Below are 44,940 nucleotides of genomic sequence, written 5' to 3'. Positions count from 1 at the left end.
TCTTGCGCTTCTTGTTCTGGTACTCGGCTTCGGAGAAGGTCATCTGATCCATGGTGGCAACGAATCCTACGCGGTTGACGATGGCCGTATTATCGCCGATTTCGGGGACTTATTCAGAGTCTCCCTAAGGTTCTGCTTACGCCAGACCTTCTATCTGTTTATCCAAGAAAGGATTTGAATTGTATCGGTCACCTAATCCCGGACGACGAATTTAGTACTTTGTGTGGTCGTCCTTCGGCTACATCAAAACAGCGCTTCGAGGTCACCCCGAGATTGATTGGAAGCGAATGGACACCCTTGCCGAAGGAGGGACAGGAACGTCCCGGTTGTATTAGCCGGCCAGGGACGGCCGTCCAATGCAACGAAGGCAAGGGTGTCCATTCGCTTCCCGGCACGAGCTCTATAGCCAACAACAGAAGCCAAACTCCGTTGATGCGGCTCCCATTGTTCACCAGCACTCCGTACGCGGATTCATCTTTCCGTAGCCCACAAAAAAAAGCCGCCGGATGAACCACCCGGCGGCTTTCCCGTTCAAGTTGGAAATCAGCTCTTCTCAGCTTCTTCCCAGCTCTTCAGAAGTTCCTGGTAGGGAACGGTTTCGCCCTTCGGCTTCTCGTTCTCCAGCTTGGGCTTGGGAGCACCCGGCTGGTTCAGCCAGTAGCTGGCGTCACGCGGCTCGTTCAGCTTCGGCCCGCAGGTTTCCATCACGTTGGCGCGTTCCAGGCGCATCATGATGTTGTCCTGGGCTTCCGCCAGACCGTCCAGCGCCTGCTGCGGGGTCTTCTCGCCACTGGTGACCTGGGAGATATACTGCCACCACAGCTGCGCCAGCTTCGGATAGTCCGGTACGTTGGTACCGGTCGGGCTCCACTGGACGCGGGCCGGGCTGCGGTAGAACTCGACCAGGCCACCCAGCTTCGGCGCCGCTTCGGTCATGGCTTCGGAGTTGATGTCCGACTCGCGAATCGGCGTCAGGCCGACCAGGGTCTTCTTCAGGGAGACCGTCTTGGACGTGGTGAACTGCGCGTACAGCCACGCGGCCAGACGACGTTTCTCAGGTGTGGACTTCATGAAGGTCCAGGAACCCACGTCCTGATACCCCAACTTCATGCCTTTTTCCCAGTACGGGCCATGGGGGGACGGCGCCATCCGCCACTTGGGCGTACCGTCCTCGTTGACCACGGGCAGGCCGTCCTTGGTCATGCTGGAGGTAAAGGCGGTGTACCAAAAGATCTGCTGGGCCACATTACCCTGCGCCGGTACCGGACCGGCCTCGGAGAACGTCATGCCCTGGGCTTCCGGCGGCGCGTACTTCTCCAGCCACTCCTTGTACTTGCGGGTAGCGTAGACCGCTGCCGGGCCGTTCACCGCCCCGCCCCGGGTCACGCTGGAACCGACCGGATGGCAATCCTCGACGCGAATGCCCCACTCGTCCACCGGAAGCCCGTTGGGCAGGCCCTTGTCGCCCTCACCCGCCATGGAGAACCACGCGTCGGTGAAGCGCCAGCCCAGGGACGGGTCTTTCTTGCCGTAGTCCATGTGGCCATAGACGCGCTTGCCGTCGATGGTCTTGACCTTGTCGGAGAAGAACTCGGCGATGTCCTCATAAGCCGACCAGTTCACCGGCACACCCAGCTCATAGCCGTAAATGTCCTTGAACTTCTTCTTCAGATCGTCACGCTCGAACCAGTCCGCCCGGAACCAGTACAGGTTGGCGAACTGCTGATCCGGCAACTGGTAGACCTTGCCGTCTGGCGCCGTGGTGAACTCCAGGCCAATGAAGTCGTCCAGATCCAGCGTCGGTGAGGTAACGTCCTTGGCATCGCCCTTGATCATGTCGGAAATCGGGACCACCTTGCCGTAGCGGAAGTGGGTCCCGATCAGGTCCGAGTCGTTGACGTAGGCATCGTAGATGTTGCGGCCCGACTGCATCTGGGTCTGCAGCTTCTCGATGACGTCCCCTTCCTGGATCAGGTTATGGGTCACCTTGATCCCGGTGATTTCGGTGAACGCCTTTGCCAACGTGTTGGACTCGTACTCATGGGTAGCGAGGGTTTCCGAAACAACGTTGATTTCCATCCCGCGGAAGGGCTTGGCCGCTTCGGTGTACCAGGCCATTTCCTTGAGCTGCTGTTCCTTGGTCAGGGTCGACGGCTGGAACTCGTTATCCACCCATTTCTTGGCTGCGTCGGAATACTGGTCGGCGCTGGCCTGAAGGCTCAAACCCAGGCTGAGCAGGCCGACCGCGGCGCTCAGCATGAGGGTTTGTGGAGTGTTCTTGTTCTTCAACATAGCCAAACCTCGTCTGTTGTTAGTGTTATCGACTACAGGTCACAGGATGCCCCACTGCCTTCCGGAGCGCTTTCCCGCACCCTTCTTTCCGTCCATAAAGCCCGCCGGACTTCCTCCCGGGGCTATAGATCGAAAATCCTTAACGATCGTTTGCGATCATTTTTTATACATTAGTTCGTATTCGAACCCCTAACAATGTTGTAAGCCGAACACGCTACCGATGTCTGTCCATCACCCCCAACGCAACAGGACCCCGAGCCAGACCACCGAAATCGCCAGGGCAATCCATAGGCTGGCTTCGGTCAGACCGAGGAACAGGAGATGAATGTAGGCGCTGCTGAGCAGGCCAATGAACAGCCGGTCGCCCCGTGTGGTGGCGATCGGCAGGAAGCCCTTGCGCTCCACGCAGGGCTTGGCCACTTCGAACACCGTCATCACCAGCAGGATGGCGGCGATGGTGGCAAAGAAAATCGCGGTGGGAAGAGTCCACTGCATCCAGGCAATCATGCTCAACCTCCTCAGACCCGGCCCAGGGCAAAGCCCGTGGCCACGTGGTTGCGAACGAACCAGACCACCAACAGGCCCGGAATGATGGTGAGCACACCGGCCGCCGCCAGCACGCCCCAGTCGATCCCGCTGGCTCCGACCGTTCGGGTCATGATGGCGCCAATAGGTTGGGCATCGACCGACGTCAGGGTCCGCGCCAGCAGCAGCTCTACCCAGGAGAACATGAATGCAAAGAACGCGGACACGCCGATCCCCGAGCGGATCATCGGTATGAAGATCTTGATGAAGAAGCGCGGGAAGCTGTAACCGTCGATATAGGCCATCTCATCGTATTCCCGCGGCACCCCGGAGATGAACCCTTCCAGGATCCACACCGCCAGCGGCACATTGAACAGGCAGTGCGCCAGCGCCACCGCGATGTGGGTGTCGAACAGGCCGATGGAGGAATACAGCTGGAAGAAAGGCAAAAGGAACACCGCCGGCGGCGCCATCCGGTTACTGAGCAGCCAGAAGAACAGGTGCTTGTCCCCGACGAACTTGTAGCGACTGAAGGCGTAGGCGGCCGGCAGCGACACCAGCAGCGTGATCACCACGTTGATGGACACGTAGATCATCGAGTTGATGTAGCCGTCGTACCAGCTCGGGTCCGTGAAGATCACCGCGTAGTTGTGGAAGGTGAAGTTCTGCGGCCAGAGCGTCAGCGAACTGAGGATCTCCTGGTTGGTCTTGAACGACATGTTCAGCAACCAGTAGATCGGCAGCAGCAACAACAGGATGTAGAAGGTGATGCCGAATCCACGGCGTTTGCTATGAGTCATGACGGCCTCCTACTTGTCCCGGTCCGGATAGGTGATGGCTGTGAAGAACAGCCAGGACACCAGCAGCACGATCAGGAAATAGACCAGCGAGAACGCCGCGGCCCGCCCGATATCGAACTGCCCCACCGCCATGGTGGTGAGCGTCTGACTGAGGAAGGTGGTGGAACTGCCCGGTCCACCGCCGGTGAGTACGAACGGCTCGGTGTAAATCATGAAGCTGTCCATAAAGCGCAGCAGCACCGCGATGACCAGCACGCTTTTCAGACGGGGCAACTGGATGTAGCGGAAGACGGCCCAACGAGAGGCGCGGTCGATTTCCGCAGCCTGGTAGAACGCCTGGGGAATTGCGCGCAACCCGGAATAGCACAGCAGGGCCACCAGTGGCGTCCAGTGCCAGACGTCCATCAGCAACACCGTGAACCAGGCGTCCACCGGGTCCGCCGTGTAGTTGTAGTTGATACCGATCTCATTCAGGAATCGCCCGAACAGGCCGATGTCACCCCGGCCGAAGATCTGCCAGATGGTGCCCACCACATTCCAGGGAATCAGCAGCGGAATCGCCAGCAGGATCAGGCACAGGGACGCCCGTTTGCCGCCCGTGGGCATCAGCAACGCGATCCCGATGCCCAGCGGGATTTCGATCAGCAACACCGCCGTCGAGAACACCACCTGACGGCCGAGAGACGCCTGCAGGCTTTCGTTACGCAGCACCTCGCGGAACCAGTCGGTGCCGACAAAGTAGGCCGCATTGGGCCCGAAAATGTCCTGAACGGAGTAGTTCACGACCGTCATCAGCGGGATGAGGGCGGAGAAAGCCACCAGGATGAAAACCGGCAGCACCAGCCACCAGGCGCGGTTATTGGGGACCTTTCTCATGACTGCGCCTCCTCGGTCTGCTCGTCCACCAGGAATTCATCGACGTACACCTTCAGCCATTGGCGCGGGAAGCCCACGTGGATGGTGTCGCCGGAGATCGCCTGGTCCTCATCGATCCGGGCCTTCAGCCGTTGCTCACCCAGTTGCAGGGTGACGATCTTGTAGGTGCCCAGGTCCTCGACATCGAGGATGCTGCAGGGCCAGGTGTCATCGGCGGGCGCGGCAGTGAGCTGCACAAACTCCGGACGAATGCCCAGCTTGATGTTGCTCGAACCGGTCGCCGCGATGCGTTGTTTGTGCCCGTCGTCGAGCGGGACGTCGATGTCGTCGAAACGAACGCCCTGCTCCGTCACCGACACATCGATCAGGTTCATCCCGGGACTGCCGATGAAGAAGCCCACAAAGGTGTGGTTGGGCCGCTCGAACAGCTCACGGGGCGTGCCGAACTGCACGATCTGGCCGTCGTACATCACCGCGATCTTGTCCGCGAAGGTGGACGCCTCCAACTGATCGTGGGTCACATAGACCATGGTGATGTTGAACTGCTCGTGGATCTGCTTGAGCTTGCGCCTCAGCTTCCACTTGAGTTGCGGATCGATGACGGTCAGCGGCTCGTCGAACAGGATGGCGGAGACGTCGTCCCGCACCAGGCCCCGCCCCATGGAGACTTTCTGTTTCTCGTCTGCCGTCAGACCCTTCGCTTTCTTGCGCAGCACCGGCTCGAGCTCCAGGATGGCGGCGATCTCTTCCACCTTGGCCTGGATCTTGGCTTTGGGAAAGCCGGCGTTCTTCAGCGGAAACGCCAGGTTGTCGAATACCGTCATGGAGTCGTAGACCACCGGGAACTGGAACACCTGGGCGATGTTGCGATCCTTGGGCGAGAGTTCGTTGACCCGCACGTTGTCGAACATCACATCCCCTTCCGACGGCGCCAGCAGGCCCGAGATGATGTTGAGCATGGTGGTCTTGCCGCAGCCGGACGGGCCCAGCAAGGCGTAGGCCCCGCCCTTGTGCCAGGTGTGGCTCATCTGGCGGATGGCGTAATCGCCGGGGCCTTCGGGATGGCGGCTGTAGCTGTGGGCAAGCGAATTCAACTGGATTTCGGCCATGGTCGCTTACTCCGTATCCGCTGGGTTGTCGTTCACCGAAGCCGGCGCGTGCACCAGATCCCCGGCCTCGTCGAACACGAATAGCTTGCTGATGGGCAGGTAGATCCGGATGGCGGTCTCGGTGTGGTATTCGTGAACGCCCATCAGCTGCAGCACCAGTTCGAAATGTTCGTTCTTCACGTGCATGAAGGTTTCCGAACCACTGATCTCCGCCAGCTCCACCGTCATTGCCAGCTCCAGGTCGTCCTCGTTCTGCGGAACCAGACTGATATGACTGGGCCGGATGCCGAACTGGTAATGGCCCGGCGACAGGGAAGACAGCTCCCGGGTGAGCGGATGGTGGGCGTATTCGTCGAAGGTCACGTCGTTCTCGGTGACCCGACCCGGCATGAAGTTGATCGGCGGCTCGCTGAACAGCTCCGCCGCCGTGGTGTTCACGGGTCGACGATAAACGTCCATCACCGGGCCACTCTGGATAATCCGGCCCTCGTGGAGCAGTGTTGTGACGCCACCCAGGGCCAGGGCCTCGTTGGGCTCAGTGGTGGCGTAAACCGCCACGCAATTGCGGGCGCGGAACAGTTCCCGCAGCTCGGCGCGCAATTCCTCGCGCAGCTTGTAGTCCAGGTTGACCAAGGGCTCGTCGAACAGGATCAGGGTGGCATCCTTGACCAGGGCCCGGGCCATCGCCGTGCGCTGCTGCTGGCCTCCGGACAGCTCCAGCGGGTAGCGTTTGAGCAGGTTCTCGATGCGCAGCATTTCGGCGGTTTCGCGCACCCGGCGCTCGATCTCCGAGGGCGCCATCCTGGCCAGTTTCAGGGGCGAGGCGATGTTGTCCCACACCGTCAGGTTCGGGTAGTTGATGAACTGCTGGTAGATCATCGAGATGTTGCGTTTCTGCACGCTCTGGCCGGTCACATCCACGCCATCGACCAGCACGCGCCCTTCATCAGGACGATCCAGCCCGGCCATCAGGCGCATCAGGGATGTCTTGCCCGCCAGGGTTCGCCCCAGCAGCACGTTAAAGGATCCGGCTTCGAAGGTGAGATCGGCATCCGCCACATGGGGCACGCCGTCCACCACGCGGGACACATTCTCAAGAGTCAGCGACATGCGTTCGTGTCCTTGTTTTTGTTCTGACTGCGCGAACACCGCACCGGCGGTGATACGTTCGCTTTCGAAGATAGCAAGGCAACGAACATACCAATGATCCTTTTCGTTTCTCCCGATTTATTTATGCATCTGTTTTTAGGCGATTTATTCAATACTCGCGCACTTTCCCTCGCGCAAACGAATGTTCGTTTTCGAATGAAACTGTTCACACTGAACATTGACAAGCGAACACTGTGAACACAATATTGAACAATCTTTGCGGTTCCCGAACGCGGATAAAGACAACAACGAAACAGGGAAACCACCGTGACCAGGATAACCACAACCGACGATTTCGGTGAGCTGATCGCGGCCTCATGGGCGCGCTGTCACGAATTCGGACTCACCCACGATGCCCCGCCAACGGCCCGGGAACTGGATCGGCCGGCCTGCCGCCAGCTGCATGAAGCAAACGGCATCCTGCTGGATACCACTGAATGCGAAGTGTTGCCCTACTACGACAACATCCTGGCCAACAGCCGCTCCCTGATCATGCTGTCCGACAGTCAGGGACGCTTGCTGCGCCACTGGGGTGACCGACGCTTTACCGAGACCGGCCGTCCGGACCTGTTCCGGGAAGGCTGCAGCTGGCAGGAGCGCCATAACGGCACCAACGCCATTGGAACGGCGATCGCCTGCGGCCAGGCCATCCAGGTCCAACGCAACGAACATTTCCTCACCGCAAATCGATTCATGGTGGGATGCGCCGCCCCGATCCGGGACGTCAATCGCAATCTCATCGGGGTGCTGAACGTCTCCAGTGATGCCTATCTGCCCCAGGCCCACACCCTGGGCATGGTGAAGCTGATGGCGATCTCGGTGGAAAACCGTCTGATGGCGAGAACCTATAGCCGGGACTGCTACCTGCTGACTCTCAACACCAACCCCGACAACCTGGACAGCCAGTGGTCAGGCCTGCTCGCGTTCGACGAAGGCGGCGCTATCGTCGCCGTCAACCAGCGGGCCGGCCAGCTCCTGGCGACCGAGCAGCTCCACCAGCCGATCAGCGAACTGCTGAACCTCGGTCTGGATGAGCTACTTGGGCACGGTGACCAGGGGCCATTCCAGCTCCGCACCCGCAACCACCGCCGGCTGTTCGGCCTGTTGCGGGCGCCTTCGGCAGCCTCCAACGGGCAGAGTCCGACCCGCCCGACCGCTTCCCCAATCGCACCTGCAAACGGCACACTCACGTTTGCGGACATCGAGTTCGGTGACGAACAGGTGCGCCGCTGCATCCGTCAGGCCACCCGGGTTGCCGATCGCGACATCCCGATCCTGATTCATGGTGAAACCGGTGTGGGTAAAGAAGTGTTCGTGAAGGCGCTGCATCAGACCAGTGACCGCCGCGATCAGCCGCTGGTGGCCGTCAACTGCGCCGCAATCCCATCAGAGCTGGTGGAGTCCGAGTTGTTCGGTTACGAACGGGGGGCGTTCACCGGCGCCAGCACGGAAGGTGCTACCGGTTTAATCCGCAAGGCTCATGGGGGCATCCTGTTTCTGGACGAAATTGGAGAGATGCCAGCCCGGGCCCAGGCCCGCTTACTGCGGGTACTGCAGGAAAGAGAGGTTACGCCGGTCGGATCCACCGAGGCCTATGCGGTGGATATACGCCTGGTCTCGGCGACCAACCAGACACTGCGTGAACAGGTGGGTGCGGGGACGTTCCGGCCGGACCTGTATTACCGGATCAATGGCCTGGCCATCGAACTGCCGCGCCTACGCGACCGCAGTGACAAGCGAGCCCTGTTTCGCCAGGTTCATGCCTATTACCGGGACCCGGACCAACCGCCCGAACTGCCCGACGCCCTGCTGGATATCCTGGAGCGGCACCCCTGGCCCGGCAACATCCGTCAACTGATCAATGTCATGCAGGTGGCCCTGGCCATGGCCGACCGGGAAATGATTGAAACCTGGCACTTGCCCGACGACTTTATCCGGGATCTGAACGCCGCTACGGCCCATCCCGTAGCGCCGGCCGCCGAGATAAAGACGACGCCGCCCGAGCAACGGATGCGCTCGACGCTGGACTCGCTGCTGGAGGTTTACAACCAGCATCAGGGTAATATTTCGCGCACGGCGCGGCATTTCGGCTTCAGCCGGAATACCGTGTATAAGCGCCTGCGGGAACTGGGGGTCCGGTAACGCGCGAAGCGGATCAATCCTGCAACCGGTTGACCGCCTCTACCCAGCCCTCGTAGAGGCGGTCCCGGGTTTCCTTGGTCATTTCCGGCGTGAAGCTGCGGTCGCACTGCCACAGACCTTCCAGGGTTTCGAGGGAATCGAAGACGCCCGCCTTGAGGCCCGCCAGGTAAGCCGCGCCCAGCGCGGTGGTTTCGATCAGTTTGGGGCGATCGACCGTCGCTCCCAGCACATCAGCGAGGAACTGCAGCACCCAGTTGTTTTCCACCATGCCACCGTCCACCCGCAGGGCAACCGGTCGGACACCATCCTTTTCCATGGCCTTCTGCAGATCCTTGGTCTGGTAACAGACGGACTGCAGCCCGGCGGTGACGATTTCCTTGATGCCGGTATCCCGTGTCAGTCCGAAGATCGCCCCGCGCGCCTTGGGATCCCAGTATGGCGCGCCCAGGCCGGTAAAGGCCGGCACGAGATAGACCCCGTGGTTGGCCGGCGTCTGCTCCGCCAGCGACTCGGTCTCCCGGGCCATGCGGATCAGCTTGACGCCATCCCGCAGCCACTGGATCGCCGCACCGGCAATAAAGATGCTGCCTTCAAGCGCATAGGTAACCTTGCCGTTCAGGCGATAGCCGACCGTGGTCAGCAAGCGCGAGGAGGAATGCAAAGGCTTGTCGCCCGTGTTCAACATCAGGAAACAGCCGGTACCGTACGTGCTTTTGGCCATGCCTTCCCGAAAGCAGGTCTGTCCGAACAACGCGGCCTGCTGATCACCGGCCATGCCATAAACCGGCACCGGGGCGCCCAGCAGTTCGGGCTCGAGGGAGCCGAACTCATCGGCAGAATCGAGCACCTCGGGCAACAGGACTTCGGGAATATTGAACAGCTTCAGCAGGTCCACATCCCATTGCTGCTCGTGAATATTGAACAGCAGCGTACGCGAGGCGTTGGTGGCATCGGTGAAGTGGGATCGCCCGCCGGTCAGACGCCACAGCAGGAAGGTATCGATGGTGCCGAACGCTAGCTTGCCCTGCTCGGCTTTTTCCTGGGCACCATCGACGTTGTCGAGTATCCAGCGCAGCTTGGTGGCGGAGAAATAAGGGTCCGCCAGCAGCCCGGTTTTCTCATGGATCATCGCCTCGCTGCCGTCGTCCTTGAGCTGCCGACACAAGGTGGCCGCGCGCCGGTCCTGCCAGACAATGGCGTTATAGATGGGCTTGCCCGTTTCCCGGTCCCAGACGACCGTGGTCTCACGCTGATTGGTGATACCGATGCCGGCGAGGTCTTCCGCCTTCAGGTCGGCCTTTTCCAGGACCGCCCGACAGGTTTCGATGACCGTGCGCCAGATATCCTCCGGATCGTGCTCGACCCAACCGCTCTCCGGGAAGTGTTGTGGGAACTCCTGCTGGCTCACCTCGACGAACTCACCCCGATCGTCGAAAATCATGGCTCGTGAGCTGGTCGTGCCCTGGTCAATTGCCATGAGATAACGCGTCATGATTGCACCCTTTACCGTTTATTCGCTTCTTGTTCGGCTTTGCCCCTGAACATTCACCGGTCAATCCGGCGGTTCTTCGATCAGGGCCTTTGCGGCATTCTTACCCTTTTCGAAAACGAATCCAAATATTTTTTCGTTTTCAGTGATTCAGCCGAGCGATGATGCACCTTATCATGAGAACGGCAAGCGCCGCGGCCCGGTCCATCCCGGATAACGTGTTATATTGATTTAATAAATCGTCGAACGACGTGCACTGGGTCGCAGACATCCGGATTTTCGCAATGCGACCGGACGTCCTACAAACAACAAGAGTGCGGGTATCGAGCATGGCACAGAAACACCGGCAAGATCTGATCATGGAGCTGATTCACCAGAACGGCTTCGTGACGACCGAGCAACTTGTGGACCATTTCCAGGTGACACCGCAAACCATCCGCCGGGACCTCAACCAGCTGGCTCGCCAGAGCCGGGTGCGACGACATCATGGCGGCGCGGGTATTGATTCCAGCACCGTCAACACCGCCTACCAGACCCGCAAGATCATGGATCTGGAGGCCAAGGAGCGCATCGCCCACAGCCTGGTCAGCATGATTCCCGATGGCTCTTCCCTGTTCATCAATATCGGGACCACCACCGAAACCATTGCCCGGGCCCTGCTCAACCACAATAACCTGCGCATCGTGACCAACAATCTGCACGTGGCCTCTATCCTGGCGAGCCGCGAAGATTTCCACATCATCATCGCCGGCGGTGAAGTGCGTAACCGGGACGGCGGTATCGTTGGCGAGGCGACTCGCGATTTCATCAATCAGTTCAAGATGGATTTCGGCGTGATCGGCATCAGCGGCATCCACATGGACGGCTCCCTGCTGGACTTCGATTACCGGGAAGTACGCGTGGCGCAGACGATCATCACCAACTCTCAACAGGTCCTGCTGGCCGCCGACCACACCAAGTTCGGGCGCAACGCCATGGTCCGCCTCGGCAGCATCACACAGGCCGATCATTTCTTTACCGACCAGAAACCACCGCACGATATCCAGCAACTGCTGACCGATAACGACGTCAAATTACACGTGGTCTGACGCCTCCTTCCTGCTGTTTCAGCCGGTAATCCGGCGCTCGTTCGATACGCGTCACAGTGTTCGTTTTTATTCTTTATTTTCCTTTACGAATACCGGATGTTTTCGCATAATGATTGCGTTGGCCATAAAATCGCCAAAACGAACAGGCTGGAGACGGAATAGTATGAGCGCGGCAGAAACAGACTACGACCTGGTCGTCGTCGGCGGAGGTGTCAATGGAACCGGCATCGCCATGGATGCCGCCGGGCGGGGATTGAAAACCCTGCTGTGTGAGATGAACGATCTGGCCTCGGCCACATCGTCCAGCAGCAGCAAGCTGATCCACGGCGGCCTGCGCTACCTGGAGCACTACGAGTTCAAACTGGTTCGCCAGGCCCTGGCTGAGCGGGAATCGCTTCTGCGCAATGCACCCCACATCATGTGGCCAATGCGCTTTCGACTGCCCTACCAATCGCATCTGCGTCCGGCTTGGATGATCCGTACCGGCCTGTTCCTGTACGACCACCTGGCCAAGCGCGAATTGCTCAAAGGCTCCAACAGCATCCGTTTCAACGGCAACAGCCCCCTGGTGCCCGAGATTACCCGCGGGTTTGAGTATTCCGACGGCTGGGTGGACGACGCCCGCCTGGTGGTACTGACCGCCAAGGCCGCCGAGGAAAAAGGCGCCCGCGTGATGACCCGAACCCGCTGCGAACGGGCGGAGCGTTCAGGAGATCACTGGAGCGTGACTCTGAACGACCGACTGACCGGGAAAAGTGAGACCATCACCTGCAAGGCCATGGTCAACGCCACCGGCCCGTGGGTCAGCGCCCTGTTCCGGGAAAGCCTGAACATTCCAGCGCCCAAGCAGATCCGCATGGTCAAAGGCAGTCACATTGTGGTGCCCAAGATCCACGACGAACCGGAAGCCTATATCCTGCAGAACGCGGATGAGCGCATCATTTTCGTCATCCCCTACGAAGACGATTTCTCTCTGGTGGGGACAACCGACGTGGATTACGAAGGCGATCCCAAGAAAGCGGTCATTTCCGATGAGGAAGTCGACTACCTGATCGGTATCGTCAACGATTATTTCCGCAACAAACTGACACCGGACGACGTCGTCTGGTCCTACTCCGGCGTGCGTCCGTTGATGGACGATGAAGGCGGCGACGCTCAGAAGGCCTCACGGGACTACACGTTCGAAGTGGACGGCGGCGATGACAAAGCCCCGCTGATTTCCATTTTTGGCGGCAAGATCACGACTTATCGCAAGCTGGCCGAAGCCGCAACGGATCGCATCTGCGAATTCTTCCCGAATGCCGGCCCCAACTGGACCCGCAGCGCGCCCCTGCCAGGCGGCGACTTTACCAGTCAGGACGATCTGCTCAACGAATTCAAGATTTCCTACCCCTGGCTGCCCACGGGCCTTGCCCAGCGTTACGTACGCACCTACGGTACGCGAACCCGGACATTGCTGGACGGCTGTGAATCCATGGAAGACATGGGACATCACTTCGGCGCCAACCTGTACGCCCGCGAGATCGATTACCTGACCGGGCACGAGTGGGCGGTGGACGCGGAGGATATCGTCTGGCGTCGCACCAAGCTCGGCTTGCGTCTGACAGCGGCGGAACTCAGCAGCATCCGCGACCACCTGGCCAACCAACCGGCCAGGCCGTCTGCCGTATCAACCGCCTGACTCGAGGGTCCAGCGGTTTCGTGTCAACGGAACCGCGCCCTGGGGCCCCACCCGAACCGTCTCACTGAAGCCCATGCCCCATAGCCCGGGAATCCGGAAGCAAAGGGGCAGGTGGAACACCATATTCTCCTCGAATTCAGCCGGCTGCCCGCGAGCAATAAAACCCGAGCCTTCCACCCAGGACGGCGGAAACTGGCCACCAACCGTGTAACCGTACACCCCGGAAAAGAACGCCTCCTGCGCTTCTTTCCGCCAGGCGTCCTCCGCGGCGAGTGCCGCGCTGTCAAACGTCGCGCCCGGTTTCATTGCGGTGACCAGGGCCTCGTAGACCCGTCGACACATCCCGGCCATCGCCTGCATGTGGGAATCGGGCGACTCTGCCCCGGCGACGATGGTATGCATCATCGGTGAGGTATAGCGCTGATAGGCGGCGCCCAGCTCGATAAAGACCGGCTCACCCGCCTGGATGGGAAAGCGCCGATGATTGGTATGGATCACGCTACTGCGTCGACCGGCGACGACAATCGGCTGCATGCTCATGAATTCACTGCCATGGCGATGCATGGCTTCAGCGGCGGCGGCCACCACTTCGCTGTCTGTGCGGCCTGCCGAAACGGTTTGCCGCGCGACCTCGATGCCAGCTTCGGTCAAGCGTGCCGCCTGCTCCAGACAAACCAGCTCCTCACTGGATTTGATCCTGCGGATGGGGTTGAGCAGACCGGACGCATCCACCCACGCATGATCCGGCAATCGCTTTTCCAGTCCCGCCAGCAACCCGCTCCGCAAACCACCACCCCAACAATCGATACCGATGCGTTTACCCTGCCCCGCAAGGCAGTCCGCCAGCGGCTCGATGACCTCCTGCGGATCTTCCCAGCGATAGCCGAGAATCCGGTCCACCCGGGCGCAGGCCACCGCCGGACCGGTCTCGATCGACGGCACCTGAAGCACGGACTGCGACGGACAGTAGGCCAGCGCGGTATGCACCGACACTTCAAAAGTGTTGTACCCGGTCAGGTAATAGATTTCAGCCGGATTTGTGACCAGCAGAGCGTCGAGCCCTTCCGCCTCAAGACGCCGATCGAGCGCCTGACAGCGCCGCTGGTATTCTGCATCCGAAAACGCCGACTCCCGGCCGCCCAGGACGTCCCGTAACCGTGCTTCGTAGGCCCTGAAATCCATCCGTCACCTCCGGTTCCGGGATCGCACCCCGGCTCGCTGCATGGTTGCTCCGCCCATCTTTACATCGGGTTACCCCAAGACACAATTCTTCTCTGAATGTCGTACGTTGGTCCCATTGATGCCACAACCAACCCTGTTCACACTCAAGAAGCGTTCAAAAAACACCCAATTTAAAAACAACAAGGGGCTCGCGACGCCACCAACCGGACGGGCCCGGGAGACAACGGATCATGTCAATCACGCGACTGCTGTGCGCCGGTATCGTCCTGGCGTTTGCGGCCACCACCCTGTCCGCCGAAACGCTCAAGATCGGCTTCAACTACCCGCAAAATGGCCGTTACAAAGACCAGGGACTGCAGGAACGCCTGGGCGCTTTCATGGCCGTCGAAGAAATCAACCAGAATGGCGGCATTCTCGGTCAGCCGATTGAACTGGTCATCCGCAATAACAGCAGTGATCCCAAGCAGGGGGCAGCCAATACCGCGGAGCTGATCGACCGGGAGAACGCCCGCATGGTGTTTGGCGGTGTCTCGAGTGCCGTGGCGATTGCCTCCGGCGAGGAAGCGCGGAAACGTGACCGCCTCTACTTCGGCACCCTGACTTATTCCAACGCCACCACCGGCAGCGCCGGCCACAGCCACATGTTCCGCGAGCCTTTCAACGCCTGGATGGCCGCCAAGGCGATCAGCCATCATCTGCAGTCGCGCTATGCGGGACAGAAATTTTTCTACATCACCGCCGACTACACCTGGGGCTGGTCGACCGAAAGCTCCATGCGCCGCTTCACCGATACCACGGATACCGAGGCGCACCCCGGTGTCAAAACCCCCTTCCCCCGGGCCTATATCCGGGATTTCAAGGCTGCGCTAGAACAGGCCCAGGCCAGCGGTGCCGATGTGCTGGTGATGGTGCTGTTCGGCGACGACATGGTGCGGGCGCTCAATATTGCCTACGAGATGGGCATCAAGGATCAGATGCAGGTGGTGGTGCCAAACATCACCCTGGGCATGGCGCTGGACGTTGGCCCTACGATCATGGAAGGCGTCATCGGCTCAGCGCCCTGGGTCTGGGAAGTGCCCTACAAGTACGACTACCCGCGAGGCAAGCAGTTCGTGGAAGACTTTGTCGAACGCTACAACATGCGCCCCTCTTCAGCCGCCGCGTCCGCCTACAGCATTCTCTATCAATATCGGGATGCGGTAGAGCGGGCCGGCACGCTCAATACGGCTGCTGTTATCCGGGCCCTGGAGGACTATCGCTACAGCCTCCTGAAAGACGAGCAACAATGGCGCGCGTTCGATCATCAGAATGTGCAGACCGTCTACGTGGTCAAGAGCAAGGCGCGGGATAAGATCCTGTCGGATCCGCTGGGATCGGACTTCTTCGAAATCGTCGACAGCCTCGATGGCAACACCGCTGCCAAGACGCTGGAAGAGTGGCAGGAGGAGCGGCGCGCGGCGGATAAACCGTTGACGCTCTGATCCGGAAGTCGTTGCCTCAGCGCCACTTGGCCTGGGGCGACGAGTAGGTTTCGAAGCGGGAAAGAATCGTCGAGGGGTCATCGCTCACGATCAGCATGTCCCGGTAATGCGGCTTGAGGAATTCCCGATCCCGCATGGTGTCCATGAACGCCAGCAGCGGATCGTAGTAACCGGCCACGTTGTAGAACGCGCACGGCTTTTCGTGGTACCCAAGCTGGGCCCAGGTCCAGGCCTCGAAGATTTCTTCCAGCGTGCCGGGCCCGCCGGGCATGGCAATAAACGCCTTCGCCAGTGAGTTCATGCGCCCCTTGCGCTCGTGCATGTCTTCCACGACGAAGAGTTCGGTCACGCCCTCGTGGGCCACCTCACGCTCCTTCAGCATCCGGGGGATGACACCGATGACCTCGCCTCCATGCTCCAGCACCGTATCCGCAACCACACCCATGAGACCCACCTTGCCACCACCGTAGACCAGCGTATGCCCGCCTTCGGCAAGGGCGCGACCCATGGCGCGGGCGCTCTGTTCGTAGACTGGATCATTACCGTGGCTTGAGCCACAAAAGACGGCCACCCGCATAGAGACCCCCATTCTGGAAGCGATAAAGCGACAGGAGCACACTGCCGACAGGGCCGGCAGGCAACGCGAGGGACAATGAAAGCAGATTGAGCCGGTCGAGACAATATGGTCCTGACCGGCTCAAGGGAGGCGACTCAGACTTCGGGGTTGCGCAGCGCTTCGGCGGCCCCCAGCAGACCAGTATACGGCTCCATCACCACATGGACCGGCGTCGATTCCATCAACGGCCGCATGCGGCCCTTGTCCTCAAACGCTGCCTGGAAAGGGCTTTCCAGGAAAAAGTCGAGGAAACGCGGCAGGATGCCGCCGCACAGGTAGACGCCGCCCAGGCTGCCCACCGTAAGCGCGGCATTGCCCGCTGTCCGGCCGAGGATCTCGCAGAAATGGCGCAGGGCGTGACGAGCCAGCGGGTCACCGTCGTTGACGGCGGCGTTGGAGATCTTTTCAGGCGCATCCAGCGGCGCAGCGACGCCCTGGATCTCGGCATGGGCCTGGTAGAGATTCAATAGCCCCTGGCCGCAGAGGATCCGCTCCACAGAAACCCGTCCGAACCGCTCCTTGAGAATCCGCAGGATGGCAATCTCGGTCTCGTCGGTAGGCGCGAAATCCACGTGACCGCCCTCGGTCATCAACGGAATCCAGCCATCGCGCAGCGGAACCAGACCCGACACGCCTAGGCCGGTCCCCGGCCCGATAACCAGCCGCGCCCGACGGACATTGCCAGGCCCGCCACACACGTGAACCAGCTGATCCTCCGGCACGTGGGGGACGCCCAGCGCCATGGCGGTGAAATCGTTGATCACCTTGAATGAGCGCAGACCGAACTGTTCGCGAATGTCCCGCAAGCCGAAACGCCAGTGGTTGTTGGTCATCCGCACCTGGGCGTCGGGATCGTCGGCCGACGGCACCGGACCGGCAACCGCCAGGCAGACGTCCTTGATGCGATCGATACCAACCTTTTCCATGTACGCCCGGATAGCGCCATCCAGGTTGTCGTAGCCCCCGCAGCGAAGGATCTCAATGGCGTGTGGACGGACATCGCCCTCCTGGGCCAACGCAAAACGGGCGTTGGTCCCGCCGATGTCACCGACCAGCTCTACCATGGATTGATCGGTCATGCGTCGTGACTCCAGAAAAAGCTGGCACCCTCCTCCGGCGTACCGGCAGAACGACGCATCCAACCAAACAGCTCGCGGCCGTAGCCTTGATGCACGGCGCTGAGATCAATGCGGTCCGACTCCCGGGCTGCGAATTCGTCGTCGGAGACGTCGATATCCAGCCGCCCCTTGGTGGCGTCGACACAGATGATGTCGCCGTCGCGCACCTTGGACAGCGGGCCACCGTCGAGCGCCTCCGGATACACGTGAATGGCGGCCGGCACCTTGCCGGAGGCACCGGACATGCGGCCGTCGGTGACCAGCGCCACGTGATAGCCGCGATCCTGCAGGACACCCAGGTACGGCGTCAGCTTGTGCAGCTCCGGCATCCCGTTTGCCTTGGGGCCCTGGAAGCGGACGACGACAACGCAGTCCTTGTCCAGATCCCCGGCGTCGAACGCCTTGGCCAGCTCGTTCTGGTCGTTAAGGACCACAGCCGGCGCGCGCACGATGTGATGATCCGGCTTAACCGCAGACACCTTGATCACGCCACGGCCGAGGTTGCCGTCGAGAACCCGCAACCCCCCTTCCGGCGCAAACGGTTCGTCCGCGGAACTGAGCACCTCTTTATCACCACTTTCAGTATTCGACGGTGACCACACCAGCTTGCCGTTATCCAGCGACGGCATCTGGGTGTAGCGCTCCAGACCATGGCCCACCACCGTCTCCACGTCGTTGTGCAGGTAGCCATGCTCCAGCAGTTCGCGAATCAGGAACGGCGTGCCGCCCGCGTCGTGGAACGCGTTGATATCGGCCTGACCGTTGGGGTAGATGCGGGTCATGGACGGCACGACCGAAGACAGCTCGGCGTAGTCGTCCCAGTTGATGGTGATCCCCGCCGCCCGGGCAATCGCGATCCAGTGGATGGTGTGGTTGGTGGAACCGCCGGTCACCAGCAGCGCCACCAGGGCATTGACGATGCTCTTCTCCGATACCATGTCCGCCAGGCCCAGCTTGCCGCCATTTGGCTTGGACAGCTTCACCACCTGTTCCGTCGCGGCGGTGGTCAGGGCATCGCGCAAATCGGTATCGGGATGAATGAAGGCCGAGCCCGGCATGTGCAGCCCCATGACTTCCACCAGCAATTGGTTGCTGTTGGCGGTGCCATAGAAGGTGCAAGTCCCGGCACTGTGATAGGACGCGCTTTCGGCTTCCAGCAATTCGTCCTTGCCCACCTTCCCTTCGGCGTACAACTGACGGATGCGCTGCTTCTCTTTATTGGGCAGGCCGGACGGCATGGGGCCGGCCGGCACCAGCACTGTCGGCAGGTAGCCATAGCTCAGGGAGCCGATCAGCAGGCCCGGCACGATCTTGTCGCAGATACCCAGCAGGAGGGTGGCATCGAACATGTTGTGGCTCAGCGCCACCGCGGTGCTCATGGCGATCACGTCGCGGGAGAACAGACTCAGCTCCATGCCCGGCTGCCCCTGGGTGACACCGTCGCACATGGCCGGCGTACCGCCGGCGAACTGGGCGACCGAACCCATGCCGTGCGCCGCCTCGCGAATCACATCCGGGAAACGGTGGTAAGGCTGATGCGCCGACAGCATGTCGTTGTAGGCAGACACGATGGCGACATTCGCCTTGTTCATCAGCTTGAGGGTGTCCTTGTCAGGCTGGCAACAGGCGGCAAAACCATGCGCCAGGTTGCCGCAGGAGAGCACACCTCGCTGCGGTGACTGCTCGCCGAGTTCCGCCATTCTCCGCAGGTAATCCTCGCGCCCTGCACGGCTGCGCTCGATTATCCGCTGGGTCACTTTCTCCACAATCGGATGCATGTCTCTCTCCTGATTCTTGTCGCGGCAACAGCTGCGGCGACCGGCCGTGATCACGGGAACACCACTCGGCCACAACTGTCCAATCAATGATCAAATTATCACATGACACGGCACTTATGGCCGTAATCCTACGTAATTTTTTTGTCTTTTTCACGAATTAATCTACATACCCGGAATTAATTTTGTTATGTTTACTACATCGAATTTGTAATCCGACCTGAAAGACCTCTAGTACAGGTCCATCAGGCCGCCGACCCGCACAACAATCACAGTCAGCGGAGGCCCGACATGACTACTCGCATCGCTATCAACGGTTTCGGACGCATCGGTCGCAACGTTCTGCGCGCCCTTTATGAAAATGACTACCGCAAGGACATGCAGGTTGTCGCCATCAACGATCTTGGCGACGCAGAAACCAATGCCCACCTGCTCAAGTATGACAGTGTACACGGCCGTTTCGGTGGCGAAGTCAGCCATGATTCCGAATCCCTGACGATGAACGGCGACCGCATCGGCATCAGCGCCGAGCGTGACCCGGCCAACCTGCCCTGGAAAGCCTTTGATGTGGACGTGGTGCTGGAGTGCACCGGCATCTTCACGTCTCGCAAGGCCGCCGCCGCTCACCTGGAAGCCGGGGCCCAATGCGTCATTATTTCCGCGCCGTCCGGCGACGCCGACGCCACCATTGTCTATGGCGTCAATGACGATACCCTGACCGCCGAGCACCAGATCATCTCCAACGCGTCCTGCACCACCAACTGCCTGGCGCCGGTGGTGAAGGCGATTCACGAGGGCGTGGGCATCGAAAGCGGCCTGATGACCACCATCCATTCCTACACCAACGACCAGAAGCTGAGCGATGTCTACCACAAGGACATCTATCGTGCCCGGTCGGCTACCCAGTCCATGATCCCGACCAAGACCGGCGCCGCTGCGGCGATCGGCAAGGTACTTCCGGAACTGGATGGCAAACTGGACGGCCTCGCCGTGCGCGTACCGACCATCAATGTCTCCCTGGTGGATCTGAGCTTTATCGCCGGACGCGACACGTCCGTGGAAGAGATCAACGAGTTTGTCCGTAAGGCTGCCGAACAGAACCCGATCCTCGGCTATAGTGAAGAGAAACTGGTCAGCGTCGATTACAATCACTCTTCTCTCTCCAGCATTTTCGACGCCAATCATACTCGTGCCAATGGCCGTCACGTAAAAGTCATGGCCTGGTACGACAATGAATGGGGCTTCTCCAACCGGATGCTGGACAATACGCGCGCCCTGATGGCCGCACACAAGAAGTAAGCGCCGCCGACCGGAACCACTGCTTCACTCACCCTGGGAGATCGCTTTTATCGAGCGATCTCCCGGTTAGCATCAGAGGACACGCTTTCAATGCTCAGGCGCACCAAGATTGTCGCCACGCTCGGCCCCGCTACGGACTCGCCGGAATCACTGGCCGGTATCATCGCAGCCGGTGTTGACGTCACCCGTCTCAACTTCTCCCACGGCAGTGCCAATGACCACATTGAGCGCGCCCGCCTGGTTCGTGAAACGGCCAAGGCACAGGGTCGCTTCGTCGCACTGCTCGCGGACCTGCAGGGCCCCAAGCTCCGCATCGCACGTTTTGCGGAAAACAAGATCACCCTACAGGCCGGCCAGACGTTCACTCTGGATGCCAGCATGGACAAGGAAGCCGGTGACAACGAACGCGTTGGCATCGACTACGAACAGCTCATCGAAGACGTCAAGCCGGGCGATATCCTGGTTCTGGATGACGGCCGTATCGAGATGGAAGTCGAAGCTGTCGACGATCACAGCATCACCTCCCGCGTATTGATCGGCGGCCCCCTGTCCAACAACAAGGGGCTGAACAAGCGCGGTGGGGGCCTGTCAGCCGATGCCCTGACCGAGAAGGACAAGCAGGACATCAAGACAGCCGCGGAACTGAATGCCGACTACGTCGCGGTCTCTTTTGTTCGCACGGCAAACGACATGCACACGGCCCGCGCCCTGCTACGCGAAGCCGGTTCCGAGGCGGCGCTTGTCGCCAAGATCGAACGCGCCGAACTGGCCCACAATCCGGACCAACTGGACGCCGTGATCGAAGCCTCCGACGCGGTCATGGTGGCCCGGGGCGATCTGGCCGTGGAAATCGGCGATGCGGAACTCGTGGGTGTCCAGAAGCACATCATCAACCGGGCCCGCAGCCTCGACCGCGTGGTGATCACCGCGACGCAGATGATGGAGTCGATGATCGACAACCCGATGCCGACCCGGGCGGAAGTCTCGGATGTGGCCAACGCCGTCATGGACTACACGGACGCCGTGATGCTGTCCGCCGAAACGGCTGTGGGCGACTATCCGAAAGAAGCGGTGGAAGCCATGGTGCGCATCTGTCTGGGCGCGGAAAAGCAGCCCTCGATGCACGTCTCCAAACACCGCATCCACGAAAGCATGGAGCGAGTGGACGAGGCGATCGCCCTGTCGGCAATGTACGCCGCCAACCACCTCGAGGGTGTGGCCGCGATCATCTGCCTGACGGAAACCGGCGCAACCCCACTGTTGATGTCCCGTATCAAATCCAGCCTGCCGATCTTCGCCTTCTCCCGTCATCACAGCACCCAGCATCGTGTGGTGCTCTATCGTGGCGTACAGACGGTTCCGTTCGATTCCCAGATCATTCCGAACGAGGAAACCAACGCTCGTGCCGTGGAGGAACTGATCCAGCGCGGGGTGGTGCAGAAAGGCGATCTGGTCGTGGTCACCAAGGGTGATTACGTCAACGCCCAGGGCGGCACCAACACGATGAAAATTCTGCGCGTGGGGGACACGATCCAGTAACCCCCACCCCACTCTTTCCGACGAACTGCGTGGTGCTCCAACCGACGTAGACTTGGCAGGAGAGCTTACTCCCGTTAGCTTCTCCTGCCCTTTTTCTTTCCCTCCTAATCCAATCTCACTCCAAACATTGCCTGATGGCTTCAGGATGAGGGGCACCTGGCGGCGCCTCAGAAGCTAAAGAATCGGCTACTCGCTCGAGTCTGCTGACAAATGCAGCCGACGCTTTAGCTTCGGAGCAGCCTGAAAGGCTGCCCACAAGTCACACGCAGCCGGCAGACTGGGCCTACGCCTACTTATTACCCACACAAAAAAGGGCGCCCGAAGGCGCCCAACCCAACTACTCTTTACAACCACCCAGTCACTTCAGCAGAGCCAGACTCTCCCGGGCGATGTTGGTCACGCGCTCCCAGTCACCGGCCTCGATCGCGTCTTTCGGTGTCAGCCAGCTACCGCCAACGGCAGCGACATTGCTCAGCGCCAGGTAATCCTTGGCCGTATCCTTGCCAATGCCACCGGTGGGACAGAACACCACGTCCGGGAACGGACCGGAGAAGGCCTTCAGGGCCGCCCTGCCACCGGACGCCTCGGCCGGGAAGAATTTGAAGTGACGGAAACCGCGCTGATAACCCATCATCATCTCGGAGAGGGTCGACACGCCCGGCAGCAACGGCGCCTTGGCGGTAATCGCATAATCGAGCAGCGCCTCGGTCAGACCCGGTGTAATCACGAATTGCGCACCCGCTTCCTCAACCTGCTTGTATTGCTCAACCGTGGTCACGGTACCCGCGCCCACCCACACATCGGGCAGCTCGGCGCGCAGCTCACGAATGGCATCCAGACCGTACGGCGTGCGCAAGGTAATCTCGAGGATGTTGATGCCACCGGCCACCAGCGCCCTGCCAAGCGGCAGCGCGTCCTCAGGCTTGTTAATGGCAATCACCGGCACCAGCGGGCAAGCTGCCAGCAGCGCCTGAACCTGTTGCCGATGGGCTTCTGTCAATAATGAAGGCATTGCAGATTGTCTCTCTGTATACGGGGAATTCAGGGGCTCCAGAACAGATTGAGCCCCAGGCTGAGGAATAACCGGATCGGCATCTCGCGCACGGCAGTCATGTCGTCCATGGCCGCGCGCAGGGTGTCCATCTTGTCCTCGCCTTTCAGGTGAAGGGCTATCCAGCCCGCGTTCTCCAGGGCCCGCCGAGTCAACGACAGGCGCGCCTGTCGCTGGGAAGCCGGGTGCAACGCCATACAACGGTCTGGCTGACTGACATCCAGCGCCCGATCAATTTCAGGCGCATCCGGGAAAAGGGAAGCCGTGTGGCCGTCGTTCCCCATGCCCAGCACCAGCACGTCCAGTGGCCAGGCCAGTTCGGACAGGGCCTGCTCAGCCAGCGGTTGACCCGCATTGGCGCTTTCATGCGCCTGCTTCATTCCGATAAAACGGGCCTTGGCAGCGGCGCCCTGCAGGAAATGCTCATGCAGCAAGCGCTCATTGCTGTCGCTGGATTCGAACGGCACCCACCGCTCGTCGGCCAGGGTGACGTCCACCCGCGACCAGTCCAGCGGCTTATCCCGCAGCCTTTCAAAAAACGGCTTGGGCGTGCTGCCACCAGACAGGGCTATGCTAGCCCGGTCGCGACTCGCCAGCGCCTGTTCGAGCTGTTCGGCAACCGCATCTGCCAGCTTGCCCGCCACCTCGTCGGCACTCTCTCCGATGACGGGATTCACAGTGGACGGCCAATCGATATCAGGCGTCTTCATACCAGCTCCTGCCATCACGGGTGATCAGGGCAATGGAAGCCACCGGCCCCCAGGTTCCAGCCGCGTAACGCTTGGGCGGCGACGCATGCTCTTCCCAGTTGGAGATGACCTGGTCCACCCAGCGCCACGCGTACTCCACTTCATCCCGGCGCACGAAGAGGTACTGGTTCCCCTTCATGGTTTCCCAAAGCAGCCGCTCGTAGGCGTCCGGGATGCGGGCCTGTTTGAAGGTTTCGGAGAACGTCAGCTCCAGCGGGCCCTGGCGCAGGCGCATGCCTTTGTCCAGCCCCTGATCCTTGGTCAGGATCTGCAGCGACATCCCCTCATCCGGCTGCAGGCGAATGATGAGCTTGTTGTTGGCCAGATGTTTCTGGTCCGGATCAAAGATGTAGTGCGGCGCCGGCTTGAAGTGGATGATGATCTGCGACAGCTTCTCCGGCATCCGCTTGCCCGTACGGATATAGAAGGGGACACCGGACCAGCGCCAGTTCGAGATCTCCGCTTTCAGGGCGACAAAGGTTTCGGTGGTGCTCCCCCGTACGGCATCCTCTTCTTCAAGGTAACCCGGCACCGGTTTGCCCGCCGCCGTACCGGCCGTGTACTGGCCGCGAACCAGGTGGGTTTCCACCAGATCCGGCGTAATCGGACGCAGCGCCTTGAGCACTTTGACCTTCTCGTCCCGGATGCTGTCCGCAGACAGGTCCGACGGCGGGTCCATGGCGATCAGGCACAGCAGTTGAAGCAGGTGGTTCTGGATCATGTCCCGCATCTGGCCGGCCTGATCGAAATAGCCCCAGCGGCCTTCGATGCCGACACTTTCCGCCACGGTGATTTCGACGTGGGAGATGTGGTCCTGGTTCCACTGCGAGGCAAACAGGTTGTTGGCGAAGCGCAGGGCGATCAGGTTCTGGACAGTCTCCTTCCCCAGGTAATGGTCGATCCGGAACAACTGGTTCTCGTTGAAGACTTCCGCCAGCTGATCGTTGATCTCGTAGGACGACTCCAGGTCGTGGCCGATCGGCTTTTCGACGACCACGCGGGTGGCCGCGTCAATGCAGTCGGTCTCCCTCAGGTTGCGGGCGATCATCCCGTACAGGGCCGGCGGTGTGGCCATATAGACAATCAGTGCCCCGCCACCGGATTCACGCCACTGACGCAGGCCGACGTAATCATCGGTGGTACCGAAATCCAGCTTGAGATAGTCGATGCGCGAGAGAATACGGGTCAGCACCTTCTCGTCCATCTCGGCCGACTTCACGTGCTCCTTGAGCTTGGCACGCAGTTGCTCCCGGGCACCATTGGTGTCCAGATCCTGCCGCGCCAGGGCGAGAATGCGCGTCTTGGGCGCCAGCAGACCGGCCGCTTCCAGTTGGTAGAGCGCAGGAAACAGTTTACGCTGCGCCAAATCCCCCAGCGCGCCGAACATGATCAGGTCACACTGGTTCTCGTTTTTCCGGCTCATTCTTGTGACAGTCCTTCAACCTGGTTTCTGAGGGATTCCGCGGCTGATCCATCGCAGACGACACCGTTGCTTTCAGACGGTGGCGTTGCTCGGGCGCCGCTATGTAGTAATTTTGACAAAATAATCGCATTAAAAAGGACGGATTCCAAGATTTTTTCGGATCTTTTGACTACTTTACTACACATGAGGCCGGTTAAAACCGGTATAATTCGCGCCCTTAACGGTCGCAAAGGCCCGGGACAGACTCTGTCTGTCGGGGCGAGAGAGCAACGGCCGGCGCAGCTCATGCTGAGCCAGCGATCAGTGGTTCGGAACGGCACGCGCGATGAATGACAACGCAGTACCGCGGAGCATCGTCGATTAATAACGCATTTTCAGTGAAGCAGAGTGATAGCGGGATAGCCAAACATGACGACAACAAACGAGACAGCCACGCCCAATCTGCTGGAACAGATCCAGGGCAAACTGGACACCCTGAACAAGTCGGAGCGCAAGGTCGCCGAAGCCATCCTGCGTGACCCCACCGCCGCCACTCGCTACAGCATTGCCGCCCTGGCCCGGGCCGCAGACGTCAGCGAACCGACCGTGAACCGGTTCTGCCGGGGCTTTTCCACGTCGGGCTTCCCGGATTTCAAGATCCAGTTGGCCCAGAGCATCGCAACCGGAACGCCGTACGTCAGCCAGAATGTGCGGCCGGACGATGACGTCGCCACCTTCTCCGACAAGATCGTGCTGAGCACCATCGCCAGCCTCGACAAGGCTCGCCAGGTGCTGAATCCGGTCGCCCTGGGTGCCGCCATCGATTACCTGATCCAGGCCAAACAGATCAACTTTTTCGGTATGGGTGGCTCGGCCCCCGTTGCCCTGGATGCGCAGCACAAGTTTTTCCGCTTCAATATTCCAGTCATCGCCTATGACGATGCGCTGATGCAGCGGATGGTCGCCGCCGGCAGCCATACCGGGGACGTGATTGTGGTGATTTCCTATACCGGCCGCACCCGTGAGCTGGTCGATATTGCCGAAGCGGCCCGCAGCAACGGGGCCACGGTCATCGGCATCACGGCACCCGACTCTCCCCTGTCTCACGCCTGCACGGTAGCACTGGAAGTCACTGCCCCGGAGGATACGGAGGTCTATATGCCCATGACCTCGCGCATCATCCACCTGATGATCATCGACATCCTGGCCACCGGCGTGACCCTCAAACGCGGCGCCGACTTCCAGAGCCACCTGAAGAAGATCAAGGACAGCCTCAAGCCGACGCGCTTCAGCGCCGAGTAAGCGCCCCGACAGCAGCGGCCAGCGCGGTCGCTGCTGTCCTCTCAGGCGCTACGCCCCTTCTCCCCCCTGACACTCCCCCCCTAATTCTCCGCCCCCGGATGATGCGGCACCGTTGTGCATTACGGAGTATGAATACGGGTTTCCCGATATATGGGCCGGAAGCCGACCAAGCGCGCCCTATCCGCGCGCTTCAGGCGGGTTCCGTTGCCTGGCCTGTCGGCCGCTGACCCGGCCGTCACCCCGGTGACGGGACCCTGGCGCTCAAACAAGACAAAAATGCACAGGATACAAATGATGCAAAACAACAAGAGAGCAATCTTCAGACTGACTCCGATTGCCGCAGCCATCGCCTCCGCTGCGCTGGCCACACCCGCTGCTGCTGTCGATTTCACCGGGTATGCCCGCGCAGGCGCTTCCACCAATCTCCAGAGTGGCGGTGAGCAAACCTGTTTCGGTAGCGGTGCAGCCGGACACTATGTGGGTCGTCTGGCCGATGAGTGCGACACCTACGCCGAAATCGGGCTGGGCGACGAACTCTATAACGAAGACGGAAAAACCTTCCGTTTCGATTCCATGGTGTCCTATGGCGCGGACAACCAGGGCAACGACTTCCAGAGTTACAGCTACAACGATAACGGTGGCGGCTACGACGGCGGCAATACCTCGCTGCGTCAGCTGTACATCTCCGGTAACAACGTCATTGAGTCGCTGCCTGGCGCGACTCTGTGGGCGGGTAAACGCTACTACCAGCGCCACGACGTCCATCATCTGGACTTCTATTACCTGAATGACTCCGGTTACGGCGGTGGTGTCGAGAACATCCAGGCCGGCGCCGGTAAGCTGTCGCTGGCGTTCATCAACCACGACAACCCGGACGGCGACGAATTCGTCCAGAACAACAAGCTGGATGTGCGATACGCGTTCCCGGTTGGTTCCAGCACCCTCATGCTGGCAGGTATCTACGGCATGGCCGACCTGACCGACCAGCAGGAAGACGCTGGTTTCAACGACGAGAACGGTTATTTCCTGACCGCGGAACTCTCCACCGGCATCATGGGTGGGTTCAACAAGTTCGTCCTGCAGTATGGCGCCGATTCCATGGGCTTCGCGGCCTTTGAAGCCGGCGGTGGTGGCCGTGTCGACAACGAAAATGATTCGAACGGAAGCTACATGGACAGCAGCTGGCGCATCCTGGATCACGGTGTGATTACCCTGGCCGGCAACTGGGAAATGGGCTACTCCGCCCTCTATCAGCAAGGCTCCGCGTCCAACAGCAATCAGGACGATGCCGAGCGCACCAGCATTGTCATCCGTCCGACCTACAAGTGGTCACCGGTTCTGAGCACGGCGGTTGAAGTCGGTTACGACGACGCCCAGTTCATCGGTGAGGACGAGTCCTCCAACCTGCAGAAGGTCGCCATTGCCCAGCAGTGGTCCGCCGGTGGCAACTACTGGGCCCGCCCGGTGATCCGTGCCTACGCCGCCACCTTCTTCGGTGACCGCGCGGAAGCAGCCCGTGCTGGCGAGGGCGTTGACGGTGACATCCAACTGGGCGTCCAGATGGAAGCCTGGTGGTAACACCCGCCTGATAACCGGCCGACCCTTCCTTCCCGGCCGGGAACTCAGTAGCCGAAAAACCTCCGCACCTCCGGGTCCGGAGGTTTTTTCTTGCCCTCCACCCCCGTTACGCCCCGCCTTCTACGCCGCAATGAATCATCCTCCAGAGGATGTGGAGAGACACCGCAACCGGCGACCATTTCCTTGCGCAGTACCAACAACAACAACCGTACAAGGAATGCTTCTCATGAATCAGCGCAAAACCCTTCCGCTGGTCCTGGCCTTCGCCCTTACGGCGGGGCTGACCGGCTGCAAGACCGATCAGGGCAATGACGGGTCGTCCGGCGGCGACACCACCGAGCCCCTGATCGACCCCGGCGCCAATGAGGCGGTGCTCTACTACAAACGACCCGACGCCACCTATGACGGCTGGGGATTGCATCTATGGAACACCGAGAGCTGCTCCGGGGTCGCGAACCCGACCGAGTGGACCAGCGCTCATGTCGCGGATGGCGTCAGCGACACTTACGGCGCCTACTACCTGATCGACCTGACCGATGAGGCCGGGTGCATCAACTTCATCATGCACAACGGGGACAGTAAGGACCTTGGTGGCAACGACATGATCTGGCATCTGGACGAGCTGGGCCGCCGGGTCTTTACGCTCAGCGGCTCCGGTGAGATCTACACCAGCCCGGTCAGCAGCGACATCACCATCGACGGCGCCAGCGCGCACTGGGTCGATCGGCAAACCCTGGTCTGGGACGATGCCGGGAACGCCGCCCGGGTCGAGTTGCGTTACGACACCGATGCCGGCATCCACGTCAGCGACGGCGCACTCGTTGGCGGACAGTCGGTCGAACTCACCGCCGGCACGCTATCCAGCGATGCGGCGGAGGCCTTTCCCCACCTGGCCGATTGGCCAGCCTATTCGGTGCCCATGGACGCCGACTCTCGCAAAGCAGCGTTACGGGGCCAGCTGGTCGCGGCGGCCTACAACAGCAATGACGAGCTGATGAGCGCCACGAAGGTGCAGATTCCCGGTGTGCTGGATGACCTGTATCGCTACGACGGACCGCTCGGGGCCACCGTCACCGGCAGCGGAGTCACGTTCCGGGTCTGGGCTCCGACCGCCCAATCCGTGCGCCTGCACGTCTTCGATAACGCGAAGACCGCGCTCACCGGCTACCCCGTCGATATGACAAAGGACGACGCTCATCCCGGTGTCTGGGAATACTCCGGACCACTCTCGCTGGACCGCCAGTATTACCAGTATGAGGTCACGGCCTATCATCCGGAGACCGGCAACGTCGAAGACGCCTTTACCACGGACCCTTACGCCCTGAGTCTCTCCACCAATGGCCAGTACGCGCAGGTAGTAGACCTGGACGACGCCGACCTCAAACCCAGCGGCTGGGACAGCCTGACCCCGCCCGCCGTCGACCAGCCGGAAGACGTTGTGGTGTACGAAACACACATCCGCGATTTCAGCGCCGGCGACAGTTCGGTACCGGCGGACGATCGTGGTAAGTACGCCGCCTTCAGCGACAGCGGCGGTGCCGGCGTGCAGCACCTGCAGCAACTCGCCGCGGCTGGTATCACCCACATTCATCTGCTGCCCACGTTCGACTTTGCCACGGTCAATGAAGACCCATCGCAGGTGGTCGATATCGACGACGACTTCAGTCGCCTGTGCGACCTGTCCGACGCCGCGGCGACCGAGTGGGCGGACCAATGCAGCGCCGGCAGCATCCGCTCAGTGCTCGAATCCTTCGACCCGACCACCGGCGATGCCCAGGCTCTCTACGACACCCTGCGAGGACTGGACAGCTTTAACTGGGGCTACGATCCGGCGCACTACACCGTGCCGGAAGGCAGCTACGCCTCAGACGCCGAAGGCGTGCCCCGTATCCTGGAATTCCGTCAGATGGTCAAGGCATTGACCGACATGGGTTTCAACGTGGTGATGGACGTGGTCTACAACCACACCAACGCCTCGGGTATGGCCGACAAGTCGGTACTCGACAAACTGGTGCCCGGCTATTACCACCGCCTGGACCCGCAGACCGGCGCCGTGGAACAGTCCTCCTGCTGCGAAAACACCGCGTCTGAACACGCGATGATGGAAAAGCTGATGACCGACTCCCTGGTCACCTGGGCCGACGCCTATGACATCTCCGGCTTCCGCTTCGACCTGATGGGCCATCACATGCTGCGCAACATGACGCACGCTTTAGCGGCTGTGCAAGCCGTCGATCCGGACACCTATTTCTACGGTGAAGGCTGGAACTTTGGCGAAGTGGCCAACAATGCCCGTGGTGTGAACGCGATTCAGGCTAACCTTGGCGGTTCCGGCATCGGCTCCTTCAATGATCGTCTGCGGGATGCCGTGCGAGGCGGCGGTCCGTTCGACGGGGGCGATGCCCTGCGTCAGAACCAGGGGTTCGCCAACGGCCTGTATACCCTGCCAAACGAGATGAACAGCGGCTCCGACGACGAGAAGCAGACCCTGTTGTCGACTCTCGACTGGATCCGTGTGGGCATTACCGGTGGCCTCAAGGACTTCAGCTTCGAGACCGCGTCCGGCGACGTCCGCACCGGCGCGGACATCGACTATAACGGTCAGGCCGCAGGCTACACCGAGGACCCGCAGGAGCTGGTGAACTACGTGTCCAAACACGACAACCAGACGCTTTGGGACAACAACCAGTACAAGATCGCCACCTCGGTCTCCAGCCACGACCGGGCCAGCATGCAAGTGATTGGCCTGGCGGTGCCGTTGCTGAGCCAGGGCATTCCGTTCATGCAGATGGGCGCGGATATCCTGCGCTCCAAATCCATGCAACGGGACAGCTACGACTCGGGCGACTGGTTCAATGCGGTGGACTTCAGCTACCAGGACACTGCCTGGAATCGCGGCCTGCCCCGGCAAGACAAGGACGGCGACAACTGGGACCTGATCGGTGACATCATCGCCAATCCCAATGCCGAACCCACCCAGGCGGACATTGCCTACGCCCGTGACGCCGTGGCCGATCTGCTGCGTATCCGGCGGGATTCACCGCTGTTCCATCTAACCACCGGCGCCGACGTCGAGCAGCGTCTGGCGTTCCACAACACCGGGCCGGACCAAATTCCCGGCCTGCTGGCTTTCAGCCTGGACGACGGCACTGGCGCAGGCGCCGATCTGGACAGTGCACGGGACGCACTGATGGTCATCATCAATGCCTCGCCCGATGCACAGACCCTGTCCACATCTCTGTCCGGCTTTTCGCTGCATACCGAACTCAATGGCGATGTCTCTGCCAACTTCTCGGGTGGCGACTTCAACGTGCCGGCGCTGTCGGTGGCCGTCTTCGAGCAGGTCCAGTCCGGCGCCCAGGGTACCGGCGTCCCTGTGAACTGATCACCTTCCCATCCATACTGCGCAGCCACAAAAAAAGGCAGGGCCTCGGCCCTGCCTTTTTCATGGTTTGAAACCCACCCGAATCAGGGGCGCTCCACCTCGGCACTGTCACGCAGTGACTGCACATAGGCGGCGTATTCACGCTGGCCACGCTGGTTGTTCAGGTACTGGGTCAGGGCCTTGATCTGGTCTTCCTTGCCCTCGACCTTGCCGTCGGTGACCTTGTTCAACGCGATGACCACGGCACGCTGGGCACCGTTCACCCAGTCGTAGGTGCTGCTGTCGTCACTGGCCGGGCGCGGCATGCTGAAGGCGGACCGGATCACGTCAAACTCAACGTCGCCGGCATTGCGGCTGACCGCATCGTGGCTTTGCCATTCACCGTTCACCGCAGCGGCTACGTCACCGGGTGCATCGCCCTGCTTAAGACGCTCAACCAACGCCTTGCTCTTGTCGGCCAGGGCTTCGCTGATCCGTTTGGCGCGCAGCTGATCGTGGATACGATCCTTGACCGCATCCAGCGACAGCTGCTCTTCCGGATGGTGTTTACGCACATGCGCGACCACCGAGGTGCTCTTGTCCACGTCGATGACTTCGGTGTTGAACTCGCCGCTGAGCACGTCGTCACTGAACAGCTGGCGCAGGAGGCCTTCGTGATCGAACGGAGCCTTGTTGCCCTTACGCTTCACATCGTCGCGAGTCTGGATGGTCAGGTTCAGGTCTTTGGCCGGTCCTTCCAGGCTGGGATCGGAATAGGCAATGTCCGCCAGCTTGGTCCGAATTTCGGAGAAGGTCTTGCCCGCTTTCTGGCGAGCCAGTTCCTGGCGCAGGTCGTCCTTCATCTCATCAAAGGAGGGCGCTTCCGTCTTGCGGACGCCGGTCAGCTTGATGATGTGGTAACCGTACTGGGTTTTGACCGGATCGGAGATCTCGCCGTCTTTCAGGCTGAACAGCGCTTTCTCGAACGCGCTGTCGTAGACGCCTTTGCCAGCGTATCCCAGATCGCCGCCCTGCTGGGCGGATGCCGGATCAGCCGAGTATTCCTTGGCCAGCTTGGCGAAGTCCGCACCGTCGGCCAGCTTCTTCTCGACTTCCTGAGCCGTTTTCTGGGCGTTGTCCCCATCCTCGATCAGGATGTGGGAGGCCCGGCGCTGCTCTTCGCCACCGAGGTCCTGCTTGCGTTGCTCATAGAGATCGCGCACCGCGTCCTCGCTGATGTCTTCCTGCTTGGCCAGGTCATCGATGGACAGGGTGATGTAGGACACATCGACGCTTTCCGGCTGAACGAAATCCGCCTTGTGCTCGTCGTAATACGTGGCGACATCGTCGTCGCTGATCTTGACGTCATCTGCGACGGCCGACGCTGGAATGCGCAGGGTCTGGAAGGTCCGGGTCTGAGACTGGATACGCAGGATGTCCTTCGCGGTCTGGGTATTGACGATGGCACTCTGGGAGATGCCGGCTCGGATCTGGTTGATCGCAAACTGCCGACGCAGCGCCTGGCGGAATTCCGCGACGCCCATTCCCATGTTGCGTACGGCCGCCACGAAGGCGTTGCGATTGAACTCGCCATCGACCTGGAACTGCGGCATGGAGGTGATCAGGCTATCGACATCCTGCTCGGACAGGGCCAGCCCCTGATCCTCCGCATCCTGGGTCAGCACGGTGCGCTGGATCAACCCTTCCAGGACCTGCTTGCGGATCTGGTCCTCATTGATCAGTGACGGGTCGGGATTATCCATCTGGGCCAGCTTCTGCTGACGCTGCATTTGCACGGTGCGGGTAAATTCTCGTTCGGTGATGTCCTTGCCATTGACGGTGGCGACTTCGGGCTCCCCCGAAAATCCGCCAATGATGGCGCGCACGCCAAACATGGACAAACCGATTACCAGCAGCACGATGATGACCTTCGCAATCGTGCTCTGGGCATTGTTCCGGATATCTTGAAGCATGTTCCTCCCAGACGTCAGCTCGGACCGGCAGCCTCGGTGTGACTATCGATGTTACTACCGGGTGTCCGCGTCAGGCCTCGTTCTTGTGTTCGTCGGGGTACCAGCGGCTGCCATGGACTCATGAAAGAGGCTGACGTGAGCAGCACACTGAACGTAAAAAGGCGCACCCGACAAGGGATGCGCCTCGAAATCTGTGGGGCAGTTATTCAGTAGATATCAGCATGATCAGGTATGTTGGACTTACCGGGACCGGATGCCTTGAAGAAACTACCCCGGCAATGCCACCAGGACATTGCCGCTTAAGCCACTTCTTACTTGACGGCGTCTTTCAGGGCCTTGCCGGCCTTGAAGCCAGGAACCTTGGAGGCCGGGATCTTGATCTCGGCGCCGGTCTGCGGGTTACGACCAGTGCGAGCAGCGCGCTCCTTGACAGAGAAGGTACCAAAGCCGATCAGAGTGACTTGATCGCCTTTTTTCAGAGCATCAGTGATGGAGTTAACCATGGCATCCAGGGCACGTCCTGCACCGGCCTTGGAAATGTCAGCTGACTCTGCGATTGCATCGATAAGTTCGGACTTGTTCACACTAAACCCCTTCGATTTCAGGTTGAAGATGTTATAGGTTGGTTTGTTTTTTTCGGAGCTTCCCGACTATCGCACAAGCGGTCGGAGAATTCCATTCTTCGGTTTTCTTATTCCTTTCGGTCATCGGGTGTCGATCGGAATACTTGCAAAAACCCCGGGAGCCCTTGGTACAGGCTGCTTCAGGACGAAACAGTTATACCAACGGGCTCTCAGGGCTGTCAACAACGGCCTCGCCGTTTAATGTGTATTTATGCGTTCGCCGGATTCGCCTTCCTCATCCCGCGATTTGGCCGGTGTCGCCTTGTCGGACAGGTCGCCGGCATCCGGCGTCGGCTGATAGGCCAGCGCCACGTCCAGGACCTGGTCGATCCAGGTCACCGGGCGGATATCCAGAGACTCCTTGATGTTCTCGGGTATCTCTTTGAGATCCCGGACATTTTCCTCAGGGATAATGACCGTCTTGATGCCGCCGCGGTGCGCCGCAAGCAGCTTTTCCTTGAGTCCGCCGATGGCCAGCACGCGACCACGCAGGGTGATCTCACCGGTCATCGCGACGTCTGCCCGCACCGGAATACCGGTCAAGGCAGAGACCAGGCCAGTGCACATGCCGATACCGGCACTGGGGCCATCTTTCGGTGTGGCGCCCTCGGGAACGTGAATGTGCAGGTCGTGATGCTCGTAGAAATCGTCCTTGATACCGAGACCGGCCGCACGACTGCGGACAACGGTCAGGGCCGCCTGGATGGATTCCTGCATGACGTCGCCCAGCGAACCGGTCTTGACGACCTTGCCCTTGCCTTTGGTCAGGGCGCATTCGATGGTCAGCAGTTCGCCGCCCACCTGGGTCCAGGCCAGGCCGGTCACCTGACCCACCTGGTTGGATTCTTCCGCCAGGCCGTATTTGAACTTGCGCACACCGGAATAGTGCTCAAGCAGTTCAGGCGTCAGCTCGACCGTCTCGGTGTTGCCGGCTTCCACGTGCTCGCGCACCACCTTGCGGCAGATCTTCGCGATCTCACGCTCCAGGCTCCGCACGCCCGCTTCGCGCGTGTAGTAGCGGATCAGGTCGCGCAGGGTGTCATCGGAGACGTCCAGTTCGTTCTTGCGCAGGCCATTGGCCTTGAGCTGTTTGGGCAGCAGGTGCTGCCGCGCAATGTTGACCTTCTCGTCTTCGGTGTAACCCGGGATGCGGATGATCTCCATCCGGTCCAGCAGGGCCGGCGGAATGTCCATGGAGTTGGACGTGCAGACGAACATCACGTCGGACAGGTCGTAATCCACTTCCAGGTAATGATCGTTGAAGGTGTGGTTCTGCTCGGGATCCAGCACTTCCAGCAGCGCCGAAGCCGGATCGCCCCGATGGTCCATGCCCATCTTGTCGATCTCGTCGAACAGGAACAGCGGGTTTTTCACCCCGACCTTCGACAGCTTCTGCAACAGCTTACCCGGCAGCGCGCCAATGTAGGTTTTGCGGTGACCGCGAATCTCCGCCTCGTCACGCACGCCACCCAGCGCCATGCGAGTGTATTTGCGGTTGGTCGCCCGGGCGATGGACTGCCCCAGCGACGTTTTACCCACGCCAGGAGGACCGACCAGACACAGCACAGGTCCCTTGATTTTCTTCACCCGGTTCTGGACCGCCAGGTATTCCAGGATCCGCTTCTTGACCTCATCCAGGCCGTAGTGATCCTGATCCAGGATGTCGCGCGCCTTTTCCAGGTCGTGACGGACCCGGCTGCGCTTCTTCCAGGGAATCGCCAGCATCCAGTCAATGTAGCCCCGCACAACGGTCGCTTCCGCCGACATAGGCGACATCATCTTGAGCTTGTTGAGCTCCGCTTCGGTTTTCTTGCGGGCTTCTTCCGGCAGACCGGCTTCCTCGAGCTTCTGCTCCAGCTCTTCGAAGTCGCCGCCGCCCTCACCGAGCTGCCCCATCTCTTTCTGGATGGCCTTCATCTGCTCGTTGAGGTAGTACTCCCGCTGGCTGCGCTCCATCTGCTTCTTGACGCGACCGCGGATCCGCTTCTCGACCTCGATCAGATCGATTTCGCCGTCCAGGCGACCCAGCAGCAGCTCAACGCGCTGACGCACGTCCAGGGTTTCCAGCAGCTCCTGCTTCTCGTAAATCTTCAGCTCCAGGTGAGCGGCCATGGTGTCCGCCAGGCGCTCCAGATCGTCGATACCGGTCAGGGAATTGGTCACCTCAGACGGCACCTTCTTGGACAGCTTGACGTACTTTTCAAACTCTTCGGACAGCGTCTTCACCAGAACGGACTCTTCCCGCTCCGGCAGGGTGTCTTCTTCCAGCAGCGCGCCTCGTGCGGTCAGGAAGTCACCTTCCTCGATGGACTCCAGTCGCGCCCGGGCATTGCCCTCGACCAGGACCTTGACGGTGCCATCCGGCAGTTTCAGCATCTGCAGGACCGTGGCCAGGGTACCCATGTTGTAGACGTCTTCCGCGCCCGGGTCGTCTGTACCCGCATCCCGCTGGGCCACCAGCAGGATTTCCTTGCTCCCCTCCATGGCAGCTTCCAGGGCCTGGATGGATTTTTCCCGGCCAACGAAGAGCGGCACGACCATGTGTGGAAAGACCACCACGTCCCGCAGCGGAAGCATTGGATAATCGTTCATGGGGGTTTCAGGTAGTGATGTCATAGAGAATCCTCTGACTGACGCGTCTTGAAACACGTGGCATACGGACAGGTGCAAGCGTCAACGCCCTGCCCGACTTGGAATCGGATTGCCGGCCGACCCGCCTTGTTTCCATGATGCCATAGAAAGAAGGCCGTCAGCTTCCATTGAATTAATGATTGGGGGCTTTTTCCGCGATTACAATGGCCGACTGCGCCGGTTTGGGCCCGGAGCGGCTTTTCTGTCGCAGAAACAGAAAAAGGGGCGCAAGCGCCCCTTTTCTGGATCACGTTTAAGGCGAACCGTCAGTCTTCCGGCACCGCTTTCGCATGATCGTTATTGGCGTAGATCTTGAACGGCTCGGAGTCACCGCTGATCACGCTCTCGTCGATTACTACCTTGCAGACATCATGCTCAGACGGAATCTGGTACATGGTATCCAGCAGGGTCGCTTCGAGGATCGAACGCAGACCACGCGCACCCGTCTTGCGCTCCATGGCCTTACGGGCCACGGCACGCAGCGCGTCTTCGCGGAAGTCGAGTTCGACGTCTTCCATGTCGAAGAGCTTCTGGTACTGCTTGGTCAACGCGTTCTTCGGCTCGGTGAGGATTTGGACCAGTGCGTCTTCGTCCAGCTCCGTCAGCGTGGCCACCACCGGCAGACGACCGACGAACTCGGGAATCAGACCGTATTTGACCAAATCTTCGGTTTCCACATCCTTGATGATGTCACCGGTACTCTTGCGATCGTCCTCGCTGACCACCGACGCGGAGAAACCGATGCTGCTGCGTTCGGACCGTTCGCGAATCACTTTGTCCAGACCGGCAAACGCGCCGCCACAGATGAACAGGATGTTGCCGGTGTCCACCTGCAGGAACTCCTGCTGCGGATGCTTGCGACCACCCTGGGGCGGCACCGAGGCCACCGTGCCTTCAATCAGTTTCAGCAGCGCCTGCTGGACACCCTCACCGGAGACGTCACGGGTGATGGACGGGTTGTCCGATTTGCGCGAAATCTTGTCGATTTCATCGATGTAGACGATGCCGCGCTGGGCCTTATCCACATCGTAATCGCACTTCTGCAGCAGCTTCTGGATGATGTTCTCGACATCCTCACCGACATAGCCCGCTTCGGTCAGCGTGGTGGCATCGGCGATGGTAAACGGCACATTCAGCATGCGCGCCAGGGTTTCCGCCAACAGGGTCTTACCACTGCCGGTCGGGCCGATCAGCAGGATGTTGCTCTTGCCGAGCTCGACTTCCGACGCCTTGCCTTCACCGTAGCGAAGGCGCTTGTAGTGGTTGTAAACCGCTACAGACAACACGATCTTGGCACGGTCCTGGCCAATGACATACTGATCCAGTGTGTCGCGGATTTCGGCGGGACTGGGCAGGCGGTCGCTCTGCTCTTCCTGTGCGTTTTCCTGGATTTCTTCCCGGATGATGTCATTGCACAGGTCGACACACTCGTCGCAGATGAAAACCGAGGGCCCTGCAATGAGCTTGCGGACTTCATGCTGGCTCTTTCCGCAAAACGAGCAGTAGAGCAACTTGCCGTTATCGTCGCCCCTGCCGTTTCTGTCATCTGCCATTGAAATACCTCTGTCTTGGCTTTCGTGTTCACTGTCGGCTCGGAATTCTGCATTCCGCTACCAACTTACGCCCGCGAGACGTCATGCGATCACGGTAGTACGTTTCTGATTGCTACTGGACTCGGCGCCTGCTGGCTGGTCCGGACAGCGCTGCCGGCCGGACCAGCCGTGGTTTCAAACCACCGAATCAGTATTATTTATTCGACACGCGTTTATCAAGTACGGCGTCGATCAGACCATAGTCTTTCGCCTGCTGCGGATCCATGAAGTTATCACGGTCCGTATCGCGGGCGATGGTTTCCAGATCCTGCCCCGTGTGATGAGCCAACAGCCGGTTCAGGGTCTCGCGAATCTTGAGAATCTCACGGGTATGGATCTCGATGTCCGTCGCCTGGCCCTGATAACCGCCCAACGGCTGGTGGATCATGACCCGGGAATTGGGCAGACAGGCACGCTTGCCTTCAGCGCCTCCTGCCAACAGGAATGCTCCCATGCTCGCCGCCTGGCCGACACAGAGCGTCGCCACATCCGGCTTGATAAACTGCATGGTGTCGTAGATGGACATGCCGGCCGTGACGGAACCACCCGGACTGTTGATGTACAGATGCACATCCTTGTCGGGGTTTTCGGATTCCAGGAACAGTAATTGCGCGACAATCAGGTTCGCCATGTGGTCCTCGACCGGACCCACCATGAAGATGACACGCTCCTTGAGCAGCCGGGAATAAATGTCGAAAGAGCGCTCACCACGGGCTGTCTGCTCAATGACAATCGGGACAAGACCGGAATTGGTCACCATGGTCGGGCCGTTATACGGTTGTTGCGTCATGATGTGCCTGAACTCCTTAGCTAAATGAACGATCCAGCGGATGATATGGGGATCACCGTACCGGAAGTCAACTGAGCGCGCCTTGATTTGGCCTCAGCATGCCTTTCGAAGATCCGGGACGGCGCTGTCCTGTTGCCCTGACAATTCACCACCCCAGATAAAAACAGCCGGAAATTCCGGCTGTTCCGTCATGCAGCGTAGCGGTTTCGGGGCGCGATGTCCGCCCCGAAACGGTCGCTTTTCGAAACGAAGCGTTAACCCTGCTGCGGTTGGCCTGCAGCAACGGCTTCTTCGTACTTCATCTTCTTCTCTTTCACCTTGGCCTGGGCCAGCACATGATCAACAACCGCGTCTTCCAGCACCACAGATTCGATCTGCGCCTTCTGCTGCGGGTTGCTGTTGTAATGCGCAATCACCTCATCCGGTGATTCGTAAGTAGATGCGATCTCCTGGATCTTCTCGTCGATTTTGTCGGCATCTGCCTTGATGTCGTTCTGGCGAATCAGTTCCTGGAACAGCAGCCCGGTCTTGACACGGCGCTTGGCCTGGTCGGTAAACAGCTCAGCCGGCAGCTGCTGCGGGTCCATCTGCATCTGGCCGCCAAAGCGCTGGACAGCATCCTGACGCAGACGGTCGATTTCCTGGTCGATCAGCGCCTGGGGAATTTCGAAGTCATTGCCTTCGACCAGACCTTCAACGACGTCGTTCTTGACCTTGTTGGAGACAGCTTGCTTCAGCTCGCGCTCCATGTTCTTCTTCACGTCCTCGCGGAAGCCTTCTTCGTCTTCGGCGTTCACACCGAACTTCTCGAAGAATTCCTTGTTCAGTTCCGGCAGGATCGGTTCTTCAACGGTGTGGATCGTGATCTCGAACTTGGCCGCTTTGCCGGCCAGCTCTTCGTTCTGGTAATCCTCAGGGAAGGTCACTTCGATTTCCAGCTCTTCACCGGCCTTGCCGCCGATGATGCCTTCTTCAAAGCCCGGGATCATCTGACCGGAACCCAGAGTCAGCTTGTGGCCTTCAGCGGAACCGCCTTCGAAAGCTTCACCGTCGATGTAACCCTTAAAGTCGATGGTCACAACGTCCTTCTTCTTGGACTTGCGCTTGACGGACTTCATATCAGCCTGCTGGCGACGCAGGGTATCGATCATCTTGTCGACGTCTTTGTCAGCCACTTCGGCTTTCGGCTTTTCAACTTCGATCGTGCCCAGATCCGCCAGTTCGATTTCCGGCAGCACTTCGAAAATAGCCACGAATTCGAGGTCTTTGCCCTCTTCCATGACTTTCGGTTCGAAACGCGGCCAGCCAGCCGGGTTCACTTCCTTCTCTTCCAGCGCCTTGACGTAGCTGTCGCGCATGACTTCGCTGACCACTTCCTGGCGAACACCCGCTCCAAAACGACGTTTGACGACGCTCAAAGGCACCTTACCCGGACGGAAGCCGTTCAGGCGAACGGTGCGCGCGGTTTCCTGCAGACGCTTCTGAACAGCCTGATCAATTTCCTGAGCGGGCACACCAATCGTCATTCGACGCTCGATGTTGGACGTCGTTTCTACAGACACTTGCATGGAAGTTCCTCGAATTACCGGTTCAATAAGTTAATGGACACAGGTTGAGTCGAACGCGAAATCCAGAACGGACGCAGATAATTCCACTCAGGCCTGCGAAAACTAAACAGCCATTTTATCATGCTTTTGGTCGCCGAGAGAACGTCTGGCGCACGGACTTTGCACATTCGTGGATAGACTGACCGCAAGCGGGCCACGGGATCATCTTATTAAGGAAGGAAGAGGATGGTGCGAGAGGAGAGACTCGAACTCTCACGGGTTGCCCCACTGGAACCTAAATCCAGCGCGTCTACCAGTTCCGCCACTCTCGCCAATCGATAACCGATCTTTTGATGGCAGTGTGTTGCCAACGCCGGATCCAGTCAACGGGGAATCAAACAGCCGGGAAAAGTGGGGTGGACGAAGGGGTTCGAACCCTCGACCGCAGGAGTCACAATCCTGAGCTCTACCAACTGAGCTACGTCCACCACATTGTCACTCGAGCCTTCAGACGACATCGAGCGCCTTCAACAGGATAAGCTGGCGCTTATTCCCAACTTTGCTGGGGGCCTGGCTCGCGCTCCCGAGGAGCCCTCACCCGCCGGGGTTATGGCGCGCCCGGTAGGACTTGAACCTACGACCCACGGCTTAGAAGGCCGTTGCTCTATCCAGCTGAGCTACGGGCGCTTGACCTTTCGCCCACCTGAATGACCAGGTTTCAAGGGATGGTCGGGGTAGAGAGATTCGAACTCCCGACATCCTGCTCCCAAAGCAGGCGCGCTACCAGACTGCGCTATACCCCGTTCCTGATGACCTGAACAACAGATGCCTCAGCAAAGTTGGCGCGAATGATACCGGCGGTTCCGGGGCCCGTCAACACGGATTTCAGATTAGTTTCCAATCGACCGGGCTGCGTTGGCCGAAAGCCCGAACCATGAGACAATACCGCGCTCTTTTCCCGGACAGCGCCCCTCGGTCGAAACGACCAGCCGTCGGAAAGCGTCGGTCTGCTCCCGCAGACTGATCCGACTGCCGTGCCTGTCCCGTGATCACTCGCTCAGGCAGGGCGGCTGCCCCGCCTACAAACCAGATTATACATGTAATGACAGCAGAACTGATTGATGGAAAGAAAATCGCCGCCCAGGTTCGAGAGGACGTTGCGCTGGGTGTGCAGGCCCGTATCGACCAGGGCCTGAGAGCCCCGGGGCTGGCCGTGGTCCTGGTCGGGGAAGATCCCGCCTCGCAGGTGTACGTGGGCAACAAGCGCAAGGCCTGCGACAAAGCCGGCATTCTCTCCCTGTCCTATGACCTGCCGGCTGACACCAGCCAGGAGGCCCTGGAAGCGCTCATCGACGAGCTCAACGAAAACCCCGCCATCGACGGCATTCTGGTACAGCTTCCGCTCCCCGAGCCGCTGGATGCCGACCCCATCCTGCTGAAGATTCGCCCGGACAAGGATGTGGACGGTTTTCACCCCTATAACGTGGGTCGCCTCGTCCAGCGCCTGCCGGAACTGCGCCCCTGTACGCCGGCCGGCATCATCACCCTGCTGGATTCCATCAAGACACCTTACAAAGGTCAGCACGCCGTCATCGTGGGCGCGTCCAATATCGTCGGGCGCCCCATGGCGATGGAATTGCTGCTGCGCGGAGCGACCGTGACGGTTGCCCACCGCTTTACGGACGACCTGGCCCGCTTCGTCGGCGAGGCGGACATTCTGATCGCCGCCGCGGGCAAGCCCGGCCTGATCAAGGGCGACTGGGTCAAGCCCGGCGCCACAGTGATCGACGTGGGCATCAACCGCACCGCGGACGGCAAGCTGATTGGCGACGTGGAATTTGCGAAAGCCGCCGAACGCGCGGCCTATATTACGCCGGTACCTGGCGGTGTTGGCCCAATGACGATTGCCACCCTGCTTCAGAACACCCTGTATGCCGCCAACGAGCTGCACAAGGACCAGTAACATCGGGTTGACGTAGCGGCTTATCCGCCGCTACCGACCAGGCACAAAAAAACCCCGCACAAGGCGGGGTTTTTTTGTAGCCGTTTGCTTACTGACCGTACTTGGCTTTCGCCTTCAGACGGTAGGCATGCAGAAGTGGCTCAGTGTAGCCATTCGGCTGCTCACGACCTTTCAAGACCAGATCGACGGCCGCCTGGAAGGCCACGCTGTCATCGAAGTCCGGCGCCATGTTGCGGTAGGACGGATCACCTGCGTTCTGGCGATCGACCACAGCGGCCATGCGCTTCATGGTTTCCATCACCTGCTCTTCGGTGCAAATACCGTGGTACAGCCAGTTGCAGATGTGCTGTGAGGAAATCCGCAGTGTCGCGCGGTCTTCCATCAGACCCACGTCATTGATGTCCGGCACTTTGGAGCAACCGACACCCTGGTCGATCCAGCGAACCACATAACCCAGGATACCCTGGGCGTTGTTGTCCAGTTCCTGCTGGATGTCGTCTGCAGACAGGGACTTCGGATCCTTCAGCAACGGAACGGTCAGGATGTCTTCCAGTTTCGCGCGCTCGCGCTTGGCCAGCTGATCCTGAACATCCGCCACATTGACCTGATGGTAGTGCAGCGCGTGCAGGGTGGCGGCCGTCGGTGACGGAACCCACGCGGTGTTGGCGCCCGCCTTCGGATGCCCGATCTTGGCCTCCATCATGGCGGCCATCATGTCCGGCATGGCCCACATGCCCTTACCGATCTGGGCAACACCTTTCAGGCCCGCTTCCAGACCCACATCCACGTTCCACTGCTCGTAAGCCTGGATCCAGGCAGCACCCTTGATGTCGCCCTTGCGGATCACCGGACCGGCTTCCATGGAGGTATGGATTTCGTCACCGGTACGGTCTAGGAAGCCGGTGTTGATAAACACACAGCGTTCTTTGGCGGCTTCAATACAGGACTTCAGATTCACCGTCGTGCGACGCTCCTCGTCCATGATGCCGACTTTCAGGGTGAAGCGCGGCAGACCCAACGCATCTTCGACACGGCCGAAAAATTCGTTGGTAAAGGCCACTTCTTCCGGACCGTGCATCTTCGGTTTAACGATGTAGACGCTGCCCGTGGTGGAGTTCTGGAGCGGTCCATTGCCTTTCAGGTCGTGGATCGCGATCAGGGAGGTGACCAGGCCGTCCATCAGGCCTTCCGGAATCTCATTGCCGTCCTTGTCCAGGATGGCGTTAATGGTCATCAGGTGGCCGACGTTACGGATGAACATCAGGCTGCGACCTTTGAGGCTCAGATCCGAGCCATCGGCGGCGGTGTAGTTGCGATCGCCGTGCATCTTACGGGTGACCTGCTGGCCGCCTTTCTCGAAGGTTTCCTGCAGGTCGCCTTTCATCAGGCCCAGCCAGTTGCGATAGACGACCGTCTTGTCGTCGGCATCAACGGCGGCAATGGAGTCTTCACAGTCCATGATGGTGGTCAGGGCCGACTCAACCAGCACGTCTTTCACGTGCGCGCCGTCGTCCTTGCCGATCGGATGGGAGGCATCGATCTGGATTTCGAAGTGCATGCCATTCTTGACCAGCAGGATGCCGGTCGGCTCGCCGGAAGCGCCGGTGTAGCCGACAAAGCCGGACTCGTCTTTCAGACCGGTGGTGTCGCCGTTTTGCAGCTTGACCACCAGCTTGCCGCCTTCGACGGTGTACTTGGCCGCATCCTTGTGGCTGCCGCTGGCCAGCGGTGCAGAGCTGTCCAGCACGTTGCGGGCGTACTCGATAACTTTCGCGCCGCGCACCGGGTTGTAGCCGCGACCTTTCTCAGCGCCGTCGTCTTCCGACAGCACGTCGGTGCCGTAGAGCGCGTCGTACAGGCTACCCCAACGGGCGTTGGCGGCGTTCAGTGCAAAACGCGCGTTCATCACCGGAACCACCAGCTGCGGGCCCGCCATGGTGGCAATTTCCGGATCGACGTTCGACGTCGTGATCTTGAAGTCCGCCGGCTCGTCAGCCAGGTAACCGATCTCTTTCAGGAACGATTGGTACTCGTCCATGTTGATCGGCTGGCCCTTGCGCTCGGTGTACCAGGCATCCATCTTCGCCTGGATGTCGTCACGCTTGGCCAGCAGCGCCTTGTTACGCGGCGCCAGCTCGTGAATGATGGTGTCAAATTCTGCCCAGAATTTGTCAGCATCAACACCGGTACCGGGAATCGCTTCGTTGTTCACAA

Annotated in this window: 31 protein-coding genes and 4 tRNA genes (1 of these 35 running past the window's edge); 10 read left to right on the top strand and 25 right to left on the bottom strand. The window is 60.1% G+C overall.

The window, feature by feature from the left end; translation table 11 throughout:
• Positions 1-543 precede the first annotated feature (543 nt).
• The 6 genes from J3364_RS05895 to J3364_RS05870 all read right to left on the bottom strand — a co-directional run bounded on the left by J3364_RS05895 (position 544) and on the right by J3364_RS05870 (position 6,712).
• Positions 544-2,292, bottom strand: a complete 1,749-nt coding sequence (locus J3364_RS05895) for an ABC transporter substrate-binding protein (protein WP_349557456.1) — start codon at positions 2,290-2,292, stop codon at positions 544-546.
• Between the two features lie 231 nt (positions 2,293-2,523).
• On the bottom strand, positions 2,524-2,799 hold the full coding sequence (locus J3364_RS05890; protein WP_203140738.1) for a DUF2160 domain-containing protein: 276 nt from the start codon (positions 2,797-2,799) through the stop codon (positions 2,524-2,526).
• 11 nt (positions 2,800-2,810) lie between these two features.
• Positions 2,811-3,617, bottom strand: a complete 807-nt coding sequence (locus J3364_RS05885; protein WP_123636718.1) for a carbohydrate ABC transporter permease — start codon at positions 3,615-3,617, stop codon at positions 2,811-2,813.
• A 9-nt stretch (positions 3,618-3,626) separates the two neighbouring features.
• Positions 3,627-4,493, bottom strand: coding sequence for a carbohydrate ABC transporter permease (locus J3364_RS05880; protein ID WP_123636719.1), 867 nt, complete (start codon positions 4,491-4,493; stop codon positions 3,627-3,629).
• Positions 4,490-5,602, bottom strand: coding sequence for an ABC transporter ATP-binding protein (locus J3364_RS05875; RefSeq protein ID WP_349557455.1), 1,113 nt, complete (start codon positions 5,600-5,602; stop codon positions 4,490-4,492). Before J3364_RS05875 ends, J3364_RS05880 begins: the two co-directional genes overlap by 4 nt.
• Positions 5,603-5,608: 6 nt before the next feature.
• A complete protein-coding gene (locus J3364_RS05870) occupies positions 5,609-6,712 on the bottom strand; it encodes an ABC transporter ATP-binding protein (protein WP_123636721.1) in 1,104 nt (367 codons plus the stop codon).
• 306 nt (positions 6,713-7,018) lie between these two features.
• On the opposite strand from J3364_RS05870, the gene J3364_RS05865 reads away from it, so the two are divergent.
• Complete coding sequence (locus J3364_RS05865) at positions 7,019-8,893, top strand: sigma-54-dependent Fis family transcriptional regulator (RefSeq protein ID WP_349557454.1); 1,875 nt, start codon at positions 7,019-7,021, stop codon at positions 8,891-8,893.
• A gap of 13 nt (positions 8,894-8,906) precedes the next feature.
• Here the strand turns inward: J3364_RS05865 and glpK are convergent, their stop codons facing one another.
• Positions 8,907-10,385, bottom strand: a complete 1,479-nt coding sequence (gene glpK / locus J3364_RS05860; protein WP_349557453.1) for a glycerol kinase GlpK — start codon at positions 10,383-10,385, stop codon at positions 8,907-8,909.
• Positions 10,386-10,711: 326 nt separating this feature from the next.
• On the opposite strand from glpK, the gene J3364_RS05855 reads away from it, so the two are divergent.
• Positions 10,712-11,470 carry a DeoR/GlpR family transcriptional regulator gene (locus J3364_RS05855; protein ID WP_123636724.1) on the top strand — a complete coding sequence of 253 codons (759 nt, stop codon included), beginning with the start codon at positions 10,712-10,714 and terminating at the stop codon, positions 11,468-11,470.
• A gap of 163 nt (positions 11,471-11,633) precedes the next feature.
• Positions 11,634-13,151: a glycerol-3-phosphate dehydrogenase gene (gene glpD, locus J3364_RS05850; protein WP_349557452.1), complete on the top strand. Its 1,518-nt coding sequence runs from the start codon at positions 11,634-11,636 to the stop codon at positions 13,149-13,151.
• Here glpD and J3364_RS05845 read toward each other — a convergent pair.
• On the bottom strand, positions 13,140-14,333 hold the full coding sequence (locus J3364_RS05845; RefSeq protein ID WP_349557451.1) for a M24 family metallopeptidase: 1,194 nt from the start codon (positions 14,331-14,333) through the stop codon (positions 13,140-13,142). The two genes, glpD and J3364_RS05845, sit on opposite strands and share 12 nt — an antisense overlap.
• A gap of 230 nt (positions 14,334-14,563) precedes the next feature.
• Here J3364_RS05845 and J3364_RS05840 point away from each other — a divergent pair, with 230 nt between their 5' ends.
• A complete protein-coding gene (locus J3364_RS05840) occupies positions 14,564-15,814 on the top strand; it encodes an ABC transporter substrate-binding protein (protein WP_349557450.1) in 1,251 nt (416 codons plus the stop codon).
• A gap of 16 nt (positions 15,815-15,830) precedes the next feature.
• Here J3364_RS05840 and J3364_RS05835 read toward each other — a convergent pair whose 3' ends face one another.
• The 3 genes from J3364_RS05835 to edd form a co-directional block, all read right to left on the bottom strand.
• Positions 15,831-16,391, bottom strand: a complete 561-nt coding sequence (locus J3364_RS05835; RefSeq protein ID WP_123636728.1) for an LOG family protein — start codon at positions 16,389-16,391, stop codon at positions 15,831-15,833.
• A gap of 134 nt (positions 16,392-16,525) precedes the next feature.
• Entirely contained in the window at positions 16,526-17,509 is a 984-nt protein-coding gene (gene glk, locus J3364_RS05830; RefSeq protein ID WP_349557449.1) for a glucokinase, read from the bottom strand.
• A complete protein-coding gene (gene edd / locus J3364_RS05825; protein ID WP_349557448.1) occupies positions 17,506-19,326 on the bottom strand; it encodes a phosphogluconate dehydratase in 1,821 nt (606 codons plus the stop codon). The genes glk and edd overlap by 4 nt, the downstream gene beginning before the upstream one ends.
• 288 nt (positions 19,327-19,614) lie before the next feature.
• Here edd and gap point away from each other — a divergent pair, with 288 nt between their 5' ends.
• The gene (gene gap / locus J3364_RS05820) at positions 19,615-20,622 is read left to right on the top strand and encodes a type I glyceraldehyde-3-phosphate dehydrogenase (protein WP_349557447.1); all 1,008 of its coding nucleotides are present in this window, start codon (positions 19,615-19,617) and stop codon (positions 20,620-20,622) included.
• Positions 20,623-20,712: 90 nt separating this feature from the next.
• Positions 20,713-22,161 carry a pyruvate kinase gene (pyk, locus tag J3364_RS05815; protein WP_349557446.1) on the top strand — a complete coding sequence of 483 codons (1,449 nt, stop codon included), beginning with the start codon at positions 20,713-20,715 and terminating at the stop codon, positions 22,159-22,161.
• A gap of 358 nt (positions 22,162-22,519) precedes the next feature.
• Here the strand turns inward: pyk and J3364_RS05810 are convergent, their stop codons facing one another.
• The 3 genes from J3364_RS05810 to zwf are packed head-to-tail and all read right to left on the bottom strand — an operon-like array spanning position 22,520 to position 25,384.
• Entirely contained in the window at positions 22,520-23,173 is a 654-nt protein-coding gene (locus J3364_RS05810) for a bifunctional 4-hydroxy-2-oxoglutarate aldolase/2-dehydro-3-deoxy-phosphogluconate aldolase (RefSeq protein WP_349557445.1), read from the bottom strand.
• 29 nt (positions 23,174-23,202) lie between these two features.
• Complete coding sequence (gene pgl, locus J3364_RS05805) at positions 23,203-23,922, bottom strand: 6-phosphogluconolactonase (RefSeq protein WP_349557444.1); 720 nt, start codon at positions 23,920-23,922, stop codon at positions 23,203-23,205.
• Positions 23,909-25,384 (bottom strand): glucose-6-phosphate dehydrogenase, encoded by a 1,476-nt coding sequence (gene zwf / locus J3364_RS05800; protein WP_349557443.1) that lies wholly within the window; start codon positions 25,382-25,384, stop codon positions 23,909-23,911. The genes pgl and zwf overlap by 14 nt, the downstream gene beginning before the upstream one ends.
• A 408-nt stretch (positions 25,385-25,792) precedes the next feature.
• On the opposite strand from zwf, the gene J3364_RS05795 reads away from it, so the two are divergent.
• From J3364_RS05795 to pulA, 3 genes are all read left to right on the top strand, one after another.
• Positions 25,793-26,665, top strand: a complete 873-nt coding sequence (locus J3364_RS05795) for a MurR/RpiR family transcriptional regulator (RefSeq protein WP_349557442.1) — start codon at positions 25,793-25,795, stop codon at positions 26,663-26,665.
• A gap of 294 nt (positions 26,666-26,959) precedes the next feature.
• Complete coding sequence (gene lamB / locus J3364_RS05790; protein WP_349557441.1) at positions 26,960-28,243, top strand: maltoporin LamB; 1,284 nt, start codon at positions 26,960-26,962, stop codon at positions 28,241-28,243.
• Between the two features lie 226 nt (positions 28,244-28,469).
• Positions 28,470-31,628, top strand: a complete 3,159-nt coding sequence (pulA, locus tag J3364_RS05785; RefSeq protein ID WP_349557440.1) for a pullulanase-type alpha-1,6-glucosidase — start codon at positions 28,470-28,472, stop codon at positions 31,626-31,628.
• A gap of 83 nt (positions 31,629-31,711) precedes the next feature.
• Here pulA and J3364_RS05780 read toward each other — a convergent pair whose 3' ends face one another.
• The 10 genes from J3364_RS05780 to J3364_RS05735 form a co-directional block, all read right to left on the bottom strand.
• Positions 31,712-33,580 carry a SurA N-terminal domain-containing protein gene (locus J3364_RS05780; protein ID WP_349557439.1) on the bottom strand — a complete coding sequence of 623 codons (1,869 nt, stop codon included), beginning with the start codon at positions 33,578-33,580 and terminating at the stop codon, positions 31,712-31,714.
• 311 nt (positions 33,581-33,891) lie between these two features.
• On the bottom strand, positions 33,892-34,164 hold the full coding sequence (gene hbs, locus J3364_RS05775; RefSeq protein WP_123633361.1) for a non-specific DNA-binding protein Hbs: 273 nt from the start codon (positions 34,162-34,164) through the stop codon (positions 33,892-33,894).
• Between the two features lie 237 nt (positions 34,165-34,401).
• Positions 34,402-36,795 carry an endopeptidase La gene (lon, locus tag J3364_RS05770; protein ID WP_502882480.1) on the bottom strand — a complete coding sequence of 798 codons (2,394 nt, stop codon included), beginning with the start codon at positions 36,793-36,795 and terminating at the stop codon, positions 34,402-34,404.
• Positions 36,796-37,100: 305 nt separating this feature from the next.
• The gene (gene clpX, locus J3364_RS05765; RefSeq protein WP_123633359.1) at positions 37,101-38,387 is read right to left on the bottom strand and encodes an ATP-dependent Clp protease ATP-binding subunit ClpX; all 1,287 of its coding nucleotides are present in this window, start codon (positions 38,385-38,387) and stop codon (positions 37,101-37,103) included.
• A 193-nt stretch (positions 38,388-38,580) separates the two neighbouring features.
• Complete coding sequence (gene clpP / locus J3364_RS05760) at positions 38,581-39,216, bottom strand: ATP-dependent Clp endopeptidase proteolytic subunit ClpP (protein ID WP_123633358.1); 636 nt, start codon at positions 39,214-39,216, stop codon at positions 38,581-38,583.
• A gap of 254 nt (positions 39,217-39,470) precedes the next feature.
• Positions 39,471-40,784 carry a trigger factor gene (gene tig, locus J3364_RS05755; RefSeq protein ID WP_349557437.1) on the bottom strand — a complete coding sequence of 438 codons (1,314 nt, stop codon included), beginning with the start codon at positions 40,782-40,784 and terminating at the stop codon, positions 39,471-39,473.
• 226 nt (positions 40,785-41,010) lie between these two features.
• Positions 41,011-41,095 (bottom strand) — tRNA-Leu (locus J3364_RS05750).
• An 80-nt stretch (positions 41,096-41,175) separates the two neighbouring features.
• Positions 41,176-41,251, bottom strand: a tRNA-His gene (locus tag J3364_RS05745).
• Between the two features lie 122 nt (positions 41,252-41,373).
• Positions 41,374-41,450, bottom strand: a tRNA-Arg gene (locus tag J3364_RS05740).
• Positions 41,451-41,489: 39 nt separating this feature from the next.
• Positions 41,490-41,566 (bottom strand) — tRNA-Pro (locus J3364_RS05735).
• Positions 41,567-41,865: 299 nt separating this feature from the next.
• On the opposite strand from J3364_RS05735, the gene folD reads away from it, so the two are divergent.
• Positions 41,866-42,726: a bifunctional methylenetetrahydrofolate dehydrogenase/methenyltetrahydrofolate cyclohydrolase FolD gene (folD, locus tag J3364_RS05730; protein ID WP_349557436.1), complete on the top strand. Its 861-nt coding sequence runs from the start codon at positions 41,866-41,868 to the stop codon at positions 42,724-42,726.
• An 88-nt stretch (positions 42,727-42,814) separates the two neighbouring features.
• On the opposite strand, the gene J3364_RS05725 is transcribed toward folD, so the two are convergent.
• Positions 42,815-44,940: the 3' portion of a malate synthase G gene (locus J3364_RS05725; RefSeq protein WP_349557435.1), read on the bottom strand. The gene runs 55 nt beyond the window's last position; only the last 2,126 of its 2,181 coding nucleotides appear in the window; its start codon lies beyond the right edge, outside the window — the gene reads right to left on this strand; its stop codon occupies positions 42,815-42,817.

The organism is Marinobacter sp. NFXS9, from assembly GCF_040148665.1.
GTDB classification, from domain to species: Bacteria; Pseudomonadota; Gammaproteobacteria; order Pseudomonadales; family Oleiphilaceae; genus Marinobacter_A; species Marinobacter_A mangrovi.
Note: the sequence above shows the minus strand (reverse complement) of the source record. Positions and strands in the feature narration are given on the sequence as shown.

Bases quoted from the DNA above. Each gene is read 5' to 3' on its own strand.
- J3364_RS05895 (WP_349557456.1), bottom strand. From the start codon at position 2,292: ATGTTGAAGAACAAGAACACTCCACAAACCCTCATGCTGAGCGCCGCG.
- J3364_RS05890 (WP_203140738.1), bottom strand. From the start codon at position 2,799: ATGATTGCCTGGATGCAGTGGACTCTTCCCACCGCGATTTTCTTTGCC.
- J3364_RS05885 (WP_123636718.1), bottom strand. From the start codon at position 3,617: ATGACTCATAGCAAACGCCGTGGATTCGGCATCACCTTCTACATCCTG.
- J3364_RS05880 (WP_123636719.1), bottom strand. From the start codon at position 4,493: ATGAGAAAGGTCCCCAATAACCGCGCCTGGTGGCTGGTGCTGCCGGTT.
- J3364_RS05875 (WP_349557455.1), bottom strand. From the start codon at position 5,602: ATGGCCGAAATCCAGTTGAATTCGCTTGCCCACAGCTACAGCCGCCAT.
- J3364_RS05870 (WP_123636721.1), bottom strand. From the start codon at position 6,712: ATGTCGCTGACTCTTGAGAATGTGTCCCGCGTGGTGGACGGCGTGCCC.
- glpK (WP_349557453.1), bottom strand. From the start codon at position 10,385: ATGACGCGTTATCTCATGGCAATTGACCAGGGCACGACCAGCTCACGA.
- J3364_RS05855 (WP_123636724.1), top strand. From the start codon at position 10,712: ATGGCACAGAAACACCGGCAAGATCTGATCATGGAGCTGATTCACCAG.
- glpD (WP_349557452.1), top strand. From the start codon at position 11,634: ATGAGCGCGGCAGAAACAGACTACGACCTGGTCGTCGTCGGCGGAGGT.
- J3364_RS05845 (WP_349557451.1), bottom strand. From the start codon at position 14,333: ATGGATTTCAGGGCCTACGAAGCACGGTTACGGGACGTCCTGGGCGGC.
- J3364_RS05840 (WP_349557450.1), top strand. From the start codon at position 14,564: ATGTCAATCACGCGACTGCTGTGCGCCGGTATCGTCCTGGCGTTTGCG.
- J3364_RS05835 (WP_123636728.1), bottom strand. From the start codon at position 16,391: ATGCGGGTGGCCGTCTTTTGTGGCTCAAGCCACGGTAATGATCCAGTC.
- glk (WP_349557449.1), bottom strand. From the start codon at position 17,509: ATGACCGATCAATCCATGGTAGAGCTGGTCGGTGACATCGGCGGGACC.
- edd (WP_349557448.1), bottom strand. From the start codon at position 19,326: ATGCATCCGATTGTGGAGAAAGTGACCCAGCGGATAATCGAGCGCAGC.
- gap (WP_349557447.1), top strand. From the start codon at position 19,615: ATGACTACTCGCATCGCTATCAACGGTTTCGGACGCATCGGTCGCAAC.
- pyk (WP_349557446.1), top strand. From the start codon at position 20,713: ATGCTCAGGCGCACCAAGATTGTCGCCACGCTCGGCCCCGCTACGGAC.
- J3364_RS05810 (WP_349557445.1), bottom strand. From the start codon at position 23,173: ATGCCTTCATTATTGACAGAAGCCCATCGGCAACAGGTTCAGGCGCTG.
- pgl (WP_349557444.1), bottom strand. From the start codon at position 23,922: ATGAAGACGCCTGATATCGATTGGCCGTCCACTGTGAATCCCGTCATC.
- zwf (WP_349557443.1), bottom strand. From the start codon at position 25,384: ATGAGCCGGAAAAACGAGAACCAGTGTGACCTGATCATGTTCGGCGCG.
- J3364_RS05795 (WP_349557442.1), top strand. From the start codon at position 25,793: ATGACGACAACAAACGAGACAGCCACGCCCAATCTGCTGGAACAGATC.
- lamB (WP_349557441.1), top strand. From the start codon at position 26,960: ATGCAAAACAACAAGAGAGCAATCTTCAGACTGACTCCGATTGCCGCA.
- pulA (WP_349557440.1), top strand. From the start codon at position 28,470: ATGAATCAGCGCAAAACCCTTCCGCTGGTCCTGGCCTTCGCCCTTACG.
- J3364_RS05780 (WP_349557439.1), bottom strand. From the start codon at position 33,580: ATGCTTCAAGATATCCGGAACAATGCCCAGAGCACGATTGCGAAGGTC.
- lon (WP_502882480.1), bottom strand. From the start codon at position 36,795: ATGAACGATTATCCAATGCTTCCGCTGCGGGACGTGGTGGTCTTTCCA.
- clpX (WP_123633359.1), bottom strand. From the start codon at position 38,387: ATGGCAGATGACAGAAACGGCAGGGGCGACGATAACGGCAAGTTGCTC.
- clpP (WP_123633358.1), bottom strand. From the start codon at position 39,216: ATGACGCAACAACCGTATAACGGCCCGACCATGGTGACCAATTCCGGT.
- tig (WP_349557437.1), bottom strand. From the start codon at position 40,784: ATGCAAGTGTCTGTAGAAACGACGTCCAACATCGAGCGTCGAATGACG.
- folD (WP_349557436.1), top strand. From the start codon at position 41,866: ATGACAGCAGAACTGATTGATGGAAAGAAAATCGCCGCCCAGGTTCGA.